This window comes from Collinsella sp. AM44-11, from assembly GCF_003467145.1.
Lineage (GTDB): Bacteria > Actinomycetota > Coriobacteriia > Coriobacteriales > Coriobacteriaceae > Collinsella.
On record NZ_QSFE01000006.1, the window covers coordinates 115,343 to 159,280 of the forward strand.

32 protein-coding genes, 1 tRNA gene and 3 rRNA genes (1 of these 36 running past the window's edge) are annotated in these 43,938 nt (G+C 60.1%); 27 read left to right on the forward strand and 9 right to left on the reverse strand.

Annotated elements, in window-relative coordinates; all coding sequences use genetic code 11:
• Positions 1–441, reverse strand: the 5' end (the start) of a protein-coding gene (locus tag DW943_RS05550) for a DMT family transporter (protein WP_117862426.1). 495 nt of this gene lie to the left of the window's left edge; the window shows 441 of its 936 coding nt (coding positions 1–441); its start codon is at positions 439–441; its stop codon lies off the left edge, out of view.
• A gap of 99 nt (positions 442–540) precedes the next feature.
• Positions 541–4,287, reverse strand: a complete 3,747-nt coding sequence (locus DW943_RS05555; RefSeq protein ID WP_117862427.1) for a phosphoribosylformylglycinamidine synthase — start codon at positions 4,285–4,287, stop codon at positions 541–543.
• A 184-nt stretch (positions 4,288–4,471) separates the two neighbouring features.
• Between DW943_RS05555 and DW943_RS05560 the strand changes: the two genes are divergently transcribed.
• Positions 4,472–6,034, forward strand: coding sequence for a cation:proton antiporter (locus DW943_RS05560; RefSeq protein ID WP_117862428.1), 1,563 nt, complete (start codon positions 4,472–4,474; stop codon positions 6,032–6,034).
• Positions 6,035–6,379: 345 nt separating this feature from the next.
• Here the strand turns inward: DW943_RS05560 and DW943_RS05565 are convergent, their stop codons facing one another.
• Together DW943_RS05565 and DW943_RS05570 are read right to left on the reverse strand one after the other, a co-directional pair.
• The gene (locus DW943_RS05565) at positions 6,380–7,129 is read right to left on the reverse strand and encodes an SDR family NAD(P)-dependent oxidoreductase (protein ID WP_117862429.1); all 750 of its coding nucleotides are present in this window, start codon (positions 7,127–7,129) and stop codon (positions 6,380–6,382) included.
• Between the two features lie 214 nt (positions 7,130–7,343).
• Positions 7,344–8,687, reverse strand: coding sequence for a homoserine dehydrogenase (locus tag DW943_RS05570; protein WP_117862430.1), 1,344 nt, complete (start codon positions 8,685–8,687; stop codon positions 7,344–7,346).
• A 251-nt stretch (positions 8,688–8,938) separates the two neighbouring features.
• On the opposite strand from DW943_RS05570, the gene DW943_RS05575 reads away from it, so the two are divergent.
• From DW943_RS05575 to DW943_RS05600, 6 genes are all read left to right on the forward strand, one after another.
• Positions 8,939–10,105 carry an ABC transporter substrate-binding protein gene (locus DW943_RS05575; protein WP_117862431.1) on the forward strand — a complete coding sequence of 389 codons (1,167 nt, stop codon included), beginning with the start codon at positions 8,939–8,941 and terminating at the stop codon, positions 10,103–10,105.
• Between the two features lie 271 nt (positions 10,106–10,376).
• Complete coding sequence (locus tag DW943_RS05580; RefSeq protein ID WP_117862432.1) at positions 10,377–11,564, forward strand: ABC transporter substrate-binding protein; 1,188 nt, start codon at positions 10,377–10,379, stop codon at positions 11,562–11,564.
• Between the two features lie 139 nt (positions 11,565–11,703).
• Positions 11,704–12,585, forward strand: a complete 882-nt coding sequence (locus DW943_RS05585; RefSeq protein ID WP_117862446.1) for a branched-chain amino acid ABC transporter permease — start codon at positions 11,704–11,706, stop codon at positions 12,583–12,585.
• 9 nt (positions 12,586–12,594) lie between these two features.
• Positions 12,595–13,674, forward strand: a complete 1,080-nt coding sequence (locus tag DW943_RS05590; protein WP_117862433.1) for a branched-chain amino acid ABC transporter permease — start codon at positions 12,595–12,597, stop codon at positions 13,672–13,674.
• Entirely contained in the window at positions 13,664–14,524 is an 861-nt protein-coding gene (locus tag DW943_RS05595; protein ID WP_006234439.1) for an ABC transporter ATP-binding protein, read from the forward strand. The genes DW943_RS05590 and DW943_RS05595 overlap by 11 nt, the downstream gene beginning before the upstream one ends.
• Positions 14,525–14,536: 12 nt before the next feature.
• Positions 14,537–15,238, forward strand: coding sequence for an ABC transporter ATP-binding protein (locus tag DW943_RS05600; RefSeq protein ID WP_035137222.1), 702 nt, complete (start codon positions 14,537–14,539; stop codon positions 15,236–15,238).
• Here the strand turns inward: DW943_RS05600 and DW943_RS10470 are convergent, their stop codons facing one another.
• The 4 genes from DW943_RS10470 to DW943_RS05615 all read right to left on the reverse strand — a co-directional run bounded on the left by DW943_RS10470 (position 15,239) and on the right by DW943_RS05615 (position 16,764).
• On the reverse strand, positions 15,239–15,421 hold the full coding sequence (locus DW943_RS10470; RefSeq protein WP_158566109.1) for a hypothetical protein: 183 nt from the start codon (positions 15,419–15,421) through the stop codon (positions 15,239–15,241).
• A gap of 125 nt (positions 15,422–15,546) precedes the next feature.
• The gene (locus DW943_RS05605) at positions 15,547–15,810 is read right to left on the reverse strand and encodes a hypothetical protein (protein WP_117734502.1); all 264 of its coding nucleotides are present in this window, start codon (positions 15,808–15,810) and stop codon (positions 15,547–15,549) included.
• A 14-nt stretch (positions 15,811–15,824) separates the two neighbouring features.
• Entirely contained in the window at positions 15,825–16,457 is a 633-nt protein-coding gene (locus DW943_RS05610; protein ID WP_117862434.1) for a DUF1700 domain-containing protein, read from the reverse strand.
• Entirely contained in the window at positions 16,444–16,764 is a 321-nt protein-coding gene (locus DW943_RS05615) for a PadR family transcriptional regulator (protein WP_187362357.1), read from the reverse strand. The genes DW943_RS05610 and DW943_RS05615 overlap by 14 nt, the downstream gene beginning before the upstream one ends.
• 284 nt (positions 16,765–17,048) lie before the next feature.
• Here DW943_RS05615 and DW943_RS05620 point away from each other — a divergent pair, with 284 nt between their 5' ends.
• Entirely contained in the window at positions 17,049–17,726 is a 678-nt protein-coding gene (locus tag DW943_RS05620) for a copper homeostasis protein CutC (protein WP_117862435.1), read from the forward strand.
• 70 nt (positions 17,727–17,796) lie between these two features.
• Here DW943_RS05620 and DW943_RS05625 read toward each other — a convergent pair whose 3' ends face one another.
• Complete coding sequence (locus tag DW943_RS05625) at positions 17,797–18,795, reverse strand: bile acid:sodium symporter family protein (RefSeq protein WP_117862436.1); 999 nt, start codon at positions 18,793–18,795, stop codon at positions 17,797–17,799.
• Between the two features lie 275 nt (positions 18,796–19,070).
• Here DW943_RS05625 and recJ point away from each other — a divergent pair, with 275 nt between their 5' ends.
• The 19 genes from recJ (at position 19,071) to rrf (ending at position 43,917) form a co-directional block, all read left to right on the forward strand.
• Positions 19,071–22,358 (forward strand): single-stranded-DNA-specific exonuclease RecJ, encoded by a 3,288-nt coding sequence (gene recJ, locus DW943_RS05630; RefSeq protein WP_117862437.1) that lies wholly within the window; start codon positions 19,071–19,073, stop codon positions 22,356–22,358.
• Between the two features lie 15 nt (positions 22,359–22,373).
• Positions 22,374–24,734 carry a bifunctional (p)ppGpp synthetase/guanosine-3',5'-bis(diphosphate) 3'-pyrophosphohydrolase gene (locus DW943_RS05635; protein ID WP_117862438.1) on the forward strand — a complete coding sequence of 787 codons (2,361 nt, stop codon included), beginning with the start codon at positions 22,374–22,376 and terminating at the stop codon, positions 24,732–24,734.
• A gap of 84 nt (positions 24,735–24,818) precedes the next feature.
• Positions 24,819–25,499, forward strand: coding sequence for an MBL fold metallo-hydrolase (locus DW943_RS05640; protein ID WP_117862439.1), 681 nt, complete (start codon positions 24,819–24,821; stop codon positions 25,497–25,499).
• Between the two features lie 119 nt (positions 25,500–25,618).
• Positions 25,619–27,547, forward strand: coding sequence for a BglG family transcription antiterminator (locus DW943_RS05645; protein ID WP_117655215.1), 1,929 nt, complete (start codon positions 25,619–25,621; stop codon positions 27,545–27,547).
• 12 nt (positions 27,548–27,559) lie between these two features.
• Positions 27,560–27,880, forward strand: coding sequence for a PTS lactose/cellobiose transporter subunit IIA (locus tag DW943_RS05650; protein ID WP_117655171.1), 321 nt, complete (start codon positions 27,560–27,562; stop codon positions 27,878–27,880).
• Positions 27,881–27,943: 63 nt separating this feature from the next.
• Positions 27,944–28,252, forward strand: coding sequence for a PTS sugar transporter subunit IIB (locus DW943_RS05655; RefSeq protein ID WP_117655170.1), 309 nt, complete (start codon positions 27,944–27,946; stop codon positions 28,250–28,252).
• Between the two features lie 96 nt (positions 28,253–28,348).
• Positions 28,349–29,659 carry a PTS sugar transporter subunit IIC gene (locus DW943_RS05660; RefSeq protein ID WP_117862440.1) on the forward strand — a complete coding sequence of 437 codons (1,311 nt, stop codon included), beginning with the start codon at positions 28,349–28,351 and terminating at the stop codon, positions 29,657–29,659.
• Positions 29,660–29,756: 97 nt separating this feature from the next.
• Entirely contained in the window at positions 29,757–31,220 is a 1,464-nt protein-coding gene (locus DW943_RS05665) for a glycoside hydrolase family 1 protein (RefSeq protein WP_117655168.1), read from the forward strand.
• 66 nt (positions 31,221–31,286) lie between these two features.
• Positions 31,287–32,720: a glycoside hydrolase family 1 protein gene (locus DW943_RS05670; RefSeq protein ID WP_117736935.1), complete on the forward strand. Its 1,434-nt coding sequence runs from the start codon at positions 31,287–31,289 to the stop codon at positions 32,718–32,720.
• Positions 32,720–33,640: an AEC family transporter gene (locus DW943_RS05675; protein ID WP_117655166.1), complete on the forward strand. Its 921-nt coding sequence runs from the start codon at positions 32,720–32,722 to the stop codon at positions 33,638–33,640. The genes DW943_RS05670 and DW943_RS05675 overlap by 1 nt, the downstream gene beginning before the upstream one ends.
• Positions 33,641–33,828: 188 nt before the next feature.
• A complete protein-coding gene (gene fba, locus DW943_RS05680; RefSeq protein WP_117862441.1) occupies positions 33,829–34,695 on the forward strand; it encodes a class II fructose-1,6-bisphosphate aldolase in 867 nt (288 codons plus the stop codon).
• Positions 34,696–35,046: 351 nt separating this feature from the next.
• On the forward strand, positions 35,047–36,480 hold the full coding sequence (locus tag DW943_RS05685; protein ID WP_117862442.1) for a transglutaminase-like domain-containing protein: 1,434 nt from the start codon (positions 35,047–35,049) through the stop codon (positions 36,478–36,480).
• A gap of 39 nt (positions 36,481–36,519) precedes the next feature.
• Positions 36,520–36,606: transfer RNA gene (locus DW943_RS05690), tRNA-Leu, on the forward strand.
• A gap of 432 nt (positions 36,607–37,038) precedes the next feature.
• On the forward strand, positions 37,039–37,608 hold the full coding sequence (infC, locus tag DW943_RS05695) for a translation initiation factor IF-3 (protein WP_006234423.1): 570 nt from the start codon (positions 37,039–37,041) through the stop codon (positions 37,606–37,608).
• Positions 37,609–37,640: 32 nt separating this feature from the next.
• Positions 37,641–37,832, forward strand: coding sequence for a 50S ribosomal protein L35 (gene rpmI, locus DW943_RS05700; RefSeq protein WP_006234422.1), 192 nt, complete (start codon positions 37,641–37,643; stop codon positions 37,830–37,832).
• Positions 37,833–37,878: 46 nt separating this feature from the next.
• A complete protein-coding gene (gene rplT, locus DW943_RS05705) occupies positions 37,879–38,238 on the forward strand; it encodes a 50S ribosomal protein L20 (RefSeq protein ID WP_022094123.1) in 360 nt (119 codons plus the stop codon).
• A gap of 538 nt (positions 38,239–38,776) precedes the next feature.
• Positions 38,777–40,282, forward strand: a 16S ribosomal RNA gene (locus tag DW943_RS05710).
• A gap of 397 nt (positions 40,283–40,679) precedes the next feature.
• Positions 40,680–43,655: ribosomal RNA gene (locus DW943_RS05715) — 23S ribosomal RNA — on the forward strand.
• Positions 43,656–43,801: 146 nt separating this feature from the next.
• Positions 43,802–43,917, forward strand: a 5S ribosomal RNA gene (gene rrf / locus DW943_RS05720).
• The 16S, 23S and 5S rRNA genes sit together here, the layout of an rRNA operon.
• Positions 43,918–43,938 lie beyond the last annotated feature (21 nt).

The window sequence follows — 43,938 nt, forward strand, 5'->3', positions numbered from 1 at the left end:
CAACACGCAGCCAAGCACCTTGGCCGTGTTGAGCTTCTCGGTGTGAAATGCCAAGGCGGCAAAGAGGATTGCGAGGAAGTTGGCGCTGGCCTCAATGATGGAGCTCGACATGGCGCTGGCGCGCGAGAGTCCCAGGTAGAAAAAGAAGTACTGCCCGATAGTCTGGAAGAGTGACAAGACAAAGATGGGCTTGATATCGCGTGCCTGTGGTATGAGGGGGCGGCGTTGGGCCGCGCTCATCCCAACGATAACCAGGGCGCCGGCAAGGGTGAAGCGCAGACCCGCGAAGAGCAGCTGCGAGGCACTATCGTGTGCGGGGATGCCAAAGAGCTCGTAACCGATCTTGATGCAGGGGAAAGCCGACCCCCAGAGCGCGCAACAAACAAGACAGCCCAAGATGAGTCCAGGCAGGGTGGCGAGATGCGGCTTGCGGCTTTCCATGATGTCCTTCCTGTATGCGCGAAGCAAAAAAGAACCCGCCACCGGGTGTGCCAGTGGCGGGCGTTGTTACCCGAGGGGATTGTACCCGATGGGAAAGCTTTAAGCGAAGTAGGCTACGCCGCTCTCAAAGATCGGCATGAACTTGTCGCCGGGGACATGCTCGGGCACGTTGCGGTACAGGTTGTCGCCGCGACGCTCGGCATGGCCCATCTTGCCCAGGACGCGGCCGTCGGGGCTCGTGATGCCCTCGATGGCGAGTGCGGAGCCGTTGGGGTTGACGGAAAGGTCCATGCTGGGCTTGCCGTCCTCGCCCACGTACTGCGTGGCGACCTGGCCGTTGGCGATCAGCTGGGCGAGCACCACGTCGTTGGCGACAAAGCGGCCCTCGCCGTGGCTGATGGCGACGGTGTAGGGGTCGTCCAGGCTGCACTGCGACAGCCACGGGGACAGGTTGGACGAGATGCGGGTGCGCACCAGGCGGCTCTGATGGCGGCCGATGGTGTTGAACGTCAGCGTGGGTGCATCGGGCGTGGCGTCGACGATGTCACCGTAGGGCACCAGGCCGAGCTTGACCAGAGCCTGGAAGCCGTTGCAGATGCCCAGCATCAGGCCGTCGCGGGCCTTGAGCAGGTCGCGGACTGCTTCGGTGACCTCGGGAGCGCGGAAGAACGCCGTGATGAACTTGGCGGAGCCATCGGGCTCGTCGCCACCCGAGAAGCCGCCGGGGATCATGACGATCTGGCTTGCACGGATGCGACGGGCAAGCTCGTGGGTGCTCTCGGCGACAGCCTCGGGCGTGAGGTTGTTGATCACGAAGGTGTCGGCCTCGGCGCCGGCGGCACGGAAGGCGCGGGCGCTGTCGTACTCGCAGTTGTTGCCGGGGAACACGGGGATGATCACGCGCGGGCGGGCGATTTTGGCGCCGCCGTACACGTGGATATCCTTGGCACGGAAGTCGATGGTCTCGACTTCGGGGGTCTCGCCGGCGCTGCGGTAGGCGAAGACGCCCTCGATGCCGCTCTCCCAGGCCTCCTGGAGCTCGGCGAGCTCGATGACCTCGGAGCCGGTGTCGATGACATAGCCCTCGACGGTGGTGCCCAGGGGCTCGACGACAACGCCGTCGGCGACCTCGGGCAGCTCGGCGTCCTCGGCGAGCTCGACGATAAAGCTGCCGTAGAGCGGGGTGAAGAGGCTCTCCACGTCCACGTCCTCGGCAAGCTCGATGCCGATCTGGTTGCCGACGCACATCTTAAAGAGGCTCTCGACGCCGCAGCCGTAGCCGGGCGTGGAGACGGCCAGGGCGTCGCCGTTGGCGGTGAGCGCCTCGACGGCGTCAAACGCGGCGAGCAGCTGCTGAGCGTCGGGGCGGTAGTCCTCACCATAGGTGGCGGGGGCGATGCGCACGACGCGATGCGTCAGACCCTTGAACTCGGGCGAGACGGCACGGGCGGCCTTGCCCACGGCCACAGCGAAGCTGATCAGGGTCGGCGGAACGTTGAGCTCACCGGCCTCGTCCTCAAACGAGCCGCTCATAGAGTCCTTGCCGCCGATGGCACCGGCACCCAGATCGACTTGGGCCATAAGGGCGCCCAGGACGGCTGCCATGGGCTTGCCCCAGCGCTCGGCCTCGGTGCGCAGACGCTCGAAGTACTCCTGGAAGGAGAGATAGGCACGCTTGTGCTCAAAGCCGGCAGCCACGAGCTTGGCGATGGACTCAACCACGGACAGGTAGGCGCCCGCAAACTGGTCGGCCTCCATCAGGTAGGGGTTGAAGCCCCATGCCATAGCGCTCGCCGTGGTGGTCTCGCCGTCCACGGGGAACTTGGCAACCATGGCCGAGCTCGGGGTGAGCTGCGTCTTGCCGCCAAAGGGCATGAGCACGGTTGCGGCACCGATGGTGGAGTCGAAGCGCTCGGACAGGCCCTTGTTGGAGGCGACGTTGAGGTCAGTGACAAGCGAGGTCATGCGCTCGGCAAGCGTGGTGCCGGCCCAGCTGGGCTGCCACACGCTGCGGGCACAGACGTGGGCGACCTGGTGCTTGGGCGCGCCGTTGGAGTTGAGGAACTCGCGGGACAGATCGACGATGGCGACACCGTTCCAGGCCATGCGCATGCGCGGCTCGGCGGTAACCTCGGCGATAACGGTCGCCTCGAGGTTCTCCTCGGCGGCGTAGCCCATGAACTCCTCGACGTCACCGTCGGCGACGGCGCAGGCCATGCGCTCCTGGGACTCGGAAATGGCGAGCTCGGTGCCGTCCAGGCCGTCGTACTTCTTGGTCACGGTGTCCAGGTCGACATACAGGCCGTCGGCAAGCTCGCCCACGGCGACCGAGACGCCGCCGGCGCCAAAGTCGTTGCAGCGCTTGATCAGGCGGCAGGCGTCGCCGCGGCGGAACAGACGCTGCAGCTTGCGCTCGACCGGGGCGTTGCCCTTCTGGACCTCGGCGCCCGAGGTCTCGATGGACTCGGTGTTCTGGGTCTTGGAGGAGCCGGTGGCGCCGCCGATGCCGTCACGGCCGGTGCGGCCGCCCAGCAGGATGATCTTGTCAGTGGGGGCGGGGCACTCGCGACGCACGTGGTTTGCCGGGGTAGCGCCCACGACGGCGCCGACCTCCATGCGCTTGGCAACGTAGCCGGGGTGATAGAGCTCGTTGACCTGGCCGGTGGCAAGGCCGATCTGGTTGCCGTAGCTGGAGTAGCCGGCGGCAGCGGTGGTTACGAGCTTGCGCTGCGGCAGCTTGCCCTCGAGCGTCTCGGACACGGGGACGGTGGGGTCGCCGGCGCCGGTGACACGCATGGCCTGGTACACGTAGCTGCGGCCCGACAGCGGGTCGCGGATGGCACCGCCCACGCAGGTGGCGGCACCGCCGAAGGGCTCGATCTCGGTCGGGTGGTTGTGGGTCTCGTTCTTAAAGAGGAACAGCCAGTCCTGGTCCTCGCCGTCGACATCGACCTTCACCTTGACGGTGCAGGCGTTGATCTCCTCGGACTCGTCGACATCGGTCATGACGCCGGTCTTCTTGAGGTACTTGGCGCCGATGGTGCCCATGTCCATGAGGCAGACGGGCTTGGTGTCGCGACCGAGTTCGTGGCGCATCTCCATGTAGCGGTCGAAGGCCTGCTGCACCACGGCGTCGTCGATCGTCACGTCGTCCAGGACGGTGCCGAAGGTGGTGTGGCGGCAGTGATCGGACCAGTAGGTGTCGATCACGCGGATCTCGGTGATGGTGGGGTCGCGATCCTCATCGCGGAAGTACTGCTGGCAGAAGGCGATGTCCGCCTCGTCCATGGCAAGGCCGCGCTCGGAAATAAAGGCGGCAAGGCCGGCTTCGTCGAGCTCGCGGAAACCGTCGAGCACCTCGACGGGCTGGGGCTCGGGGGTCTCCATGTACAGCGTCTCGGGCAGGTCGAGCGAGGCGATGCGCGCCTCGACGGGGTTCACCACGTAGTGCTTGATGGCATCAATGGCGGCCTCGTCCAGAGCGCCCGAGATCATATAGACCTTGGCGGAGCGCACGGCGGGGCGCTCGCCCTGGCTGATGAGCTGCACGCACTCGCTGGCGGAGTCGGCGCGCTGGTCAAACTGGCCAGGCAGGAATTCGACGGCAAAGACGGCGCCATCGCTTGCGGGGAGCTCGTCGTAGGTCACATCGACCTGGGGCTCGCTAAAGACGGTCGGCACGCAGGAGCGGAACAGCTCCTCATCGATGCCCTCGACGTCGTAGCGGTTGATGATCCTCAGGGCCTCGATGCCCTTGATGCCGAGAATCTCGGTCAGCTCGCCCTTGAGCTGCTGAGCCTCGACGTCGAACCCGGGTTTCTTCTCCACGTAGATACGAGAGACCATTGGTTCCTGCCTTCCTGATCGGTTGGGCGTACGGTACGGTATGCGGCAGCGGTCGGTTTGCGGGGTCTGCCCTGCGGTCGCCTTGAGCCACATGTTTGTAAACCTCACTATGATACGACAGCTCGCGGCGCGTTGAGGACGGCGAGGGTGCTACAGTGAAGCGCAAACAAGAGAAAGGCATCACATGGCATTCGTTTCGCTCGCCATCATCGCACTCGTGGCCTTTGCGAGTCCTTTTATCGCCTCGGCGATTCCCGGAAAACCCGTTCCCGAGACGGTCTTTTTGCTCGTGCTCGGCGCGGTACTGGGACCCCATATGCTCGGCGTCATCCATGTAGATGCTGAGGTCTCGCTTGTGTCCGAGCTGGGCCTGGCCTTTTTGTTCCTGCTTGCCGGCTTTGAGATCGACCCCAAGAGCATCACAGGCGTCGAGGGGCGCTACGGCTTGGCGACGTGGGTCGTCACGTTTGGTATCGCCTGGCTTGCCGTGCGCTTTACCCCGTGGTTCTCAGTCAGTCATTTCGACGGTATCGCCGTGACGCTTGCCCTCACTTCGACGGCGCTCGGTACGCTTGTGCCCATCATGCGTGAGCGCTCGCTCACCGGCACGCGCGTGGGCGACTCGATTCTCGCGTATGGCACTTGGGGCGAGCTCGGTCCCGTGCTCGCCATGTCGGTGCTGTTGTCTGCCCGCACTGGTATCCAAACGCTCGTTATCCTTGGCTTGTTTGCGGTGGTTTGCGTGTTGCTGGCCGTGGTCCCGAGCCGCTCCAAGCGCGTCGGCAGCCGCTTCTTTGCATTTGTTGAGGAGCGCGCCGATACCACGTCGCAGACCTTCGTGCGCCTGACGGTGCTCATCCTGGTCACGCTCGTGGCATTCTCGGCTGTCTTTGATCTCGACATCGTGTTGGGTTCTTTTGCCGCCGGCTTTGTCCTGCGCTATATCATCCCCGAGGGCAACCATACGCTCGAGACCAAGCTCGACGGTCTGGCCTACGGTTTTTTGATTCCGGTGTTCTTTACCGTATCGGGCGCAAAGATCGATCTGACGGCCGTGGCGTCGCGCCCGGGCTTGCTCGCGGGCTTTATCGTGGCGTTGTTGATCATTCGCGCTGTGCCGATCCTTGTCTCTATGAGCATTTGTCCCGCGACGCGCGACGTTTCGGCGTATGGCCGCATTACCGTGGCGCTCTACTGCACCACGGCGCTGCCGATCATCGTTGCCGTGACGAGCGTTGCCGTCAACGCGGGCGCGCTGTCGCAAGACATCGCGTCGGTCATGGTTGCCGCCGGTGCCATCACGGTGTTCTTGATGCCATTGCTCGCGCAGCTCTTCTACCGCGTGGTGGATGCCGCACCGGTCGCCGCCGTGGCAGAGGTTGCCGAGCATCCATCCGATGCGCTCGACATCTTGCGCGCCCACCACGACCTAGCGAGCTTGCTCGCGCGCGAGCACGAGCTGCTGACCTCGCATGGCCATGGTCGCGTATTCGAGGGCCTGCCTACGCTCGATACGATTGCCGAGCGTCTTTCCGCCGAGGCAGCGAGCGGCCACATCGATGCCCGCATCGTGGACGCGGCGCACCTGCTTGCCGATAAGACCTATGGAGACGAGGTCGACCCGTCCGAGCTGACTCCGCGTGAGCGCCGCCGCCTGGAGCGCGCCAAGCTCGCTGTGCGCGAATACCGCCGCCGCATGCTGGAGCTCTATGCGCGCGAAGAAGCCGAAGACGACGACGGTAAGTAGTCGATTCTTTCTCGGGGAAGCCGCGTCCCGCTTTGAAGGCTCGGAACGGGATGTGGTTTCCGGAACGGGGGCCGTTGGGAAGCTGTGTCCCGGAATGGGCGCTCAGAGTGGGATGCAGTTTCCGCGAGAGGCCCGTTGCAGAAACCACTTCCCAGAATATGCCTTCAAAACGGGACGCAGTTTCCGCAAGGAGGTCCTGGGGGGACCGGGCCCCGCTCTGATCCGAAATACTGGGACATAGTTTCCCTTTCATAACAGAAGAAGGCGCGCTGCCTGCGGTTGATGCAGGCAGCGCGCCCTCTTTGTTGAGCTATGTTGAGGCTGGGAGCTGAGGCTTGTGGTCCCTTAAGAGCGGGCTGCTCCGTCGACGGGGAGGATGGCGCCCGTGACATAGGAGGACATGTCGCTCGCCAGGAAAACGAAGGCGTTGGCAACGTCCTCGGGCTCGCCCATGCGACCCAGCGGAATGGTGGCGATGATGGGCTTAATAACCTCTTCGGGCAGGTTGGCGACCATATCGGTCTTGGTTACGCCAGGCGCGACGGCATTGACGCGAATACCCATGGGGGCGAGCTCGCGCGAGAGCGACTGGACCATGCCGTTGACGGCGAACTTGGACGTGGGATAGCCAACGCCGGAGGGCTGACCGTACTTAGCGACCATCGAGCTCGTGGTGGTGATGGTGCCGCCGTGGCCGGCTTCGGTCATGATCTTGGCGGCAGCCTGGTGGCCATTAAAGACGGCGACGACGTTGAGGTCCATAACCTTGGCGAACTCCTCGGCCGTGTAGTCCAAAAGGGGTGAGCGCTGGGAGATGCCGGCATTGTTGATGACCGTGTCCAAGCCGCCCATGTCGGCTGCAGCCTGGGTAAAGGCCCCGGTCACGGCCTCGAGCGAGGTGAGGTCGCAGGAGCGGCCCCAGACCTTGGCGTCGGGATAGGCGGCTGCCAGCTTCTCAACGGCCGCGTCGGCAGTCTCCTGGCGCGAGCCAAAGACGGTGACGGCAGCGCCTTCCTCGATAAAACGGCAGGCGATGGCATAGCCGATACCGCGCGTGCCTCCGGTGATGATTGCTTTCTTGCCCTCGAGCAACATGGTGCTTCCTCTCATCGCGGGCGGACATTCGCAGCACAGCGTAGCGGTAGCCGGAATCGGTCGCGTTTGCATATCGGTGAACGGTAGCCCGCGTTACCGATGAGCGGCTCGCGCAAATATACTCTGCCGTTGTGCTTGGGGCAGGAGACAAAAGGGCTCCCGTCCCACATCGGACGGGAGCCCTCAAGGCGCGTATTGCTGGGCGAGCGTTGGACTAGTTGGCCATAACGCCTTCGGACCAGGCCTCGACGTCCTCGATGCGCAGGACGTTGGCGACCTCGGCCACGCAGTCGACGCTGGCAAGCTCGGCGGCGGCAGCCTGGACGTCCTTCTCGAGCGCGCGGTGCGTCAGGAAGATGACCGAGCAGGCATCGCTGACGCCCGACTTGCCGTCCTCGACCTGGTTGATGAGCGAGATCGAGATGTTGTGCTTGGCAAAGATGTCGACCGTCTCGGACAGGGCGCCCACGCGGTCGGCGACCTTCAGGCGCACATAGTACTTGGTCTGGAGCTCGTCCATGGGCTTAAAGGCGAGGTTGTGACCGTAGGGCTCGATCTCGGGCAGCGGGGCCACGCCGCGGCTGATCTGCTCGGAGAGCGACAGAATATCGCCCACGACGGCGCTTGCGGTGGGGAAGGAGCCTGCGCCCGCGCCGTAGAACATGGTCTCGCCCACGGCGTCGCCTACCACGTAGACAGCGTTCATGGCGCCGTTGACCTTGGCAAGCATGTGGTCGGCGGGGATGAGCGTGGGATGCACGCGGACGTCGACGCCGGCGTCGGTGTTGCGGGCGATGCCCAGCAGCTTGATGGTGTAGCCGAGCTCGCGGGCCTGGGCGATGTCCTCGGCGCCGATGGTACGGATACCCTGCTGGTACACATCATCGGTGGTCACGCGGGTGCCAAAGCCGATGGAGGCGAGGATTGCCGTCTTGCTGGCGGCATCGAAGCCGTCGACGTCGGCGGACGGGTCGGCCTCGGCATAGCCCTTAGCCTGTGCGTCGGCGAGCACGTCAGCGTAATCGGCGCCCTCGGCGTCCATGCGCGACAGGATGTAGTTGGTGGTGCCGTTGAGGATGCCGGCGATGGTCAGGATCTTGTTACCCACCAGGTCGTGCTCGAGTGTGCTGACAATGGGGATGCCGCCACCGCAGCTGGCCTCGCACTTAATCTGCACGCCGCACGCACGCGCCTTCTCGGCAAGCGTCTCGACACGGCGGCCCAGCAGGGCCTTGTTGGCGGAGACGACATGCTTGCCGTTCTCGAAGGCAGTGGTGAAGATCTCGGTTGCGGGATGCTCGCCGCCAATCAGCTCGACGACGATGTCGACGGCGGGGTCGGTGACGACATCGTGCCAGTCGCTCGTAAAGGCCTCGCGCTCAATGCCTGCCGCCTCGGCCTGCTCCCAAGCAAGCGCGCAGGCGCGGGTCAGCTTAAGGTCGATGCCGTAGGCTGCCAGGTACTCATCGTGGTGGCTCTTGATCAGACGGGCCACGCCGCCGCCGACGGTTCCCAGACCGATCAGACCGACGTTCACGGTGCGCAGGGGTTCGCTCATAGATAGCTCCTTCGTGCATCTTATGGATGGATTAACCGCTTAAAGGTTGAGTGCATTCTAGCGTGAACCGAGGGCGCGTGCTCGCCAGGCAACAGGAGTCGCACAAAACGGCACCCCCGAAACGCTGCGGAAACATTGGAAACATGCTCGCTACAAACGGAACTCCGTAACAAACTGTCAACGTTTGCGCCATAAGGTTTGCCCCGTACCGCAAGACGGCCGCACCGCGGCCAGCGAAAAAGGGGGACACCATGTTCAACATCAACAGCACGCTCAGCCGTAGGAACTTTCTCGCCGGCGCTGCGGCGTTCGGCAGCACCGCCGCACTCGCTGGTTGCTCGTCGGGTGGCTCGGACGGCGGCTCCGCCGATGACGGCAAGACCTTCAAGATCGGTGTCATCGGCCCTCTGACCGGCGCCGCGGCAACCTATGGCGTTTCGGCCGAGAAGGGTGCCAAGCTTGCCGCCAAGGATTTCTCGACCAAGGATCTCAAGCTCTCGCTTAAGTCCGAGGATGACGTCGCCGACGGCGAGAAGGCTATCAACGCCTTCAATACCCTGTGCGACTGGGGCATGCAGGCGCTCGTCGGCCCCGTCACGACTGGTGCCGCCGTCGCTGTCTCGGGCGAGATCGCCGACGATATGCTCATGGTCACGCCCTCTGCTTCGTCCCTCGACGTCACCAAGGACAAGACCACGGTTTTCCAGGTTTGCTTTACCGACCCCACCATGGGCGCGAGTGCTGCCAAGTTTTTGGCCGAGAAGTATGCAGACGCCAAGATCGCCCTGTTCTACAACTCCGGCGATACGTACAGCTCGGGTGTTGCCGATGCCTTTGCCGAGCAGGCCAAGGAGTCCAAACTTGATATCGTCGATACCGAGACCTTTAAGGACGACTCCTCCACGAGCTTTACCAACCAGCTCACCAAGGCCAAGGAGGCCGGCGCCACGCTCATCTTTGCGCCGATCTACTACACGCCGGCGTCCGTTTTGCTCAAGAACGCCAAGGACATGGGATACGACATGACCCTCATGGGTACCGACGGCATGGACGGCCTGCTCTCCGTTGAGGGCTTCGACACCTCTCTTGCCGAGGGTGTGCTGCTCATGACCCCGTTCTCTGCCGACGATGAGAAGAGCGCCGACTTCGTCAAGGCATATAAGGACGCCTACGACGAGACGCCCAACCAGTTTGCCGCCGATGCCTATGACTGCGTCCATGCGATTGTCGAGGCTATCGATAAGGCAAACATCGACATTACGGCCGACGGCGCCGACATTGCCGGCGATCTTGCCAAGGCCATGCGCAAGATCAAGATCGAGGGTCTGACGGGCGAGCTCACGTGGAACGACGAGGGCCAAGTCGAGAAGCCCGCTACAGCCTATGTGATCCAGGACGGCAAGTACATCGCCGCCTAAGTGCGCATAAAGCGCTACCGGTGAGGCCGTTTTAATCAGGGCAGGGACGCTTGTAACAGAATGGAAACATTACTTTTACACAATAAAGTGGCTAAACTGCATAAACTAATAGAAATACGCATAACTATGGATAAACGGACAAAACAAAAGAAAAGTTGAAATAATCGCCACTTTTCTCAACTAAAGCGTCTACTATTTTGCGAACGCCGAACACGGCGAAGGATGGCCTGTCGGGTAACCAAAACCCGACGAGATTTGAGAGGAGAGCCGCATGTCGAGCCTCACCGGTAAGTCATTGAACCCTGTTATGAATCGCAGGAGCGTTATCGCGAGCGCAGCAGGTCTGGGGGCGATGTCCATTCTAGCTGGCTGCTCCTCCAGCGGCGGCGACAGCGGTTCCGCTTCGAGCGACGCTTCGTTTAAGATCGGCACTATCGGCCCGCTGACCGGCGCCAACGCGTCCTACGGCAAGTCCGTTACCCAGGGTGTCGAGCTTGGCTGCAAGGATTTCTCGACCAAGGAGCTGCCGCTTGCCAGCAAGGCCGAGGATGACCAGGCCGATGGCGAGAAGGCCGTCAACGCCTTCAACACCCTGCTCGACTGGGGCATGCAGGCCCTCGTCGGTCCGACCACCACGGGTGCGTCGGTTGCCGTTGCCGCCGAGTGCGGTAACGACCCCAAGACATTCATGATCACCCCGTCCGCGTCCTCCGAGGACGTCACCGACGGCAAGGATTGCGTCTTCCAGGTTTGCTTCACCGACCCCAACCAGGGTGTCAACGCTGCCAAGTTCCTGGCGCAGAAGTATGCGGACGAGAAGTTCGTGCTGTTCTATAACTCCGGCGACGCCTATTCTTCGGGCATCGCGGATTCCTTTAAGGCCCAGGCCGCTGAGTCCAAGCTCGAGGTTGTTGACGAGGAGACCTTTAAGGACGACTCCGCCACGAGCTTTACCAACCAGCTGACCAAGGCCAAGCAGGCCGGCGCCACCATGATCTTTGCGCCGATCTACTACACGCCGGCGTCCGTCCTGCTCAAGAATGCCAAGGACATGGGCTACGACGTCAAGATGATGGGCTGCGACGGCATGGACGGCATCCTGGGCGTTGAGGGCTTCGACACCTCTCTTGCCGAGGGTCTGCTGCTCATGACCCCGTTCTCCGCCGACGACGAGAAGAACGCCGACTTCGTCAACGCTTACAAGGATAAGTACGGCGATACTCCCGACCAGTTTGCCGCCGACGCCTACGACGGCGTGCACGCGGTGGCCGAGGCCCTCAAGGAGGCCGGTCTTGGTGTCGACGCCGACCCGACCGAGGTCGCCGAGAAGCTGCCCAAGGCTATGCTCAAGATTACCGTTGACGGTCTGACCGGCAAGCTCACCTGGAACGATAAGGGCCAGGTCCAGAAGGACCCCACGGCGTACGTCATCACCGATGGCAAGTACGTACAGGCCTAATAGACCGCCTTACATAGAGCGGTTTTGATCCCAAGCAGGGGAGGTTTTGGCCTTCCCTGCTTGCTTGGTATCTAGGGACAGTGTAACGTCCCTGTTTCATACATTAACTGGAAACCTATTCGAAAGGGGGATGTGGAACATGACGGTCTTTATCCAATACCTGGTCAACGGCCTGTCCATGGGCAGCGTCTACGCCATCATCGCGTTGGGCTACACCATGGTCTATGGCATCGCCAAGATGCTGAACTTCGCTCACGGCGACGTCATCATGGTCGGTGCCTATGTCTCGTTCTGTGCCACGTCGTATCTCGGCCTCCCGGGCTGGGCATCTGTAATTCTCTCTTGTGTGGTCTGTACCGTTCTCGGTGTTCTCATCGAGGGCCTGGCATACAAGCCGCTGCGTCAGGCGGGCCCGCTGGCCGTTCTGATCACGGCCATCGGCGTGTCCTACTTCCTGCAGAATGCCGCGCAGCTCCTGTGGGGCGCCACGCCCAAGAACTTTACTTCGCTCGTCACCTTCCCGGTGCCGGAGTTCTTGGCCAAGTACAACGTGAGCGCCGTATCGCTCGTCACCATCCTCGCCTGCCTGGTCATCATGGCCGGTCTGATGTTCTTTACAGGTAAGACCAAGATGGGCAAGGCCATGCGTGCCGTGTCCGAGGACAAGGCCGCCGCTCAGCTCATGGGCATCAACGTTAACCGCACCATCTCGATGACGTTTGCCATCGGCTCGGCGCTTGCCGCTATCGCCGGCGTGCTCCTGTGCTCCTACTCGCCGGTCCTGCAGCCCACCACGGGCGCCATGCCCGGCATCAAGGCTTTCGACGCTGCTGTCTTCGGCGGCATCGGCTCCATTCCCGGTGCCTTTGTCGGCGGCATTCTCATCGGCATCATCGAGGCGATGGCTCAGGCCTACATTTCCACGAGTCTTGCCAACTCCATCGTCTTTGGTGTTCTGATTGTCGTCCTGCTCGTCAAGCCTGCCGGCCTCTTGGGCAAGTACGTCCCCGAGAAGGTGTAGGTGAGCGCTATGAAGTTCCTTAAAGACAAGCAGACGCGTCACGACTTTGTCACGTACGCCATGTGCATCGTGGCATTCGCCATCGTGTTCTTTATGCAGTCCAACCATATGATCCCGCGCATGATCGCCGGTCAGCTGGTTCCCATCACGGCCTACATCGTTATGGCCATCTCGCTCAACCTCGTTGTCGGCATCGCGGGCGACTTGTCGCTGGGCCACGCGGGCTTTATGAGTGTCGGCGCCTATACGGGCATCGTTACCGCCGTCGCGCTGGAGAGCGCCGTTCCGTCCGATCCGATGCGCCTGATCATCAGCATTGTGGTCGGCGCTATCGCCGCTGCCATCTTGGGCTTCCTGATTGGCATCCCGGTTCTGCGCCTGAGCGGTGACTACCTGGCCATCGTGACCCTGGCTTTTGGCGAGATCATCAAAGAGATCGTCACCTGTCTTATCGTGGGCGTCGACTCCCGCGGCCTGCATGTTATCTTTAACATCACGGGTAACTCCACGATCGACGACCTGCACCTGCTCGAGGACGGCACCGCCATCATCAAGGGTGCCCAGGGCGCATCGGGCGTGTCGACCTATTCGACCTTCCTTGCCGGCGCCATCCTGGTTATGGTCGCGCTCGTGATTGTACTCAACCTGGTGCGCAGCCGTACCGGCCGTGCCATTATGGCCGTGCGCGATAACAAGATTGCAGCCGAGTCCGTAGGCATCTCCGTCACCGAGTACCGCATGATCGCCTTCGTGGTTTCCGCTGCCCTCGCCGGTGCTGCCGGAGCTCTCTTCGGCGGTAACTTCTCGCAGCTTTCCGCCACCAAGTTCGACTTCAACACGTCGATCCTCATCCTGGTGTTCGTGGTCCTGGGCGGTCTGGGCAACATGCGCGGTTCCGTCATCGCGGCCGCACTGCTTACGGTGCTCCCCGAGCTGCTCCGTCAGTTCTCGGACTACCGCATGCTCATCTACGCCATCGTGCTGATCCTGGTCATGATCTTTACTAACAACCCGCAGCTTAAGGCGTTCTTCGGTCGCGTCAAGGACCGTTTTGCTTCCAAGAAGGAGGTGGCAGCCGATGCCCAGTAAATTTGAGTTCAACAAGGGCAAGATGGTCCCGTATCCTTCTGGCGCCATCGTTCCCGATCGCGATCTGGGCCAGCGCCCGGCGCTCGAGTGCATCCACCTGGGCATTGAGTTCGGTGGTCTTAAGGCAGTCGACGACTTTAGCCTGACTATCGGCAAGACCGAGATCGCCGGTCTGATCGGCCCCAACGGCGCCGGTAAGACCACGGTATTCAACCTGCTTACCAAGGTGTACCAGCCCACGCACGGCACCATCCTGCTCGACGGTGAGGACACCTCGGGCAAGTCGGTCTATCAGGTCAACCGCATGGGCATCGCCCGTACTTTCCAAAACATCCGCCTGTTCAACACTATGACGGTGGAGGACAACGTTAAGGTCGGTCTGCACAACCAGGAGCGCTACTCCGGTTTTGAGGGCGTGCTGCGTCTGCCGACGTATTGGAAGCACGAGAAGGCCGCCCATGAGCGCGCCATGGAGCTGCTCTCCATCTTTGATATGGAGCATCTGGCAAATGAGCAGGCCGGTTCGCTGCCTTATGGCGCCCAGCGTCGTCTGGAGATTGTTCGTGCGCTTGCCACCAACCCTAAGTTGCTGCTGCTTGACGAGCCTGCCGCCGGCATGAATCCGTCCGAGACCGCGGAGCTCATGGCGAACATCGTAAAGATTCGCGACACCTTTGGCATTGCCATCATGCTTATCGAGCACGACATGTCGCTCGTCATGAACATCTGCGAGGGCATCTGCGTGCTCAACTTTGGTAAGGTCATCGCCAAGGGCACGGCAGAGGAAATCCAGAACAACGACGCTGTTATCGAGGCATATCTGGGCAAGCAGGATAAGGGGGAGAACTAAATGGCAGAGCCGATGCTTTCCGTCTACAACATCAACGTCTGGTACGGCGCCATACACGCCATCAAGGACATCTCCTTTAACGTCAACGAGGGTGAGATCGTGGCCTTGATCGGCGCGAACGGTGCCGGCAAGTCTACAACGCTTAAGACCGTCTCGGGCCTGCTGCGCTCCAAGACCGGCTCCATCAAGTTTATGGGCGAGGACATTACCCATACGCCGGCTGACAAGCTGGTGGGCAAGGGCCTGGCTCAGGTCCCCGAGGGCCGTCGCGCCTTTTTGCAGATGACGGTCGAGGAGAACCTGGAAATGGGCGCCTATACGCAGCCCAAGTCCACGGTGGCTCCGGGCCTTGAGCGCGTCTACGAGCAGTTCCCGCGCCTTAAGGAGCGCCGTCGCCAAGTCGCCGGCACCCTTTCGGGCGGCGAGCAGCAGATGCTCGTTATGGGTCGCGCCCTTATGAGTAACCCCAAGCTGCTCATGCTCGACGAGCCTTCCATGGGCCTGGCGCCGATTCTGATTGAGCAGATCTTCCAGATTGTCGAGGACCTGCACAAGGCCGGCACCACGGTGCTTCTGGTCGAGCAGAACGCGCAGATGGCGCTCTCGATCGCCACACGCGGCTACGTGCTCGAGACCGGCAAGATTACCATGACCGGCACGGGCCAAGAGCTCCTGCACGACGATAACGTCCGCAAAGCTTACCTGGGCGGCTAACTAGTTACGCGGTTTTACCAAACCGCGTAACGGCTCGACGCTGCAAGCCCGCCAGAGCGGCAATCTGCGTTTCAAGGTCGGCGGCATGACCAGAAGGTCAATGCCGCCTTGTTTCAAGGCACCTTGCTCGCTCTGGCGGGTTTTCGCTGTCGTTGCCAAAACATCGACGTTGGGGGTAGTCATTGGGGACGTTCTTGAATGACTAGCCGTTTAAGAACGTCCCCAATGACTAGGTCAAAAGGCTCCGAGTGCGGCGTGCTCACGCCCGTCGTGGTGTGCCCGAAGGGGGATGGCTGCTACGAGCTCGATCATTTGCGAGTAGAAGACGAACCAGCCGTTGCAGATCCAATATGGATCTCGCCAACCTCGGCAAGCTGCTCGATGAGTGGAAGCCCTGTCGGGTCGTCCATTTCAACACCACCCAGAATGATGGTGTCATCGCGCAGGTCGATCTGCGTGTTGAACACAGCGAGGTTAAAGCCGGAGGCCACAAATCCGATAGCAGCCAGGACGAGCCCCGTGGCAACAAGCCCACCCGCTACGGCAAGGTAAATCTTTTTTACGCTGGACATGTTTGCACTCCTTCCTATGCCGTGAGCGGCGCCGCTTCAGCGCCCATGCGGCTCTTATTGCCTCGATCTTTCCAGAAGGGCGAAACGGCTTTCTTCGCCCAAAGGGCAGAGAGGCGCGCGATCTGCTTGGACGCCGTCCAGGCGCCTGCTCCCGTGAGGAGCGCCACACCGATGGAAGCGAATCCCATTCCCATCGAGGCCAAAACGTACGGAACATGCCCGATAATGATGCCGTCCACGGCGAACAGGAGCCCTACCAGGCCCGCGCCCCCGAATGCCGCGGCCACGATCCACACACAGAGTGCAAGAACCCAAATACAGATGTAGACTGCAACGGCAACGGCGACGAACGCGAGCAGCAGCGGAATCCATACCGGAGAGCCCACGATGGCGAGCGCCCATAGAAGTGCCGTGCTCTTGCGCTTGGTCCTCGCGATCGCGCGCGGCACGGCGGGCAGTTCGTCGAGCGTTGCCTCGGCGACCTCACCGGGCGTGCCCATGGCGGCCACAGCCTCGGCCTCCGTCATGCCGTCCTCCATACGGTCGGCGATGGCCTCCGCGTAGAACTCCTGCGTTTCCTTTACCTGATCTGCCGGCAGGCAGGCCAGAAGCTCGCCCAGCCGGTTCAAGAACTCATCGCGCGTCATGGTGCGCCCCCTCCACGTAACGGTAGATCTCCTGCACGGATGGCCATTCGGCGAGGAACTCGGCGATACGCTCGCGCCCGGCGTCCGTGATGCGGTAGTACCTCCGCAGCCGCCCGTTGTGTTCGGCGGAGCGCGCGGTGATGCAGCCCGCCTTCTCCAGGCGCTTGAGCAACGGATAGAGCGTGGATTCCGTGAGCCCCATACTCGCGGGCACGTCCTTCACGATCTGATAGCCGTAGGATTCCTCGCCCGAGACGGCCGCGAGCACGCAGGCCTCGAGGAAGCCGCGCTTCATCTGTGCCTCCATCCGCACACCTCCTTTCGTAATATACTGTGTAACACCTACTATATGACACATAGTATATGATGTCAACAGTTGTCGTATAGGGAGTCCGGTCTGTCTGTCCCCTGCGGGTACTCATTGGGGACGTACTTAAATGAGTGCCCATCGCTCAAGGTGGCACCTGGGGACGTTCCTTATGTGCCGGCACTTTGGGACACTCCTTGTCAAGGTTTTGTTCCATTGTGCGGGTTGCTATTTAACGTGCGACAATGCCGTGTGGAAATAGAAATGTCTTCTGGGGGCTATCTATGCTGTACGAGTTTTGCGCCGAGAACTTTGGGCGGGTACCGGCGGCTATCGAGGCCGGTGCGGTTCGCATTGAGCTGTGCGACAACTTGGCCGTTGGCGGCACCACGCCTTCCGCCGGCGTTATCAGCGCTACGGTCAACTATGCTCACGAGCACGATGCACGCGTGATGTGCATGATTCGTCCGCGCGGCGGCGACTTCCAGTACAACCAAGACGAGCTGCGCATGATGGAGATGGACCTGGGCCTTGCCGTAAGTGCCGGTGTCGACGGCCTCGTCTTTGGCTGCTGCAAGCGCTGTGCTGGCGGATGGGCGCTCGACGAGCTCACACTCGGTGCCTTGGTGATGGCTGCGGGATGTGCAGCCGAGGAGTGCAAGCGCGATCCCGTCGACATCACCTTCCATATGGCATTTGACCAGCTTTCCCCCGAGGCTCAGCTCGACGCACTCGATACGCTTGTTGATTGCGGCGTTACGCGCATCCTGACGCACGGCGGCGCCGCTGGCACGGCGATCGAGGACAACCTGGAGCACCTGTCGCGCCTTGTCGAGTATGCGGCCGGGCGCCTGACCATCCTTCCCGGCGGCGGCATTACCACGGCCAACCGCGATGCCGTGGCGGCGGCGCTTGGCGTCTCCGAGCTGCATGGCACCAAGATCGTGCCGCTGGAGGCGTAGCCCGCGCTGGCTGCGTGTTCATCCCATGGCGCTTGAGTAACAAGGGGAGCGCTCGAACAAAGCGGACAAACTAGCGTGCCATGGCGTCGCGGCCGGCCTCGACGCGCTTGCGCTGGGCGGCGCGCTCCTCGCCGGTTAGGCGCTCAAAGAGATGCCCGATAATCGAGGCCAGTACCTGCTGAAACAGCGTCCCGCACATGACGGGAAACACGACTTCGCCGGGAAAGTACTGCGTGGCGATGACGGCGCCCGAAGAGATGTTACGCATGCCGCAGGTAAAGCGCATGGTAGTCGTCTCGCTATATGGCAGATGCAGCGCGCGGGCGACCAGAAAACCGACGACAAAGCCGCTGATGGCGAAGACCAAAATAAAGAGGGCGACTTCCAAGCGCTGTGCGTTCATGTGCAGTACATACTCACTCATGGCGGTGGAGTTGGACGCGATGACGCCCATCATCATGAACTTGCAGGCGGGCGAAAGCGCGGGGGAGAGTTTCTCGTGTCCCCAGCCGCGCGTGAGCTCGTTGATCACGATGCCGAGCACGGCGGGGATGGCGATCATAAAGGCCATGTTCTGCATCATGCTCGGAACATCGATTGCAACGGTGGCACCCAGCAGGAGCTTAAGCGTGAGCGGAATCGTGACGGGCGAGATGGCCGAGGACGTCAGGATAATGGTGAGCGCGAGCGGGCCGTTGCCGCCGAACATGCTAATCCACATAAAGGCGGTGACTGCCACGGGTACGCTGTACTCGAGCACGATGCCGCAGACAAGGTTTGGGTTGGAACCAAAGAACAGTGAGCTCATGGCATACGCCGCGATGGGGATGAGCACGGCCGAGACAAATAACGCCAAAATCAAATGTAGGGGACGGCGGAACGCCTCGGCCACCTGGTGAAAGGTGTTGCTGAGCGCACCTTGGAACGTCATAAAGGCAAACAGGGCGGGAACGATGGGCTTGAGCACGCCGATCTGCTGGGGAAAGAGCACGCCGAGCGTCACGCAAATCGGAACGATGACCTGCATGTGCCCCGCGAGAAACTTGCCCAGTCCAACCCATTGCTTCATATGCTCTTGTGACTCCCTTTGCTCGTGAATTCGTTTTGAATGGATATGCTAGACGCTCGCATGCGTCTGTGCGTCAGAAACGCTCGAATATTTCGAGGCTATTACCGCCCTCGTTTATCGAAACCGCGGCGTGCTGGACGTTGTGCGTCCGTGCCGCACGGTATAATAAATCCGTTCAACAGATCTGCCTGCCGAAGCGGGCATACACAGAGGACTCATCGCTATGAACCGTGAGAGGTATCGCGGCGACCTGCCCCTATCGGGGGTGGGCGCCTATGTCATCGCTTAAGACGACGCATCGCTGGGCGGTCGCTCGGCAAAACCCCGAGCTCGAAAAGGAGCTTTCGGCTGGCCTGGGCATACCCGGGCTGGTGGCGCGCATTATGGTTGCGCACGGCATTACATCCATCGAGGAAGGCCAGCTGTTTTTGACGCCTTCGCTCGATCGCGACTGGGCGGACCCGCTCGTTATTCCGGGCATGGCGGTCGTCGCTGACCGCGTTGAGCGTGCTATTCGCAGCCACGAGTGCATCGCCGTCTTTGGCGATTTTGACGTCGACGGCATTACGTCGACTTGTCTGTTGACCGAGGCGCTACGTTCGTTTGGCGCCAACGTCACGCCGTTTATTCCGCATCGCTTTGACGAGGGCTACGGCCTGTCGCGTGCGGCGCTCGACCGCGTCAACGAGCTCGCCCAACCCAACCTGATCGTGACCGTCGATAACGGTATTGCCGCCAAGGAGGAGGTCTCCTATCTGGAGAGCCTGGGGATCGATTTGGTGGTCACGGACCATCACGAGCCGTCCGACCAGGTGCCGCAGGGCGTGCCCCTGACCGACCCCAAGCTCGAGGACGAGGGTCCCTCGCGCGAGCTCGCCGGTGCCGGCGTGGCGCTCAAGCTGGTGCAGGTCCTGGGCGAGCGTTTGGGCAAGCCGTCGTATTGGCGTTCGCTGATCGAGGTCGCGGCGCTGGGCACCGTGTCCGACATGATGCCGCTCACGCCCGAGAATCGCGCACTGGTCGCCGAGGGCATCCAGCAGATGCGCGTGACGGCCCGTCCTGGCTATATCGCGCTTGCCGCACTTGCCAAGGCCGACCTTTCTACCATTACGGCCGACGGCCTGTCGTTTTCGCTCATCCCTCGTCTGAATGCTGCCGGCCGCATGGCTGATCCCAAGCTGGCGCTCGACCTGCTGCTTGCCCGCGATCCTATCGAGGCAAGTGCACTGGCAGCCGAGCTCGAGGAAATCAATCGCCAACGCCGCGAGATCGAGGCCGAGCTTACGCGCGATGCCATGGCGAAGGTCGAGGAGACTTATGACGGCGGGCGCGCAATCGTCGTGGGCGGCGAGGGCTGGCACGAGGGCGTCAAGGGCATCGTGGCGAGCCGCCTGACCAATCGCTATCACGTGCCGGCGCTGCTCTTCTCGATTGAGGACGGCGTTGCACGCGGATCGGGCCGCTCGGTGGGCAAGGTCAACCTGTTCGACGCCGTCGAGCGTTGCTCCGACCTGCTGATTCGCCGCGGCGGGCATGCCGGTGCGGTGGGTGTGACCATCGAGGCATCCAAGCTCGATGAGTTCCGCCGTCGCCTTTCGGCCGTGCTATCGGAGCTTCCCGCCGATGACTTTGAGGACACTGACGAGGTTGCCGCCACCGTTGACCTCTCCGAGCTAAATATCGAGACCATCGAGCAAATTTCCCGTCTTGAGCCGTTTGGCCAGGGCAATAAGGTGCCGCTTCTGGCCGCCGAGGGCGTGACAATGTGCGATCGCGCCGTGGTGGGCAAAACCGGCGAGCACATGCGCTTCGTGGCGACCGATGGCGCCGCGAGTGTGCCGGCCATTATGTTCCGCGTGCCGCAGATCGATAAGCTCATCAATTGCGATAGCGCCGTCGACTTGGTGTTCGAAGCCGTGGCCGAGCATTGGCAAGGTCGCGTAAAGCCAAAGCTCATGATCAAGGATGTCTTGGTCCGCGATACCACGGCGCCCAGCGTTGACGACCCGGCATGTGAGCTTCGCCGCGGCGTGGAGCCTGCGGACGCCGGTCTTCGTCTGGAGTCCCGCAAGCGCCAAACGCTCGCCCAGCTTTCCTATACCGAGCTGACGCGCTCGCTTATCCATAGCTTTATTGGCTCGAACCAGCCGCACCGCGCGCAGGTCGAGGCGCTCGATGCGCTCGCCGACCACCAGAGTGTTTTGGCCGTTATGGGGACGGGACGTGGCAAGTCGCTCATCTTCCATGTGCACGCCGCGCGCGAGGCGGTCCTTCGAGGGCGTGCGAGCATCTTTGTCTATCCGCTGCGCGCGCTCGTTGCCGACCAGGCCTATCATCTTTCATCGACGATGGCTGCGCTCGGGATTGGCGTGGGCGTGCTGACCGGCGAGACCGTGGAGGCAGCGCGCGATGACGTGTTTGCCGGCCTGGCTTCGGGCCGCACCGGCATCGTGCTCACGACGCCTGAGTTCCTGTCTATTCACCGCGACCGCTTTGCGCGTTCGGGGCGCATCGGTTTTGTCGTTATCGATGAGGCGCATCATGCCGGTCTTGCCAAGGGCGGCGACCGTAGCGCATACCTCGACATGCCCGACATCCTCAAGGCCCTGGGCGATCCGGTCGTTATGGCGGCGACGGCCACCGCGACGGCTCCGGTTGTGGCCGAGCTCGCCCGCGTGTTGCCGATTACCCGTACGGTGGTCGACGAGACCGTGCGTGAGAACTTGCAGCTCGAGGACGACCGCGATCTTGCGAGCCGCGAAAACCGCCTGGTGTCCATCGTCGCGACGGGGGAGAAGACCGTCATCTACGTCAACTCGCGTGATCAGTCCGTGGCGCTTGCCAAGACGCTACGCAAACGCGTGCCCGACTGTGCGACTCATATCGCGTTCTATAACGCGGGGCTCGCACGCTCCGATCGCCGCCGTGTCGAGGAAGCGTTTCGTGACGGAAACCTCAGTTGCATCGTTTCGACCTCTGCCTTTGGTGAGGGCGTGAACCTGCCCGATATCCGCCATGTCGTGCTCTACCACATGCCGTTTGGCGCGATTGAGTTTAACCAGATGAGTGGCCGCGCCGGTCGCGATGGACAGCCCGCCGTGATTCACCTGCTCTATTCGTCGCGCGACGCCCGCATTAACGAGCGCCTACTCGACTGCTATGCGCCTGAGCGCGACGAGCTCGTCACGCTCTATCGCGCGCTGCAAACCATGTGGCGCTCCAACCGCGGCAAGACCGGGGACGATTCCTTTAGCGCGAGCGATATCGACATCGCGCAGATGTGCCTTGCCATCGATGCTCGCACGCCGGTCGACGAGCGCTCGGTGGAAAGTGGCCTGGGAATCTTCGAAGAGCTTGGCTTCTGTCGCGTTTCGGGGTTTGACGACACCCGTCGCATCGCGATGGCCGAAAACCCCGGCCGTGTGCAATTGAGCAGGTCAATTCGCTATTTGGAGGGTTTGCGTTCGCGCATGGAGTTCTCGGCTTTCCGGAGTTGGGCGCTCGATTCGTGCGCTTCTGATATGCTAGCCAAAGTTAACCGCCCGATCGTACCGCGGGCCTAGGGGAAGGGGACCTCGATGGATGCCGCAGCCCGTACCGCCCATGATTCCGCCCTCCAGCCGTTCTCGGAGATGGAGCACTATAAGCATGCCGATGAGCTGCCGCCCGAGATTATGGCGGACAGCTACGACAAGCTGGAGCGCCTGTGCCTCAAATATATGAATGAGGACGACTTTTCTAAGGTGGAGCAGGCCTATTGCTTTGCTGCCGAGAAGCACTGCAACCAAAAGCGCCGCTCGGGTGAGATGTACATCAACCATCCCGTCGAGGTGGCCATCATTTTGGCCGATCTCAAGATGGACTGCGATGTGGTGTGCGCCGCGCTGCTGCACGATACCGTCGAGGACACCGAGACCTCGCTTGCCGATGTTTCCGGCCTGTTTGGCGATACGGTGGCCGAGCTCGTCGATGGCGTGACCAAGCTCACCAACATCGAAGTCGACAGCATGGACGAGAAACAGGCGCTCACGCTGCGAAAGATGTTCCTCGCCATGTCCAAGGACATCCGCGTCATCATCGTTAAGCTTGCCGACCGTCTGCACAACATGCGCACCCTTGCGGCCCTGCGTGAGGACCGTCGCCTGTTTAAGGCCCGCGAGACCATGGACGTGTATGCGCCCCTGGCCGACCGTCTGGGCATGAGCTCCATTAAATGGGAACTCGAGGACCTGTCCTTCTTCTACCTTGAACCCGACGCCTACCAGCGCATCGCACGCATGGTGGCGGAGTCGCGCGAGGTCCGTGAGCGCTATCTGGCCGAGACCATCAAGACACTCACCGACGAGCTCAACCGCATTGGCCTGGAGGACTTCCAGATCAACGGCCGTTCCAAGCACTATTGGTCCATCTACCAAAAGATGAAGCGCAAGGGCAAGGAATTTTCCGAGATCTACGACCTGGTGGCACTGCGCGTCATCACGCATTCGGTGCGCGATTGCTACTCCACGCTCGGTGCGGTGCATACGCTGTGGCACCCCATGCCCGGGCGCTTTAAAGACTATATCGCCATGCCCAAGGTCAATAACTACCAGTCGCTCCACACGACGGTTATCGGCCCCACGGCTCGTCCGCTCGAGATTCAGATTCGTACCTACGAGATGCACGAGCAGGCCGAGTACGGCATTGCCGCCCACTGGCTGTATAAGAAATCGGGCGGATCGTCTGCGTCTAAGACCAATGATGCCCAGCGTCTGGACGACCAGATTAACTGGCTCAAACATTCGCTCGATTGGGCTGCGTCTGATGAGATCACCGACGCTAAGGAATACCTGCATTCGCTGAAAGTCGACCTCTTCGATCAGGAGATCTTCGTCTTTACGCCCAAGGGCGAGGTCATGGCGCTTCGTGCCGGCTCCACGCCACTCGACTTTGCCTACGCCGTTCACACCGAGGTGGGAAACCACTGCGTCGGCGCTAAGATCAACGGTGCGGTGGCCCCGCTCACGCACGAGATCAAGACGGGCGACCGCGTTGAAATCCTGACCAACAAGAGTTCCAAGCCGTCGCGTGATTGGCTCAAGATCGTCAAGACCCCTTCGGCCAAGTCCAAGATTCGTCGCTACTTTGCTGCTGCGACCAAGGACGATGACGCCGCCGCCGGTCGCGATATTCTGGCCAAGGATCTTCGCAAGCGCGGGTACGGTATTTCCACGCCGCGCTCGACGCGCGCGCTCAATGCCGTTGCGGAGCAGTTTAACTACAAACAGCTCGAGGACCTGTTCGCGGCAGTTGGTGCCGGCAAGGTTGCCCCGCGCGCTGTGGCCAACAAGGTCGAGCAGATCTTAGATCCCAAGCCCGAGGAGCAGCTCACCAAGGCCGCGGCAATCGCCGAAGTTGTTAAGCAGCCGGCTCGTGGCTCTAATCGCAAGCCGCAGAAGCGTGGCAAGAACGCCAGCAACGGCATTATCGTCAAGGGCGAGAGCAACAGCGGCCTGCTGGTTCGTCTGGCACATTGTTGCAACCCTGTGACGGGTGACGACATCGTAGGCTTTATCACGCGTGGACGCGGCGTCTCGGTGCACCGGGCCAACTGCCCCAACGTCAAGGGCCTCATGGAACACCCCGAGCGCATGATTGACGTCGAGTGGGACGGCGCTGCCGACACCCTCTTCCAGGTCGAGATTGTGGTCGAGTGCCTGGACCGCATGGGCCTGCTCAAGGATGTGACTATCGCCATCGGAGATGCGGGTGGCAATATTCTTTCCGCTGCCACGTCGACCAACCGTGAGGGAATTGCAACCCTGCGCTTTATGGTCGAGATCTCGGACGCGAGTGGTCTGGATCCGCTGCTGGCTTCCATCAGCAGCGTCGATTCGGTCTACGATGCTCGCCGCCTGATGCCCGGCGAGGGTGGAGCGCAGCTCAAGCGCCGCGTTTAGTCGCGACGAACGTGCCACATTATCGATATTCGCTACACTCGAGGCATCGTTTGATGCCTCGAGTTCTATAGAGAGGAGAGGGACATGGGTGCTGCGTCCTTGGATTTAACTCCCAAGGGATCGGTCGAGATCGAGACGCTCGTAAACGGTCCCATTCAGACCAATAGCTATGCTGTTATTACGGACAATGAGTGCGTGATTATCGATCCCGCATGGGAAGGCGAGCGCTTGGTGGAGCATATTCGAGCCGAACACCCCGATGTGCAGGTGCTCGGCGCCGTTTGCACGCACGGTCACGCCGACCATGTTGGCGGTGTCGCTGGAGTTCGGGCCGCCGTTGGCGCCGACGCCCTGTACGAGCTGTGTGGCAAGGACGCAGCAGTGCCGCATGCGAATATCGAGGAGCAGCGAGCGATGTGGGGCATCGAGACGCCCGATCCAGGTGAGCCGACGCGGCTGCTTGCCGAGGGCGACACCATTGAGCTGGGCGACATTTGCCTGCAGGTAATTGAGGTGCCCGGGCACACACCGGGCGGCATCGTTCTGTTCGCCGCCACTGAGCAGAGGAACATTGCCTTTGTGGGCGACACCCTATTCCCGGGCAGCCACGGCCGCACCGATCTTGCCGGTGGCGACGAGGCAGCGATTCTGCGCTCGCTCTCCAAGCTCGCCCACATGCTTCCACCCGATACCGTTTGTTTGACTGGCCACGGTCCCTCGACCACTATGGCGCGTGAACTCATGTGCAACCCGTTCATGCGCTAGACAGTTTCCGTTTCCACCCAAGAGACTTCCGACTTCTGGGGAAATCGGGATTGTGGAACACCTTTCATAAACCTTGTATCTTTCTAATTGTCGGATAGATACGGGGAGGTGAAACGTTGGTGTTAGATTCACAGGTTCAAAAAGTACTTGACTACATAGAGGCTAATCACGATGTTTCGCCCGCTCGTCTTTGCGAAGAGTTTGGCGTGAGCGATCGCACGATTCGTACTTATGTCAAGAAGCTCAACGCTGTCCTCGAGCCTCAGGCCCATATCCATAAACACCGTGGCGGGGGTTATACCCTCAATATCAGCGATTGCGACGCATACCGCTCGATCAAGGACGATGCATCCAATGGGGGTCTCAAGTCAATTCCCTCTACGAGCGAGGGGCGCGTTGAGTACTTGCTGAACGACCTGTTGAGTCGCGTCGACTGGATCACCCTGGACGATCTTTCGGAGATCCTCTATGTATCCCGCAATGCTATTTCAGGCGATCTCAAGCGGGTTGAGGCACAGCTGGCCAAGTTCGATCTCAAGCTTGAACGGCGTCCTCATTACGGGATTCGCGTGAGCGGCTCGGAGATGTCGCGTCGCCTCTGCTTGGCAAGCATTACGCTCGACAAGCTTGCAGAGCATCGTGAGAGCGATTCTCAGAACCAGGTGACCCTCGACACGATTGCCACCTGTGTGAATGAGGTCATTGCCGAGGAAGGCTTCCAAATCAACTCAGCGGCCTATCAAAACTTGCTGGTTCATATCGCGGTCGCCATTTGGCGAATCCGCGAGCAGTGCTACGTCCCGCTCGAAGCCGAACATATTGAGAAGCTGCGTACAGCGCGCGAGTTTGCGGTGGCCGGTTGTGTGGCTTTGCGTATCGAGAAAGCTTTCGACATTCGGCTCCCAGAGGAGGAGGTTGCCTACATCGCCATTCACCTTGCGGGAAAGCAATCTCTGTATGCTAGTTCCGACGGTGCAGATGAAGGTCTCGTAATTTCCGACGAGGTTTGGGATGTGGTCACTGAGATGCTCGAGTGCATCTGGGATTCCTATCACTTTGATTTTCGCGGCGATCTTGAGCTCCGCATGAACCTCGCGCGTCATATCGTTCCGCTTGCCGTGCGTCTCAAATATCGCATGCATATCGATAATCCGCTGCTTGCCGATATCAAGGAGAGATTCGCGCTCGCGTATTCGATGGCACTCGATTCGTCGGTCATCCTTGCCGAGCACTACGGTAGTCGTCTTTCGGATGACGAGATCGGCTATATCGCACTCGCCTTCGCCTTGGCGCTTGAGCGCCAGAAGAGCGAGGTCCCGCGTAAGAATATCCTCGTAGTGTGCGCGAGCGGACAGGGAAGCGCCAAGCTCCTTGAGTACCGATACCGCCAAGAGTTCGGTGCTCTCGTGGACAAGATTGTGACCTGCGATGCCTCCCATGTCGACAGTATTGATATGACGGGTATCGATTACGTTTTTACCACGGTGCCCCTGCATCGAGCGCTTCCGGTGCCCGTGCGCGAGGTGAGCTTCTTTCTCGATGCCGATGATATGCACGATGTTCGTGAGATTCTTGCCGGTGCAAATGTTACCGGTGACCTTGCACCTTATTTTTCGGCTGACCTTTTTGTCTCCGATATGGTCGCTGCAGACAAGAACGAGGTCATCTCAATTCTATGCGAGCAGGTCGCCGCCATGCGTAACGTGCCTGACGAGTTTAAGCAGCTGGTCATGCGTCGCGAGGAACTCGCGCAGACGAGTTTTGGCAATCAGGTCGCCATGCCCCATTCGGTCAAGGCCGTGACGGACGAGACGTTTGTTTGCGTTGGACTGCTGCGCGAGCCGGTCGAATGGAACGGGCAAGCGGTGCGGGCGGTCTTTCTAGTATCAGTCTCAAAGGCTAAGGACAAGAAGCTTGACCGTTTCTACCGCAGTATGGCCAAGATGCTTACCAGCAAAGAGGCTATCCAGGGGCTTGTCGACAACCAACGATGGGAGACCGTCGTCAAGCTTTTGAATATGTATGGAAAAACAGACAACAACGAGTAGAAGGAGACACCGATGGACGAGAGCAAATATGAAAATGCCCTTCAAATCATCCTGCATGCGGGCAACGCCAAGTCCGCCGCGCTCATGGCAATCGACGCCGCCCATGATGGCGATTTCGAAGAGGCCGAGAAACAGCTCGCCGAGGCGCAGTCCGAGATGAGCGCTGCCCACAAGATGCAGTTCGAGCTCACTCAGGCTGAAGCGAACGGCAATACCGTCGATATCAACATCATCTTGATCCATGCCGAAGACCATCTGACGATGGCCATCATGGCGAGTGATTTTGCCGAGCGCTTTATCGAGCTTTATCGCGATAAGTACGAGGGCAAGTAACCCTAAAATACCGAGTTTGGTCAATCGGGCGCCCAAGATGAGCGCTTTTGAAAGGAGTCCGTTATGAACATCATGTTGGCTTGCTGTGCTGGTATGAGCACCTCGCTCGTTGTGAGCAAGATGGAGGAGGCCGCTAAGGCCCAGGGCAAGGATGATTACAAGATTTGGGCCGTCGAGCAAGGCCAGGTTGCCGAGGAACTCGGAAACTTTGACGTTTTGCTGCTTGGCCCGCAGGTCCGCCATCTTCAGCGCAAGCTCACCAAAGTCGTTGACGGCAAAGCTCCCGTTGCCGTAATCGATCCGGTTGCCTACGGCAGCTGCGATGGCGCCAAGGTCCTCAAGCAGGCGGAGGACCTGGTCGCCAAGGCATAAGGGCTCAATAGCCCAAAATCGCCGCTGTGCGACTAGCACTCGACAGCGGTCTACATCCGAAAGCACGTCATTAACTTTCGAAAGCAGGTACATCATATGGCTTTCTCCGAGAAATTCGAAGATGTGATGATGGTTGTCGCAGAAAAAGTAGGCGACAACGTATATCTCTCCGCAATTAAGGATGCCTTTACCGCGTTTATGCCCTTCGTTATCGTGGGTTCTATGGGCACGCTGCTCAAGACGTTGGTCTCTTCCACCACGACGGGGCTTGCACAATGGGTGCCCGCGCTCGCGGGGCTTGAGCCGGCATTTTCCGCTATCAACTACTGCACCATGTCCTTCATGACGGTGCCCATCACCTTCCTGATTGGCCTTTACCTGGCCCGTGCCAAGAAGGCTCCGGAGTATCCGACGGCGCTCGTCTCCGTGGCGGCCTACATCTCCATGATTTGCACCTCTATCAAGGTCGACGGTGCCGGCACGGCTCTCGAGGCTCCGGTGTCTGGTCTTCTTACCACTCAGATGGGCGCTCAGGGTCTTTTTGTCGGCATGATCACGGCCGTTGTGTTCGGTTCGCTTTTCTGCTGGCTCTCTAAGATCGACCAGATCAAGATCAAGATGCCTCCTTCGGTTCCCTCTGGTATCTCCCAGTCCTTCAACGTTATGATCCCGGTCTTTATTGTCCTCGTCGTGAGCGCTATCTTCGGCCTTGGCTTCCAGGCCCTTTCCGGCTCCTATATCAACGATTGGATCTACGGCCTTATGCAGGCTCCGCTCGAGGCGGCCTTCAAGACTCCGGCTGGCGTTGTCATCATCGTTGTCGTGTCCCAGCTCTTCTGGGTTCTCGGTATCCATGGCGGTCTCATTGTTTCCCCGGTGCGCAACCCCATGTTCAATGCCGCAATCGCCGCCAACACCGCCGCCCTTGCCGCTGGCACCATGCCCGATTCTCCGTTCACCATGGGTTTTTGGAACTGCTTCGTTGCTCCCGGTGGCGCCGGTATGACCCTCTGCCTCATCATCGCTATTTTCCTGTGCTCCAAGCGCGATGAGGAAAAGGCTATCGCCAAGCTCGGTTTCCTGCCTGGCATCTGCGGCATCTCCGAGCCCGTCGTCTTCGGTATCCCTCTGGTCTTGAACCCGATCTACGCGATTCCGTTTGCCTTTGGTTCCGGTATCTGCGTCGCCATCGCCATGTTCGCCACCTCTATCGGCTTCCTTCCCTGCAACACCGTTGACGTGCCCTTTGGTGTGCCCATCCTGCTTAATGCCTTTGTTGGCCATGGCTGGCAGGGTGTTGTGGTCCAAGTCGTCGAGCTCGTCGTGGGCGTCCTTATCTGGATCCCCTTCGTCCTCGCCAACAGCAAGCTGGCCAAGAAGGAGCAGGAAGAGGCTGCTCAGGCCTAATGGCTACACCTATCGGCTGTCCGATAATATGCCTGTAACTTCGAGGGGCGCGGTGCACGGGAGCGCCGTGCCCCTCTTTTTAACTAAGGAGATAACTATGAGCTACGTGTTCCCAGAAGGCTTTTTGTGGGGCGGTGCCACTGCCGCCAACCAGTGCGAGGGTGCTTGGGATGTGGATGGCAAGGGCCTTTCGGTCGCCGACTGCACCACCTATAAGCCCAAGGTCGACAAAAAGGACTACGCGGCCCTTCACGGCATCACTGACGAACAGATCAAGGAGGCCGAGGCTTCGACCGATATCCACGTGTACCCCAAGCGTCACGGCATCGACTTCTTTCATCGCTACAAGGAGGACATTGCGCTTTTCCAGGAGATGGGCTTCAAGACGCTGCGCGTATCCATCCAGTGGACTCGCCTGTTCCCCACGGGTACAGAGGAAGAGCCGCTCCAGGCCGGCATCGACTACTACCGCGACCTGTTCCGCACCATGAAGGATGCGGGCATTGAGCCACTTGTGACGCTTCACCACTACGAGATGCCGCTCTATTTGGCAAACCACTACGATGGTTGGGGCAAGCGCGAAGTCATCGACTTCTTCTTGCGCTTCTGCGAAGTCTGCTTCCGCGAGTTTGGAAAGTACGTTACCTATTGGCTCACATTCAATGAGATCGACTCTGTGTTCCGCCACCCCTGGACCACGATCGGCGTTTGCACCGAGCGTTATCCCGAGGATAAGCGCGAGGAGCTTATCTACCAGTGCGTGCACAATCAGTTTGTGGCGAGCGCCCTTGCCACCAAGATGCTGCACGAGATGGTTCCCGGTGCTCAGATGGGCTGCATGGTCACGCGCACCCTCACCTATCCCGAGAACTGCAATCCCAAAAACATGCTGCTTGCGCAGAAGGACAACCGCGATAACTACTTCTATAGCGATGTCCAGGTACTTGGCGAGTATCCGCAGCATGTGCTCAACTATTGGAAGCGCAAGGGCATCCACGTCGAGTTCGGCATGGGTGACGAGGCCATTCTCAAGCAGTATCCGGTCGACTTCGTCTCGTTTTCTTATTACATGTCGATGGTTGACTCCATTGATGCGGACAAGCGCGAGAAAGTCGGAGGAAACCTTGCTACCGGCGTCAAGAACCCCTTCCTGCCCATTTCTGACTGGGGTTGGCAGGTCGACCCCGATGGCCTCACCTACGCGTTGATCGATATGCAGGACCGCTACCATAAGCCGCTCTTTATCGTCGAGAACGGTCTTGGCGCCTACGATAAGGTCAACGAAGACGGCACGATTGACGATGACTATCGCATCGACTACTTCCGTGAGCACATTAAGGCCATCGGCGCTGCTATCGAGGAAGGTGTCGACGTGATGGGCTATACCCCGTGGGGGTGCATCGACCTGGTCTCGATGTCGACGTGCGAAATGGACAAACGGTACGGCTTTATCTATGTTGACCTCGACAATGAGGGCAACGGTACCTATGCACGCTCTAAGAAGAAGAGCTTCGATTGGTACCAGAAGGTTATCGCCACCAACGGTGCTGACCTCGACTAGCTTTCATTCAACAAGTGTGAGGGCCGTCGCGATGACGGCCCGTTTCCTATAGAAAAGAGGACGACCATGGGTGTTTTTCCAAAAGACTTTCTTTGGGGCGGCGCGACTGCTGCCAATCAGTTCGAGGGAGCCTGGGACGTAGACGGCAAGGGTCCGAGTTGCATGGATATGGCCACTAACGGCAACCATCACCACCCGCGCGAGATCACGCCCGAGCTCGACCCCAACAAGCTCTATCCCTGTCACGATGGTGTCGATTTCTACCATCACTACAAAGAGGACATCGCCTTGCTCGCCGAGATGGGATTCAAGGTCTTTCGTTTCTCGATGAACTGGCCTCGCGTCTTCCCAACGGGATTCGAAGATGAGCCCAACGCGGCTGGCCTTGCGTTTTACGATTGCGTGATGGACGAGTGCCATAAGTACGGCATCGAACCGCTCGTGACGCTGAGTCATTACGAGATGCCTTTTGCCATGTGCCAGAAAGTCGATGGCTGGGCTTCGCGCGAGGCTATTGACTGCTACGTGAAGTATGCCAAGACCGTCATGGAGCATTTCAAGGGCAAGTGTCGCTACTGGCTCACGTTCAACGAGATCAATTGCGGCATGATGTCCCTTGGCAACTACATGAGTCTCGGCATTCTGAATCCGGGCTCCTTTGACCTTCGCCATCAGAAAGATGACCCGCAGAAGCGTTTGCAGGCGCTGCACCATCAGTTTGTCGCAAGTGCTCTTGCGGTCAAGGCGGGGCACGAGATCGACCCCGACAACAAGATGGGTTGTATGATTGCCTACATGCTGGCCTATCCGCTCACGCCCAATCCTGCGGACGTCGAGCTTGCCCGCGAGCGTAACCAGTATCGCAACTACTACTGTTCAGATGTCCAAGTGCGCGGCGAGTACCCCTACTTTGCCCAGCGCATCTGGGACGAGGAGGGCGTGACGCTCGATATCACCGACGAGGACCGTAAGATTCTCAAAGAGGGTACGGTCGATTTCTATACGCACAGCTACTATCAGAGCCAGTGCGCAAGCACTGACCCTGCCGAGGAGACGAGCGGTAACCTTCTCGGGGGCGCCAAGAATCCTTACCTCAAGGAGACTGCATGGGAGTGGCCAATCGACCCTATGGGTCTGCGTATCATGCTCAACCAGGTGTACGAGCGCTATCAAATTCCCATTATGGTGGTTGAGAACGGCCTCGGCTGCTGCGACGAGGTCAATCCGGATGGATCCATCGACGACGACTATCGTATCGAGTACTTGCGCGATCACATCAAGGCCATGGCCGAGGCCATCAAGGATGGTGTTGAGGTCTGGGGCTACACGCCTTGGGGCTGCATCGACCTGGTGAGCAATGCCGATGGAGAGATGGCCAAGCGCTACGGGTTTGTTTATGTCGATAAGCACGATGACGGCACCGGTACTATGGAGCGCTCGCGTAAAAAGAGCTTCTACTGGTACAAGAAGGTTATTGAGACCAACGGCGAGGAGCTGTAATGGGAGGAGCGGTTGCCGCGCTTATCAGTCAGATCGTCATCATGTTTATCCTGATGGCGATCGGCTATTTTCTCTACCGCATGAAGATTATCGACCGCAAGGGCACGAGCCAGATGGCCAATGTGGTCATCTATGTGGCGTATCCCTGCATTACGCTGAGAACCCTTATGGTCGACTTCGAACCCAACATGATCCGCGACGCGGGATTTTGCTTTGTGCTTACCGTTGTGGTCACACTAATTTCGATTCCGCTCACGCGTCTGTTTTTTAAAAAGGAGGATGGTGTCGCCCGTTACGGTGCCATCTTCTCCAACAGCGGCTTTATCGGGGTTCCCATTGTTATGGGCGTGTTCGGGTCCGAATACGTCTTCTACCTCTCCATCGGAGTCTCATGCCTCACGTTTTTCATTTGGACGTATGGCGTATGGTTGGTTTCGGGTGATAAGAGCCAGATGTCCTTTAAGAACTGCATTACTAACCCCAATCTCATCATGATCTTGATTGGTCTTGTTTGCTTTTTCTTTTCAATCCATCCGCCCGCGTTGATGGCGACGATTCTCGATGACCTGGGTGCGCTCAATACGGGCCTTGTGATGCTTGTGCTTGGAGCCTATTTGGCGCAGAGCGATATGCGCGCTGTCGTTACGAGCAAAAAGGCCTATCTCGTTAGCTTGGTGAGACTCGTCATCATCCCGGCGATCGTTGTTGGCATATTGGCGCTCTTCCCGTGGATTGATGCCAAGGTTCGCCTCACGATGCTTATCGCTCTCGGTGCACCTGTCGCATCGTTCGCGGCCATCTTGTCCGAGAAATACGGCGGCAACTATAAGTTTGGAATCGGTTTGGTGACGCTGTCCACGATTCTGTCGCTCGTCGCCATGCCCATCATGCTTGAGCTCGCGTCTTTGGTGATCGTATAGCTGGTTGGTATTTGGGGGGTTGACAATAACGTCAACCCCCCAAACTCGTCAACGGCCGTTCTGAGGCGGCAGGCGGTATAAAAAATCGCTAAAGTACCCATATTCGTGAACAAACGAACGTTTATGCCCGGGTGCGCCGTGGTAAAATCTCAGGCGTTATCGGAGCAACCTTACAGGAGGTTTCTTTTATGCTCGTCAACGCAGCAGACATGCTCAAGAAGGCCGAGGCCGGCAAGTACGGTCTTGGTGCCTTCAACACCAACAACCTCGAGTGGACCCTGGCTATTCTCCAAGCCGCCGAGGAGGCCAAGTCTCCGCTGATCCTTCAGTGCACCGCTGGTGCCGCTAAGTGGATGGGCGGTTTCAAGGTCTGCGCCGACATGGTCAAGGCTGCCGTCGAGGCCACGGGCGTTACCGTTCCCGTCGCCCTTCACCTCGATCACGGTTCTTACGAGGACTGCTTCAAGTGCATCGAGGCCGGCTTCACGTCCATCATGTATGACGGCTCTCACGAGGAGACCTTCCAGCTTAACCTCGACCGCACCAAGGAGCTCGTTGAGCTTGCCCACTCCAAGGGCATGTCCATCGAGGCCGAGGTCGGCGGCATCGGCGGCACCGAGGACGGCGTGACCTCCAGCGGCGAGCTCGCTGATCCTGCTGAGTGCAAGCAGATCGCTGACCTGGGTGTCGACTTCCTCGCCTGCGGCATCGGCAACATCCACGGCGTGTACCCCTCCGACTGGGCTGGTCTTTCCTTCGAGCGTCTGGGCGAGATTAAGGCCCAGACCGGTGACCTGCCCCTCGTTCTGCACGGTGGCACCGGCATCCCCGAGGATCAGATCAAGAAGGCCATCTCCCTGGGCATCTCCAAGATCAACGTCAACACCGACCTGCAGCTCGTCTTTGCCAAGGGCGTCCGCGAGTACATCGAGGCTGGCAAGGATCAGCAGGGCAAGGGCTTTGACCCCCGCAAGCTCCTCAAGCCTGGTCGCGACAACATCGTTGCCCGCACCAAGGAGCTCATGGAGGAGTTTGGCTCCGTCAACAAGGCGTAAGCGTCGCTAAACTTCCCGCCGGAAGCCCCGTCCCCCTACACTGTTTTCTTTGCGCTCACCTGGCTTTGCCAGAAGTCGCGCCAAGAAAACAGCTCCGGGGGACGGGGCTTCCTTCGTTTAACGCCGCAGGGTTACGAGTCTGAATTAAGATGGCTACTGGCTTTGCCAGAAGTCGCGCGACGGAAACAGCTCCGGGGAAACGGGGCCTCCTTTGTTAACTTGCTACAGGGTTACTGGTCTGATTTTAGTTATATGGTTACCGTTCAGCGGTGTTGATGGCTCCCTTGTTGGGGCTTTCTTTTTATCTCGCTACAATGGGCTTCAAGCGTTCTAGTGACTTGGAGTTTTGGTATGGCTGTTATTAATGTACTGCCTTCGGATGGGAAGGTTATTGACGAGGGTCCTGTTGGCTGCTCTGTTGATGTTTGCAGTGATGATTTTCGCCATCTCGATATTGGGCTACCGCCTGAGATTCTTCGTCTTAAGGATGCCGGGTATTTGATGCAGGCTGTTGCTGCCTGCGATCGCCTTCTGGAGCAGAACCCCGAACCTTCGCTGGCTGCTTGTGTTCGTGCCGAGCGGTATCGCATGCTCGAGACGCCGCTTCATTTTTCGGTGTCGCGCGATCAGGCTATTGCGATGATTCGCGAGGAGTGGCCAGAGTTTACCGAAGAGCAGTTTGATGACCTGATTAATCGTAAGCGTATTGACTGGCGCTTTATCGATGGCGAACTGTTCGTTCTCGACAACTTCCTCGATTCGCTTCGCGTATATCCCAAAGAGGTTCCCGGCATGCGGCCCGATTCTACGGGCGGAATAGCACTGCGCAACGAGATGCTCAAGGAGATGGAGTCACAAAACGGATTGGCTCGCGTCATTACGCTTAAAGCGTCCGTGTCTGTCCCCGGTGCTCTAGATGGAGAGACTGTTCGCGCGTGGCTACCCGTTGCCGCCGCCTGTCGTCAACAGTCTCATATCGAGGTTCTCGATATGACGCCGGAGGGTGCTGTTGCCCCCGCGAATGCTTCGGCGCGTACCGCCTCGTGGTCTTCTTCGAGTGAGCGCTCATTCTCGGTGACCTATCGCTATCAAATTGATGCCGCTTATCGTGATGTCTATGGGGGTACGCTTCCGATGCATCCTTGCATGGACGCGCCACTGCCCGTGGACACCTCCGAGGACCGTCCGCATATTGTGTTTACGCCGTACCTGCGACAGTTGACGGAGCGTGTTATTGACGGGCTCGATGATCCGCTCGATCGCGCTCGTGCTATCTATGATTACCTGACACAGCGTATCGACTATCGCTATCAGCCACCGTACCTGCTTTTGGGATCTATTGCCGACGACTGTGCACACTCGCTCCGCGGCGATTGTGGCGTTATGGCGCTCACGTTTATCACCATGTGCCGCATTGCGGGCGTTCCCGCCCGTTGGCAGAGCGGCCTGTATGTTGCGCCCGATTCGGTGGGGCCGCACGATTGGGCTGAGTTCTATACGCCACAGACCGGTTGGCTTAACGCCGACGTATCGTTTGGTTCCTCGGCACGCAGGATGGGGGAGGAGTGGCGTCGTCGTCACTACTTTGGCAATCTCGACCCGTGGCGCATGGTGGCCAACAATCGATTCCAGGCTGAATTTGTGCCTGCTTTCGATGGCATGCGCGAGGATCCCTATGACAACCAGATGGGCGAAGCCTCGGTTAACGGACGCGGATGCCGTCGGCGCGAGATGCTTCGCACGGTCGAACTCATCGAAATGCTTGAAGTTCCATTTTCGGACTAATCAACAGAAAGCTGTGATAAACTAACTCACGCATTACGTGCCCGAGTGGCGGAATTGGCAGACGCAGTGGACTCAAAATCCACCGTTGGCAACAACGTGCGAGTTCGAGTCTCGCCTCGGGCACCATACATGCAAGTGAGCGTTCAAGGGGGTCAAGGCCCCCTTTTTCGTGCCGAACTCGCGTGAGCGCGCGGAGCGTTAAGCAAACAGGCCTGTGGCCTGTTTGTAGCGGAGCGTGGCGAGGGCGCCATGCGCCCGAAGCCCGGGGCTTCGCGAAGCGAAGGCCCTTCGAGTCTCGCCTCGGGCACCATACATGCAAGTGGACGTTCAAGGGGGTCAAGGCTCCCTTTTTCGTGTACGTAATGTGATAACGCGCGGTACGTGTTATTATCGCCAAGGCGTTGTTCCCGCAATGCCTTAAAGAGGAACCCGAGGGTTCCCACCTTTTGGCGCCAATGAGCAGCTGACTGGTCATACAACTTAGATTCCCTTCCTCATATTGAGGATGTCTATGTGTACGACCTGGTTGCAAAGAAGCGCCGGGTTATTTTTTTATGAATGGAGGTAGGGAAAATAGCTAAGTCTGATGACACCCGCATCAACGACGAGATCACTGCATCTTCGTGCCGTTTGATTGGCGTCGATGGCTCTCAGCTCGGCCTGTTCGCCATCCGCGATGCCCAGCGCGTCGCTGACGATCAGGGTCTCGACCTGGTCGAGATCGCTCCCAACGCGGAGCCGCCGGTCTGCAAGGTCATGGACTACGGTAAGTTCAAGTACCAGCAGGCCATGAAGGCCAAGGCCGCTCGTAAGAACCAGTCCAAGGTCGAGGTCAAGGAAATGAAGTTCCGACCCAAGATTGACGTTGGCGATTACGAGACCAAGAAGGGCCATGTTCTGCGTTTCCTCAAGAAGGGCGCACGCGTTAAGATCACCATCATGTTCCGCGGCCGTGAGATGGCTCACCCGGAGCAGGGTCTTAACGTTCTCGAGCGTCTCGCCGAGGATCTCAAGCCTTACGCTACGGTCGAGTCCAAGCCTAAGATGGAAGGCCGTAACATGCTTATGCTGCTCGCCCCGATTAAGGGCGCCTTCGATGAGGATAAAGCGGCAAGCGATACCAAGTAACTAGTGTTCTGTAACCGATTAAGGAGTATTTCATGCCTAAGATGAAGTCCCACAGCGGCACCAAGAAGCGTTTCCGCAAGACTGGTACCGGCAAGCTTATGCGCGCCAAGGCTTTCAAGAGCCACATCCTGAGCAAGAAGTCCACCAAGCGTAAGCGTGGCTTCCGTCAGGAGACCGAGATCGCCGCTGCCGACCGCAAGGTCATCAAGTCGCGTCTCGCCTAAGTTCGCGTTCCCGTTTTTCGTTTTACCGTCTAGGAGTTGATAGAACATGGCACGTATTAAGCGCGCTGTTGCCGCCAAGAAGAAGCGCCGTACCGTTATGCACCGTGCGAAGGGTTACTACGGTGCCGCTTCGCGTACTTACAAGCATGCTAAAGAGCAGGTCCAGCACTCCCTGCAGTATCAGTATCGTGATCGCCGCAACAAGAAGCGCGAGATCCGTTCTCTCTGGATCACCCGTATCAACGCTGCTGCTCGCCTGAACGACATCTCTTACTCTCAGTTCATGCACGGCCTGAAGGTTGCCGGCATCGAGCTCGACCGTAAGGTCCTGGCTCAGATGGCTTACGAGGACATCGAGTCCTTCAACGAGCTGGCTGCCATTGCCAAGAAAGCCCTCGAGGCCTAATAGATTCTGTTGAATCGCTAGGGGAGTGTCGCACTGTGCGCGGCACTCCCTCTTTTTTTATCGAAAGCGCTGGTTTACATAGCTAAAAGCGCGGGTAGATAAGCACTTACAGGTGACCGATCTCTATATATCTCTTAACCGAAGGGTCATCATCTGATACGTGCGGTCTTGCTGCACTCGACTTTCTACTTCCTATATAGAAAGCCATAGATTGTGTAGGACTTGTGAAGAGTGGAATTGACGTCCCACACGGCTTCGCGGTCTGGCAATATATCTCCTTGCCGCGCGGCCCGGTCGGACCGGATCAGCCGCCAGGCGTGCACCTTGAGAACCGGATACTGCGAGGATGGACACATTCAGTGTCGCATCCGGGCAGACATCGAACCATTTGAAATGGTCTAACTTGGATTTGTTTTTCGCAAGGCCGCCGAGAGGCGGCCCCGAGAAATTCCTTTTCCTATACAGAACCATATGAATCGAACGGAACCGATCAGCGATGGACTGAGAGGACCGGACGGGCTCGAAGCCCAGAATATTTTGGACGGAGAGTTCGATCCTGGCTCAGGATGAACGCTGGCGGCGCGCCTAACACATGCAAGTCGAACGGCACCCCTCTCCGGAGGGAAGCGAGTGGCGAACGGCTGAGTAACACGTGGAGAACCTGCCCCCTCCCCCGGGATAGCCGCCCGAAAGGACGGGTAATACCGGATACCCCGGGGTGCCGCATGGCACCCCGGCTAAAGCCCCGACGGGAGGGGATGGCTCCGCGGCCCATCAGGTAGACGGCGGGGTGACGGCCCACCGTGCCGACAACGGGTAGCCGGGTTGAGAGACCGACCGGCCAGATTGGGACTGAGACACGGCCCAGACTCCTACGGGAGGCAGCAGTGGGGAATCTTGCGCAATGGGGGGAACCCTGACGCAGCGACGCCGCGTGCGGGACGGAGGCCTTCGGGTCGTAAACCGCTTTCAGCAGGGAAGAGTCAAGACTGTACCTGCAGAAGAAGCCCCGGCTAACTACGTGCCAGCAGCCGCGGTAATACGTAGGGGGCGAGCGTTATCCGGATTCATTGGGCGTAAAGCGCGCGTAGGCGGCCCGGCAGGCCGGGGGTCGAAGCGGGGGGCTCAACCCCCCGAAGCCCCCGGAACCTCCGCGGCTTGGGTCCGGTAGGGGAGGGTGGAACACCCGGTGTAGCGGTGGAATGCGCAGATATCGGGTGGAACACCGGTGGCGAAGGCGGCCCTCTGGGCCGAGACCGACGCTGAGGCGCGAAAGCTGGGGGAGCGAACAGGATTAGATACCCTGGTAGTCCCAGCCGTAAACGATGGACGCTAGGTGTGGGGGGACGATCCCCCCGTGCCGCAGCCAACGCATTAAGCGTCCCGCCTGGGGAGTACGGCCGCAAGGCTAAAACTCAAAGGAATTGACGGGGGCCCGCACAAGCAGCGGAGCATGTGGCTTAATTCGAAGCAACGCGAAGAACCTTACCAGGGCTTGACATATGGGTGAAGCGGGGGAGACCCCGTGGCCGAGAGGAGCCCATACAGGTGGTGCATGGCTGTCGTCAGCTCGTGTCGTGAGATGTTGGGTTAAGTCCCGCAACGAGCGCAACCCCCGCCGCGTGTTGCCATCGGGTGATGCCGGGAACCCACGCGGGACCGCCGCCGTCAAGGCGGAGGAGGGCGGGGACGACGTCAAGTCATCATGCCCCTTATGCCCTGGGCTGCACACGTGCTACAATGGCCGGTACAGAGGGATGCCACCCCGCGAGGGGGAGCGGATCCCGGAAAGCCGGCCCCAGTTCGGATTGGGGGCTGCAACCCGCCCCCATGAAGTCGGAGTTGCTAGTAATCGCGGATCAGCATGCCGCGGTGAATGCGTTCCCGGGCCTTGTACACACCGCCCGTCACACCACCCGAGTCGTCTGCACCCGAAGTCGCCGGCCCAACCGCAAGGGGGGAGGCGCCGAAGGTGTGGAGGGTGAGGGGGGTGAAGTCGTAACAAGGTAGCCGTACCGGAAGGTGCGGCTGGATCACCTCCTTTCTAGGGAGATAAATTCTTAGAGAGAAAACACTTTAACTCGAATAGAGGGCAGGAGCCCGTCCGGTGGATGTCGCCCGGAGGAAGTCCCCGCAGCACCCGGTCCCCGGGGTCGCACCCGCGTACCTTGAGAGCCGCATAGCGATAGGAGAGAGATGGAAGATCATTCTTCCAGACTCGATTCTTTTCTGCGATTTAAAGACAGAATGATAGCAATCATTCATCCGATCCAAACAAGAAGAATTCACTTATATATGAGTGAGGAGCATCTGATCGCGAGCACAGTCAAGACACTGTGCCGCGGTATGAGATACCCGAATTGCGACATACGAGCGCTATTCATGATATCGATTAATTAATTTTAGCGACACGTGGATATCCCGCGGGCCCGAGAGCGGTCCCGCAAGATACCACGGGCGCACGGCGGATGCCTTGGCACAGGGAGCCGATGAAGGACGCGGCAAGCTGCGATAATCCCCGGCGAGGAGCACACATCCTTCGACCCGGGGGTCTCCGAATGGGCGAACCCATCCACAGAGGTGTGGATATCCCCACCCCGAACACATAGGGGCCGGGAGGACAACCCGGGGAACTGAAACATCTAAGTACCCGGAGGAGAGGAAATCAATCTCGAGACTCCCCGAGTAGCGGCGAGCGAAAGGGGACCGATGGCCAAACCGTCGAGCGGGCGTACCCGGCAGGGGTTCCGCCGACGGGGTTGCAGGGCCGCGCATCCGGGGGCTGCCGCCCCCGGGCGCAGGTCCGGCTGGGGAGCGGAACGGCATGGGAGGGCCGGCCGCAGCGGGTGACAGCCCCGTACGCGAACCCAGACCGGACGGCGCGACGCGGTCCCTGAGTAGGGCCGGGCACGTGAAACCCGGTCCGAACCTGGGTGGACCACCATCCAAGCCTGAGTACTACCCTGTGACCGATAGCGCACCAGTACCGTGAGGGAAAGGTGAAAAGCACCCCGGGAGGGGAGTGAAACAGTACCTGAAACCGTGCGCCCACGAGCAGTCGGAGCACCCTTCGGGGTGTGACGGCGTGCCTTTTGTAGAATGAGCCAGCGAGTCGCTGGCGCGGGGCGAGGTTAACCGAAAGGGAGCCGGAGCGAAAGCGAGCCTTAACAGGGCGACTTGAGTCCCGCGCCGCGGACGCGAAGCCGGGTGAGCTATCCGTGGGCAGGCTGAAGCGGGGGTAAGACCCCGTGGAGGGCCGAACGCACGTCGGTTGAAAACGGCGGCGATGACCTGCGGATAGGGGTGAAAGGCCAATCAAACCCGGAGATATCTCGTTCTCCCCGAAATAGCTTTAGGGCTAGCGTCGCGCGTTCACCGCCGGAGGTAGAGCACCGGATGGACGAGGGGGCTTCGCCGCCTACCGAATCCAACCGAACTCCGAATGCCGGCGGCCCAGAGCGCGGCAGTCAGAGCATGTGGGCTAAGCTGTGTGCTCGAGAGGGAAACAGCCCGGACCGCCCGCTAAGGTCCCCAAGTTCCAGCCGAGTGGCAAAGGATGTGCGTCCGCCCAGACAACCAGGATGTTGGCTTAGAAGCAGCCATGCATTCAAAGAGTGCGTAACAGCTCACTGGTCGAGTGGACATGCGCCGACAATACACGGGGCTAAGCTGGACACCGAAGCGGCGGGATTTTATCTATATAGAATCGGTAGGGGAGCTTCCCATGGGCGGCGAAGCCGCCGGGCGACCGGCGGTGGAGCGCATGGGAGTGAGAATGCTGGCATGAGTAGCGAGAGACGAGAGAGTAACTCGTCCGCCGTGAACCCGAGGTTTCCTGGGCAAGGCTAATCCTCCCAGGGTCAGTCGGGGGCTAAGGCGAGGCCGGGAGGCGTAGCCGACGCGCAGCAGGCAGACATTCCTGCACCGCGCACGCGGCGCTACGACCGACGGGGCGACGGATGGGGGTGGCTCGGCGGGGTTCTGGACGTCCCCGTGATGGAGCGCGGCCCGCGGACCAGGGAAATCCGGTCCGCATACAGGGCGAGGCTCCGGACGAAGCATCTGAGCGAAGCGAGTGAGCCCGAGGTCCCTAGAAAAACCCCTAGGCAGGCGCGTGCGCGCCCGTACCGCAAACCGACACAGGTGGGTGGGTAGAACATACCGAGGCGATCGGGTCAACCATGGTCAAGGAACTCGGCACAATGGCCCCGTAACTTCGGGAGAAGGGGTGCCCGCGCGTACGTGAACCGGCTTGCCCGGGGAGCGGAGGCGGGCCGCAGTGGAGAGGCCCAAGCGACTGTTTACCAAAAACACAGGACTCTGCAGAAGCCGCAAGGCGACGTATAGGGTCTGACGCCTGCCCGGTGCCGGAAGGTCACGCGGAGGAGTTAGCCGCAAGGCGAAGCCCCGAAGCCAAGCCCCGGTAAACGGCGGCCGTAACTATAACGGTCCTAAGGTAGCGAAATTCCTTGTCGGGTAAGTTCCGACCTGCACGAAAGGCGCAACGACTTGGGCGCTGTCTCGACCATGGACCCGGTGAAATTGCACTGGTCGTGAAGATGCGACTTACCCGCGGAAGGACGGAAAGACCCCGTGAACCTTCACTGCAGCTTGGCATTGGCCGCTGGTCCCGCGTGTAGAGGATAGGCAGGAGGCACAGATCCGGAGGCGCCAGCCCCCGGGGAGCCGCCCTTGGAATACTGCCCTCGCGCGACCGGCGTCCTAACCCGAGGCCGTCGACCGGCTCGGGGACCGTGCCAGGCGGGCAGTTTGACTGGGGCGGTCGCCTCCTAAAGGGTAACGGAGGCGCGCGAAGGTCCGCTCGGGACGGTCGGCAACCGTCCTTTTGAATGCAAGAGTACAAGCGGGCTTGACTGCGAGGCCCACAAGCCGAGCAGGTGCGAAAGCAGGCTCTAGTGATCCGGCGGCCCCGAGTGGGTGGGCCGTCGCTCAACGGATAAAAGGTACTCCGGGGATAACAGGCTGATCTTGCCCAAGAGTCCACATCGACGGCAAGGTTTGGCACCTCGATGTCGGCTCATCGCATCCTGGGGCTGGAGCAGGTCCCAAGGGTACGGCTGTTCGCCGTTTAAAGCGGTACGCGAGCTGGGTTCAGAACGTCGTGAGACAGTTCGGTCCCTATCCTCCGTGGGCGCAGGAGAATCGATGGAGGCTGCCCCCAGTACGAGAGGACCGGGGTGGACGCACCTCCGGTGAACCGGTTGTCGACCAACGGCACGGCCGGGTAGCCGCGTGCGGCGCGGATAACCGCTGAAGGCATCTAAGCGGGAAGCCGTTCCAGGGATTAGTTCTCCTTCCGGTAAGGGCCCAGGTAGACTACCTGGTCGATAGACGGCAGGTGCAAGGGCGGCGACGTCCTCAGCCGAGCCGCACTAATCGCCCGAGCTCTTCCGGAACCGCACCTCGCGGCCCGCGGGACCTAGCGCTCATGCGCGGTCCGGGCACGAGGATGCCCCCGAGTCAGACCTTTCCTATGCGCCATGCGGCCCCCAGGGCACGTAGATGAGACCCAGGACACCGTAACGGTGGGCGCCGCCCACCGGTCAGCGGCCAGAGCATGGGGGGCACGCCCGGTCCCGTTCCGAACCCGGAAGCTAAGCCCCATCGCGCCGAGAGTACTGCGGGGCCAGCCCGTGGGAGGCCAGGGCGCCGCTGACCGGTGGACGGCACCGAGCCGTC

Coding starts and splice junctions, on each gene's coding strand:
- DW943_RS05555 (WP_117862427.1), bottom strand. CDS start 4,287: ATGGTCTCTCGTATCTACGTGGAGAAGAAACCCGGGTTCGACGTCGAG.
- DW943_RS05560 (WP_117862428.1), top strand. CDS start 4,472: ATGGCATTCGTTTCGCTCGCCATCATCGCACTCGTGGCCTTTGCGAGT.
- DW943_RS05565 (WP_117862429.1), bottom strand. CDS start 7,129: ATGTTGCTCGAGGGCAAGAAAGCAATCATCACCGGAGGCACGCGCGGT.
- DW943_RS05570 (WP_117862430.1), bottom strand. CDS start 8,687: ATGAGCGAACCCCTGCGCACCGTGAACGTCGGTCTGATCGGTCTGGGA.
- DW943_RS05575 (WP_117862431.1), top strand. CDS start 8,939: ATGTTCAACATCAACAGCACGCTCAGCCGTAGGAACTTTCTCGCCGGC.
- DW943_RS05580 (WP_117862432.1), top strand. CDS start 10,377: ATGTCGAGCCTCACCGGTAAGTCATTGAACCCTGTTATGAATCGCAGG.
- DW943_RS05585 (WP_117862446.1), top strand. CDS start 11,704: ATGACGGTCTTTATCCAATACCTGGTCAACGGCCTGTCCATGGGCAGC.
- DW943_RS05590 (WP_117862433.1), top strand. CDS start 12,595: ATGAAGTTCCTTAAAGACAAGCAGACGCGTCACGACTTTGTCACGTAC.
- DW943_RS05595 (WP_006234439.1), top strand. CDS start 13,664: ATGCCCAGTAAATTTGAGTTCAACAAGGGCAAGATGGTCCCGTATCCT.
- DW943_RS05600 (WP_035137222.1), top strand. CDS start 14,537: ATGCTTTCCGTCTACAACATCAACGTCTGGTACGGCGCCATACACGCC.
- DW943_RS10470 (WP_158566109.1), bottom strand. CDS start 15,421: ATGACTACCCCCAACGTCGATGTTTTGGCAACGACAGCGAAAACCCGC.
- DW943_RS05605 (WP_117734502.1), bottom strand. CDS start 15,810: ATGTCCAGCGTAAAAAAGATTTACCTTGCCGTAGCGGGTGGGCTTGTT.
- DW943_RS05610 (WP_117862434.1), bottom strand. CDS start 16,457: ATGACGCGCGATGAGTTCTTGAACCGGCTGGGCGAGCTTCTGGCCTGC.
- DW943_RS05615 (WP_187362357.1), bottom strand. CDS start 16,764: ATGGAGGCACAGATGAAGCGCGGCTTCCTCGAGGCCTGCGTGCTCGCG.
- DW943_RS05620 (WP_117862435.1), top strand. CDS start 17,049: ATGCTGTACGAGTTTTGCGCCGAGAACTTTGGGCGGGTACCGGCGGCT.
- DW943_RS05625 (WP_117862436.1), bottom strand. CDS start 18,795: ATGAAGCAATGGGTTGGACTGGGCAAGTTTCTCGCGGGGCACATGCAG.
- recJ (WP_117862437.1), top strand. CDS start 19,071: ATGTCATCGCTTAAGACGACGCATCGCTGGGCGGTCGCTCGGCAAAAC.
- DW943_RS05635 (WP_117862438.1), top strand. CDS start 22,374: ATGGATGCCGCAGCCCGTACCGCCCATGATTCCGCCCTCCAGCCGTTC.
- DW943_RS05640 (WP_117862439.1), top strand. CDS start 24,819: ATGGGTGCTGCGTCCTTGGATTTAACTCCCAAGGGATCGGTCGAGATC.
- DW943_RS05650 (WP_117655171.1), top strand. CDS start 27,560: ATGGACGAGAGCAAATATGAAAATGCCCTTCAAATCATCCTGCATGCG.
- DW943_RS05655 (WP_117655170.1), top strand. CDS start 27,944: ATGAACATCATGTTGGCTTGCTGTGCTGGTATGAGCACCTCGCTCGTT.
- DW943_RS05660 (WP_117862440.1), top strand. CDS start 28,349: ATGGCTTTCTCCGAGAAATTCGAAGATGTGATGATGGTTGTCGCAGAA.
- DW943_RS05665 (WP_117655168.1), top strand. CDS start 29,757: ATGAGCTACGTGTTCCCAGAAGGCTTTTTGTGGGGCGGTGCCACTGCC.
- DW943_RS05670 (WP_117736935.1), top strand. CDS start 31,287: ATGGGTGTTTTTCCAAAAGACTTTCTTTGGGGCGGCGCGACTGCTGCC.
- DW943_RS05675 (WP_117655166.1), top strand. CDS start 32,720: ATGGGAGGAGCGGTTGCCGCGCTTATCAGTCAGATCGTCATCATGTTT.
- fba (WP_117862441.1), top strand. CDS start 33,829: ATGCTCGTCAACGCAGCAGACATGCTCAAGAAGGCCGAGGCCGGCAAG.
- DW943_RS05685 (WP_117862442.1), top strand. CDS start 35,047: ATGGCTGTTATTAATGTACTGCCTTCGGATGGGAAGGTTATTGACGAG.
- infC (WP_006234423.1), top strand. CDS start 37,039: ATGGAGGTAGGGAAAATAGCTAAGTCTGATGACACCCGCATCAACGAC.
- rpmI (WP_006234422.1), top strand. CDS start 37,641: ATGCCTAAGATGAAGTCCCACAGCGGCACCAAGAAGCGTTTCCGCAAG.
- rplT (WP_022094123.1), top strand. CDS start 37,879: ATGGCACGTATTAAGCGCGCTGTTGCCGCCAAGAAGAAGCGCCGTACC.